We start from the raw sequence: 44381 nt of genomic DNA on the forward strand, positions 1-44381 counted from the left end.
GTCAAGACGCCGGCGCCCGACGGGGAGACGGCGAGTTAGCCGGCAGGTCGGCATGTCAATCCTGGTCTAACAGAGCCATTGGGTTAGTGGTCCTTGATGGAGTTGAGGAAGTCCTGGGCGCGCTTGGTCTGGGGATGGTCGAAGAACTCGTCGGGTGTGCCGGTTTCCACGATCTGGCCGTCGGCCATAAACACGACGCGGTCGGCCACGCGGCGGGCGAAGTTCATCTCGTGCGTGATGACGATCATCGTCATGCCCTGCTGGGCCAAACGCACCATGACCTCGAGCACCTCGTTGATCATCTCGGGGTCAAGGGCGCTCGTGGGCTCGTCAAAGAGCATGGCCTTGGGTTGCATGGCAAGCGATCGGGCGATGGCTACGCGCTGTTGCTGGCCGCCCGAGAGCTGTGCAGGCACCTTATCGGCCTGCTCGGCAACGCCCACGCGGCCCAGCAGGTCCATGGCGCGCTCGCGAGCCTCGTCCTTGGAGACGCCCAGCACATCGACCGGTCCCAGCATGACGTTCTGTAGTACGGTCATATGTGCGAACAGGTTGAACTGCTGAAACACCATGCCCAGCTCGGCACGCATGCGGGCAAGATCTTTGCCCTCCTGCGGCAGGGGCTCGCCCTCGATGAGGATCTCACCTGAGTCGATGGTTTCCAAGCGGTTGATGGTGCGGCACATGGTCGACTTGCCCGAGCCCGAGGGACCGATCACAACGACGACCTCGCCGCGGTCGACTGAGAGATTGATGTCGTTGAGGACGTGCAGATCTCCGTAGTGCTTATCGACGTGCCTGAGCTCGATCAGCGGCTGATTGCCGGTGGAAGAGGTGCTCTGTGCCATGGTGCTCGGCTCCTTATGACTCGAAATGGTAAAGCGTTAGCGGATGATGGTCGCGCCGGTCTTGTGCGAAACGTAGACAGCGGCCTTGTTAATTGCGACGTTGATGAGGATGTAGATGACCGCGATTACCAGGTAGACCGACACGAGGGCGTCGTAGTTGGTAATGAGCACGCGGGCGTTTTGCATGAGGTCGGGGTAGCTCACCACATAGGCAACGGTGGTGTCTTTGACTACGACCACAAGCTGCGAAATCAACGACGGAATGATAAACCGAATGGCTTGCGGTAACACGATTTTAAAGGTGATTTTAGCTTTGGAGAGACCGAGCGCCTGGGCTGCCTCGACCTGACCGCGCGGCACGGCGTTGACGCCGGCGCGGAAGATCTCGGCCAGTACGCCGGTTGCAGCGAGCGCGACGGGAAGCGTGAGCATCCAAAACGACGGCAGCGCGATCTTGTACTGGGGCAGCACCAAAAAGAAGAAGTAGATGAACAGCAGGCTCGGCACGCCACGGAAGAAATCGGTGAGCACGCGGCAGACCAGTTGCAACGGCTTGATGTCGCTGGTACGGCCGAGCATGAGGGCTAAGCCCAGTACCAGCGCGATGGCGCCGGCGGTGAGCGCGACTTTAACGGTGCCCTCAAAACCGGCAAGCAGGAACTTCCAGGTGGTGAGGTGCGTAAAGAAGTACCAGTAATGGACCGAAAGCTGGCCGGTCACATAAAAGCGCTGCAGTACCAGAGCGATGAGCGCGGCCACGGCAACAAGTGAGATGGCGGTGCCGACGCGAATCTTGGCGCGCATCTTGGGGCCGGGAGCCTCGTAGAGTGCATCGCGCATGGTGAGCGCGGGGGAGGAGTGCTTGCTCATCGGAGGATCCTCACCTTCTTATCGATGTAGTTGCCAATGTGGCTTACCACAAAAGCCGTGCCCAGATAGCCGAGGGCCGAGATAAAGAACGCGGCGACACCACCGAGCGAGCGCGTGTTGATGTGGCTCACCACGCCGGTGAGTTCCTGCGGCTGAAGCGGCACCTGGCTACCGAGTGCGGTGGTGAGCATGACGGCGATAAAGAGGTTCGTCATGGGCAGCACGCTCGAGCGCAGCGCCTGCGGAATCACGATCTTGGCGAGGATGCGGTTGAAGCTCATGCCGAGCGAGCGGGCTGCCTCGACCTGACCCACGCCCACGGTGTTGATGCCGCTCATAAAGTTCTCGGACCCAAAGGCCGAGCCCAACAGCACCGTGGCGACGATAACGCAGGTGCGATAGGGCAGTACGATCTTGAGCGGCGGCAGCGCGTAGACGACGATGATGAGCAACGCGATGCCGGGGATGTTACGGAAGACCTGGACATACAGGTCGCCAAAGACGCGCAGCGGCTTGAGCGGCGACACGCGCATCACGGTGACGGCGACCGCTAGCACCATGGCGATGGCAAATGACTCAAGCGTCATGTCCCAGGTTGCGAACAGCGCGTCGATATAGTTCTGGCCATAGAGCGACCAGAGCTCGGAGAGACTCATGCGGACCTCCCGCCGGTAAGGAAAGGGGCTCCCGTATGTACGGAAGCCCCGACAACTCAGTGTGGAAACAGTTTAGCGCAATAAAGCGCATCGTGCGTTTCCGTATGGTTTCGTAGCGGCCGTTACTAGGCTCGCTGCCTAGGCGCCGATCTCGGGCAGCTCGGGAACATTGGTGTCGCCCGTACGGTCACCAATGCAGATCTGCCACAGCTCGGTCCAGGTGCCGTCATCCTCGATCTTCTTAAGGAAGTCGTTGACAAAGGCGACACCGTCGGAATCGAGCGGCAGGCCGATGCCGTAGGGCTCCTTGCTGCCGAAGGGCTTGCCGGCAATCTTGTACTTGCCGGGCTCGCGGACCAGGGCGCTCTGCTGCATGTTGTTGTCGATGACGTAGGCGTCAACGCGGCCCTGCTGGAGTGCCTGGCGGGCCTCCTCGTCGGTCTTGAACTCCTGCTGGCTGGCCTTGGGGGCGAACTCCTCCAGGATGGCGGGGCCGTTGGAGCCGGACTGGACGGCGACGTTCTTATCGGCCAGGTCGTCGACGCCCTTGATGTCGTCGTTATCGGTGAGCACCAGGATGGCCTGCTGGGTGTAGTAGTAGGGACCGGCGAAGGAGACGAGCTTCTTGCGCTCGTCAGTGATGGTGTAGGTGGCAAAGACAGCGTCGACTTGGCCGTTCTGCAGGACGGACTCGCGCGTGTCCGAGGTCACCTGGGTGATCTCGACCTTGTTCTCGCCCAGGATGTAGTTGGACAGGAGCTGTGCGATACCGGCGTCGAAGCCGCGGGTCTGACCGTCTTTCTCGTTGAGGAGGGAGAAGAGCGTGGAGGTCTGAACGCCACCGATCTTAAAGACGTCGGCGTCCTTGACGGCCGTCGCCCAGGTGCTGGCGGCGATGGCGTCGTCGTCGGCCTTGGGGCCGTTGTCGACGAGCTTGTCGAATGCCTTGGCGTCGAGCGTGGTGGAAGCCTCGGTATCTTCGGAGCTCTTGGAGGAGCCGGCGGCGGAACCCTTGTCGGCCTCGGCACTGGTGTCGGAGCAGCCGGCAAGACCAAGGCCGGCGACGGTTGCGAAGGTAGCGGCGACAAAGCCGCGGCGGTCGAGAACGACCTGCTGGGAGAGGTTCTTGCTCATGGTAGAACACCTTTCTCAATAAAATCCCTAGCGGTTGAGTAGAGTTATACCCCATCCCGCTCAAATGGGTCAACACGAAATAACTCAGAAACATACTTACCTTATGGGTTATTGTACCTACCAAAAAGGGACAGGTCTATTTTGGTAGGTTTTATCTGGGAAAACGTCGGTTATTACTGCTGAGACGGCGTTTCGCGGACGGCGTGGTCGCTCGCGGCGGTCGCTATAATGGCGGCAACGCGACACATATATAAGTAAGGAGATCGCGTATGAACGGTTATTCGTTTTTCGCGCCGCGAAAATAAAAACCTCCGCAGGGGTGCTTCCCTTGCGGAGGTTTTTTACTCGTTCAGTAGCCTTACGGCTTCGGCGGCCATGTTCTCGACCGTCATGCCGTTCTGAGCGAGCAACTCGTTGGGGTCGTAGCGGTCGGGGAAGCCCTTGGCGATGCCGAAGGTGCGCGTGCGCACGGGCGTGCAGGCCAAGTAGCACGCGACACGCTCGCCCCAGCCAGCGTCCAAGATGCCGTCCTCGAGAGTGACGACAACGCGATGCTCGGCGGCAAGGCTGTCGAGGAACTCACGGTCGAGCTCAGTTGCATAGCGCGGGTTGACGAGCGTGGCCTCGATGCCGTACTCGGCAGCCAAGCGGTTTGCCACGCGCTCGCCCAGCTCAAAGAAATCGCCAAGCGCGAGCACGGCCACGTCGCGACCCTCGCGCGCCACGTTGTAACGAACGGCGCTGTAGTCGGTGTCCTCGGCAGGCGCCAGATCGGGGCGGCTTACCAGGCCAATGCCCGGCACGCGAATCGCCACGGGATGCTCGCGGTGATCGAGCGACCAGCTCAGCATGGACAGATATTCCTCCATGCAGGCCGGCGCCAAGTAGTGCATGTTGGGAAGACCGCCCAGCATGGAAATATCAAAGAACGAGAGGTGTGTCTCGGATGTGGTGCCAAAGATCGACGCGCCAAACAGCAGGATGGTTGCGGGGGCGTCGTTGAGGCACAGGTCGTGCCACAGTTCGTCGTAGGCGCGCTGCAGGAACGTACCGTACACGCCAAAGACCGGCTTAGCGCCCGAGCGCGCAAGCGCGGTGGCAAAGGTTACGGCATGCTCCTCGGCAATGCCCACATCGACGAACTGTTTGCCGGCGGCAGCGCGAAGCTCGGGCGTAAAGCCCATGATGTAGGGCGTGGCGGCCGTGATGCCCACGACCTGCGGATCGCGCTTGATGGCGGCGCTGAGCGCCTCGCCCGTAATGTCGGCATAGGTGCGCGGCGCAGGCTCGCTCGGATGGCCCGGGCAGAGCTTGCGTCCAGTTGCCATGTCAAACGGACCCACATGATGCCAGTGTTCGGGGTCGCTCTGGGCCGGCTCAAAGCCCTTGCCCTTGGCGGTCGAGACGTGCAGCACGATGGGGTGATCGATATCGCGCAGTTCCTGCAGCGCGTCGACGAGGGCCAACACGTCGTTACCGGCGTCCAGATAGCGGTAGTCGAGCCCCATCGCGCGGAAAACGTTGCGCTCACAGGTGCCGTTGCTGGCGCGCAGCTCGGCCAGATTGCGATAGAGGCCACCGTGGTTCTCGGCGATGGACTGGTCGTTGTCATTGACGATGATGATTAGGCTGCTATCGAGTTCGGCGGCATTGTTAAAGCCCTCAAACGCCAGGCCGCCCGAAAGCGAGCCGTCGCCAATAACGGTAATGACGTTGTACGCATCGCCCGCCAGGTCGCGCGCGTGGGCAAGGCCGCAGCCCAAGCTCACCGAGGTCGAGGTGTGACCCATGGCGAACAGGTCGTGCTCGGACTCGTCGGGATTGGCAAAGCCAGAAGCCTCACCATAACGCTCCGGATCGATATAAGTGTACGCGCGCCCCGTCAGCGCCTTGTGGGCGTAGGTCTGGTGCGAAACGTCAAAGACAATCTTGTCGGTGGGAGAGTTAAACACGCGATGAAGCGCGACCGTAAGCTCAACGACGCCCAAGTTGGGGGCAACGTGCCCGCCGACGGCGGCGGAGCTTTCGAGGATTGCCTGGCGGATCTCGCCGCAGAGCTGCGGGAGCTCGGCGCGATTAAGAGCCTTGACGTCCTCGGGCGTTGTCGTTTGCGTAAGCAGCATCGTTGTGGGTTACTCCATGCGAATCGTGCGCCGGCACTCCCTCGGCCGGCACAATTGCACAAGACAGTCTCGCACATTTTGGCGTTTGATATGTGACGGCGGCGCGGTAATTCGCCAACTGGTGGGGCAAAACGTTTTGTCCGATGCCATACTGATATGTTCCATGATGTTTTTATCGATTGTGCACAGGCCGTGGCTTGTCGCCGTGAGTCGCTGGAAGGAGGCAGCATGTCCGATGTCGTTCGTGCCGAGAACATCGCACGCGAGGTCGACGATGCCGCCCGTCTGCTGGCCCGGGCGGGTCGCTTGGACCTGACGCGCGAGTTTATCCAGCATGGCGACGTGACGGTGTATGCGCATGTGACCTCGGTGGCACGGGCGAGCCTGTCCTTTGCCGAGCGCCTTGGACGTGCTGGCGTTTCGGTTGACCGTGCTTCATTGCTGCGCGGGGCCCTGCTGCACGATTACTTTCTCTATGACTGGCACGATCCCGACCCAAGCCATCGGCTGCATGGCTTTCGCCACCCGTTTTTTGCCCTGGCACGTGCGGAGGAAGATTTTGAGCTGACGCCGCGCGAACGGAATATTATCGTGCGGCATATGTTTCCGCTGGTGCCAGTGCCGCCGACGTGTCGTGAGGCTTGGATTGTATGCCTGGCAGATAAATGGTGCGCTCTGCGCGAGACGGTCGCCGGTCGTCTGCCGCGCAAAGGCGGCGCGAACGATTCGAACGAGGGCTCGAACGAAAAGAGGAGAGGGTAGACGGTGGAAACCGCGATTGATATGGCGTTCGGCGGCGCGACGCTTGCCGCCTGTCCGCTCTCGGCGCTGGTGCTCTCGTTTGCCTTCTACGGTTTTTGCGGTTGGGCATGGGAGTCGACAGTATGCGCCATGCTCAATCACGGACGATTTGCCAACAGTGGCTTTTTGCTGGGGCCGTGTTGCCCTATCTATGGTGTGGGCGGCATAGCCTGCTGGCTTTTGCTGCGCGGGATTCCAGATGCCTCGAGCCAGTTTGTCGCCGCGGCGCTTGTATGCAGCGTAATCGAGTACAGTGTGGGCCTTCTATTGGAAAAAACAACAGGCGCTCGCTTTTGGGACTATTCGCACCTGCCGTTTAACCTGCACGGACGCATCTGTCTGTACTGGGCATGCGCGTTTGGCTTGGGTGCGTTGTGCATTTGTCGCGTGGTGGAGCCGGCGGTGTTGGGCCTGCTTGGCCGCCTGCCGGTGCTGATTGTGCGGCTGTCCGCCTTTATCGTCGCGGTCGCGATGATGGTCGACGCGGTGTGCTCGTTGGCGAGCTGGCGGCGTCTGTCCGATCAGCTGGAGCGCGTCCGGGCCGACCTTGCCGACCGCATCAATGAGTCGCTTGCCGATGCGTCCGACTCCATGCTCGAACGTATTCCCGATTCGGCGATCGACTCGGTGGCGCAGACGCATATCCGCAGCCGTGCCGTTAACGCGTGGCTGGCCGAGCTGGGCGACGCGACGCTCGATGCCCTTCGTGAGAAGGCTTCGATGCCGACGTTTATCTCGGATGGTGCTCGCGGCCTGGCGCTTGTCGCCCGCCGCGTGGCCGATGCCGCGCCGAGCATGCCGCGTCCGTCGCTCAGCCGTCGCCTTGCCGGTAAGCGCATGAGCCGTCCGGTGCCGAGCGTGTCACTCAGCCGCCGCGACCTACGCTTCTTTAACGCCTTCCCGCGTCTGCGCATCAACCGCTACGAGGGCGTCATCCGAGCTACCGACCTCCGCGACCGAGCCCGCGAGCTGTTCCGACGCTAGCCGGGATGGGAGCGCTCGCGGCTTCCTTGCTCGCGTATTTCCCGTTCGTTTCGCGCCCGTTGCCGCGCCGTTTCCAAGATTGCGGCACCGTTTCCATTCGACAACGCAGCGTTTAACAACGCCGTATCTGGTCTACACCAGTTGCCCCTCGGCCGCATTATGGGCGCCGACAACGTTCATGCGATCAAGGGGGAGCGAATGTACGATACGGGATCGACAACGTTTATGCTCATCTGCACCATGCTCGTGTTTTTAATGACACCGGGTCTGGCGTTTTTCTATGGCGGCCTGTCCAGGCGCAAAAATGTCATCAACACCATGCTCATGTGCTTTGGCGCCATTGGCCTGGTCGGCATGCTGTGGATTGTTGCCGGCTGGTCGCTGGCCTACGGCGGCGACGGTTCCAGCCCGTTTATTGGAGGCCTTGACCAGCTGCTGTGCTTGCCGGCGCTCAACCAGGTGCTGCAGGCGGCTGAGGGCACCGCGTCGGACGGTGCCGTCTACCCTCAGATCATCAACATCGCCTTCCAGATGGCATTTGCCATGATCACGGCAGCTATCGTCACGGGTAGCCTGGCCGGCCGCGTTAAGTTTGGTGCCATGGCGGCCTTCCTGGGCATTTGGCTGCTCGTGGTCTATGCGCCGCTCGCCCACATGGTCTGGGGCGGCGATGGCTCCTTTATCGGCGACATCATCGGCGCACTCGACTTTGCCGGCGGCGACGTGGTGCACATTTCGTCCGGTCTCACGGGCCTGATTCTCTGCTTAATGCTCGGCCGTCGTCGCGGTTTTGGCATGGTGAGCTATCGCCCGCATAACGTGCCGTTTGTGGCGCTGGGCGCCGGCCTGCTTTGGTTTGGCTGGTTTGGCTTTAACGGCGGCAGCGAGTTTAAGGCCGACGCCGTGGCGGCGCTCGCCATCCTCAACACTGTGACGGCCAGCGCGGCGGGTATGGTCTCGTGGCTCGCTGTTGAGCGCGTGCACACCGGTCGGCCCACGCTGGTGGGCGCCAGCACCGGTCTGGTTGCGGGCCTCGTGGTGGTCACGCCGGGCGCGGGCTTTGTCGAGCCATGGGCGGCGCTGGTCATGGGCCTGATCGTGTCTCCCGTCTGCTACTTGGCCATCAGCCATCTCAAGACCAAGTTCGGTTACGACGATGCGCTCGACGCGTTCGGTTGCCACGGTATCGGCGGCATCTTGGGCGGCGTGCTCACGGGCCTGTTCTGTGTGCCGGAGCTTTCGTGGACCGGCAAGGGCGGCCTGTTCTACACGGGCGACGTGTCGCTGCTCATCTCGCAGATCTTGGGCATTGTGGTGACGGTCGCTATTGTGCTGGTGCTCGACTTGGTGATTGCCGCGGTGGTCAAGGCGCTGTTCCATGGCAGCCTGCGTGTGGACGAGGCCGACGAGGCGCTGGGCCTGGATGCGAGTCAGCACGGCGAGAGCGCTTATCCCTCCTTCTCGGGACTCGATTAGCAGCTTCCCCAAGCACCGCACCTTGCCGTTCAATCGTCGCTCACGTACTTAAGTACGCTTCGCTCCTCTTTCACGGCAATCTACGGCACTTGGGAAACCTGCTAAGACCAGTCAGTTGAACTTTTTGATCTCTGAGGTTGGTTTGCGGTATTTGGAAAACCCGTGCCACATGAATGAGCGGTTCATTTCTTTATTAAAGAGAGGAATTTACTATGAAGAAGATTACGGCGATCGTTCGTGCCGAGAAGCTTGAGGTTCTTAAAGATGCGCTGTTTGCTGCCGATGTTCGCGGTATGACTATCAACCAGGTGCAGGGTTGCGGCGCACAGCATGGCTGGAAGGAATACGTGCGCGGCAACGAGCTGCTTGTCAACACGATCCCTAAGGTGCAGTTCACCCTTATCTGTGCCGACGAGAGCGTCGACGGAATTGTCGACATCATCTGCAATGCTGCTCGCACCGGTGCCGTTGGGGACGGCAAGATTTGGGTTGAGCCGGTCGAGGATGTTATCCGCATCCGTACCGGCGAACACGGCCCCGCCGCGGTGTAGAATCGACCGCCTACCATCCGCAACGTTAAAATGCTGCAATGAGGCACAAGACTTGCGTTGCGGATGGACGGATTATGGGTCGTAATAAATATCCCGAGGAGACTGTCGCGAAGATTCTCGACGCGGCACTGGAGCTATTCTGTGTACGGGGTTATGAGGGGACGAGCATTCAAGACATCGTCGACCGCCTCGATGGCATGACCAAGGGTGCTGTCTATCATCACTTTAAGAGCAAAGAGGAGATTTTCAACGCCGCATTTGATCGGGCAATGGCTCCGATTGTTGAGCGCCGTCGCTCAACGCTTGGTATCGGTAATATGACCGGAGCCCAAAAGCTCAAGCGACTGTACGCGCCCGAGTCCGTCGTTCCGCAAATTGAGCTATGGGCACGCATGCATCCTGCGGCAGATCCGGTAAAAAGCTCGCGTCTACTGGCGATGCAGTACCAGGGCTCGTTTGACGAGTCGGCCGATGGCTATTTATTGCCGGTGATCGAGGAGGGCATCGCCGACGGCTCCATTGCGTGCGAATGCCCGCGCGAAGCGGCAGAGGCCGTATCGTTGCTAGCGAATCTTTGGCTGCTGCCTTTGTTCCGTCCGCTCGAGCCCAAGGAGCGAATGGTCGCTCGCGCGCAATGTTTGGCGCAGATGGCGGCCGCGGTGGGGCTCGATTTGGGGGAAGAAGTGCTTCAAACAACGTGTCAAATTTGGGACGTTTGGAGCCGTACCGGGTGGTAATATACATACTAACGGTATGTAAATTGATGTAAGAGGGTGGCTACGGCTGCCCTTTTCGAGCCGTTAAATACATACCAACAGTATGTATAGGAGGCAAAGCCATGGACGGGATGAGAGATTTAGATGTCGCGTCAGCATCAAAGACGGCGCCGCCTATAAGACTCGTCGGTCTTCTCGTTGCGCAGTTGTGCGTGTATTCGACGTTGTCGGCGCTGTGCTTTACGTGCCCGCTTTACTTGCTCGACCGCAGTGGCTCGTCGACGTTATATGGCGCCGTCGCGGCGATAGCGTTTATACCGGGCGTGCTTGCGACTCCGGTTGGCGGAGTATTAGCTGATCGAGAGGGGCATCGGAGCGTTCTGGCAGCTCTCGGTATTGTTTTAATGATTGCAACGATGCTGTTTGTCCCCATGAAGCGCTCGTTGCCTCTTGCGGCCGTTGTGGCGGTGCTGCTGTGCGTCCAATACGCCGTTCAATCTATTCTGAAGCCGATACTTCAAATTGAGACGCTGCGCATAGCCGGCAGGGAAAAGGTCGAGCGGTCAACCGCATTAGTGTCGCAGATGACCATGGTGAGCAATATTCTAGGTCCCGTGGTCGGAACGGCCGTCTACGGATGCTTTGGAATCGATGCCCTTTGCGCGATCGCGGCGGTGGCGTTTGCGATGTCGTCGCTGCTGTTTTGGGCCGCACTCAAACAAAATGTCCCCTCTGAAGTGACGGGGGATAGCTCGGCTCGCATGGCATGCCAAAGCGATTTTCTGTCGGCGATTCGGTACCTGCTTCAAAACACCTCGTTGCTTGCTGTGATTTTGCTTGCGGCTGTTTTGAATCTTGCGTTGGTTGGGTTAACGATTGGTGCACCCGTTATTGTTACAAGGCATCTCGGCATGCAATCTTCCCGCGTTGGGATTATTGAGGCAGCTATGGGGCTGGGCGGCCTTGCAGGCGGTGGCCTAGTCGGTATTTGGCCGAATCGTTTTTCATTTGATGGCATTCACCGGCATGTCGTGATGATTTGTCTTGGGGTCATACCGATTTTCGTCGCGCTGCTGTGTGGCGCTCATATGCTTGTATTAGCCACGCTTGCGGTTGGTTCGGCATGGGTCATGGTGTGGGCAAGTATTGCGTCGGTCGAAATCGTTGCATTCGTTCAGCGAACGGCGCCGACGGAACTCTGCGGAAAGGTGCTTTCGGTCGTATACATGGCGCTTTCCTGCGCAACGCCAATTGGCCAATTGGCATACGGATTCGCGTATGATCGATGGACACCGACGGTTGTATTCGCAGCCATGCTGATGGTGCTGGTATTGACGACGGCGTTGTTTTATCGCTTGAAAAGTCGCTCACAACAAACAATGTGACGTGAGCGGCGCTGCGGTTTAACGGGAGCAATCGCTGCGGTGTGGGGCACCCATACGAGAGCATGCCTCTCCTTCGTCTACAATATCGTTCAGACGAAGGAGAGGCATGCCCATGATCAAGATGTTTGCGAGTGATTTAGACGGAACGCTGCTAAACGCCCTACACGAGGCAGATGGGACCATCCGCCATGCCATTCGCGAGCTGACCGAGGCTGGCTTGCATGTGGTTCCCGCGACCGGGCGCTCGACGTTGCCAATCGGCGAGCATGGCTTTACAGGGCTGGCGCTCGATGCCTGCTGCTCTAACGGCTCCATCGTGCGCGACAGTCATGGCGAGGTGCTCAAAACCTGGACCATCGATTCGCAGGTTACCGAGGAGCTGCTCAAGGCATTCCCGGACATTTGCTTTGATTGCTCCACACCCGATGGCATGTTCTCGAGCGGTTCGTTCGAGATGCATCAGGCGGGCTTTAAAAAGGACAGCCCCATCAAGCGTATTGTGATGCGCGGCATGCGTGCACGTGGCGGCTATCACGAGGAGCAGTATTTCGACCAGTCGATCGGTGACATCCTGCGCCACGATGTGTGCAAGATCAACTGCCGCGTGACCTCGCCCGAGCTGGAACGCGACCTTAAGGCATATTTGGCCGAGCGATCGGACCGCGTGGTCAACGCGCCGTTCGATCCGGTGATGTTCGAGATCACGGACGTGGCGTGCAACAAGGGCGAGAGCGTGGCCTGGCTGGCGGGCTACTACGGTATTGCCGAGGACGAGGTCGCGGTCTACGGCGACGGCGGCAACGACATTGCCATGCTCAAGCGTTTCCGCCACAGCTACGCGACCAAAAACGCTAGCGATGCAGCGAAGGCCGCCGCGAGTGCGACCATCGGCAGCTGCATGGTCCACGCCGTCCCCAAACACATGCTCGCCACCATGCGCAAGCAAAACTCCCGCACCGTCATCGAATAATGTGGCAAAGGGACAGTCCCTTTGCCACAATCTAAATATTGCCTTTACGTGTTGATGCACACGGTGTGCAATAATACTCGCACTGTGCAATAGCGCACAGGCTGAGTAACAAGGAGGACGCTTGTCCCAGCTCGAGAAATGCGATCGCCGGTCCCTTCGCTCGCAGCGTGCCCTTCGCCAGGCGCTTGCCAGCGAGCTTGCCGAAAGCGGCGACCTTTCGCGCATTAACGTCGCGTCGCTCACCGAGCGTGCCGGCCTTACGCGCCGCACGTTCTATTCGCACTACCGCGATATCCCCGACTTTATCAGCCAGATCGAGGACGGCTTGCTGGCCGAGATCCGTGAGCGCATTGAGCTCATCACCGCAGCTCAGCTGCCCGACCTCTATCACAACATCGATGAGCTCGAGCCGGCGCCTGGTTCGGTTGAGTTGCTGCGCTACCTTGCGGCCAACCGCGACTTAATCGGTGCGCTGCTGGGTCCGGGCGGCGACCAGGCTTTCATTAAAAGAATCATCGACACCGCTCGTGAGGCTGTGGTGCCGCGTGCGCAGACGGGCATTTTGGGCCTGGCGCTGGGCACGTTCTTTGACTATTACGTTACCTACGTCGTGAGTGCCGAGGTCGGCATGATTCAGCGCTGGTTTGAGCGTGGGCTTACCGAATCGCCCGAGGCCATGGCGCGCATTATGACGGTGCTCGCTTTTGTGCGCCCTGGTGACCTGTATGGCCAACCCATTGATATCAACGTGCCGGAATACGGCATGAAGCTATTGAACCTACAGCTCGAGGACGCGGCCGACACCGCCGCAGCTGTCGAGTCAAACAACTAAGAGGAGAGACAATGAGCAAACTCGTCGAGGGCATCAAGGACCGTATGGTCGCTGCCGCGCGTGAGGCTGCACCCGCCGTGGTGGATGCCGCGCAGAAGGCCGCGACCGCGGCTGCCGAGAAAGTTGCCGAGGCAGTTGCCGATGCCAAGAACGTGGCAGGGGAGGCGTCCGTCGTCAGCGAGCCCGCCACCGCCGAGCCCGTAGCCACCGCCCAGGCCCCCGAAGGCGCGATCTTCAACCCCGAGGCCGCTCGCGGCAACCTGCACCTGGGCATCGACGTGGGCTCCACCACCGTCAAGCTCGCCGTGCTCAACGACGATAACCAGATCGTCTACGCCAAGTACCAGCGCCACCACACCGACGTCCGCGCTTGCGCCCGCGACCTGTTTGAGGGCGCCGCGACCGTGCTGCCGACGGCGCAGATGACCTGCGCCATCACCGGCTCGGGCGGCCTGCTGCTGTCTCAGTGGCTCGACCTGGAGTTTGTCCAGGAGGTCATCGCCAGTAAGCGCGCCGTCGAGACCCTCATCCCGGCCACCGACGTCGCTATCGAGCTGGGCGGCGAGGACGCCAAGATCATCTATTTCGACAACGGCATCGAGCAGCGTATGAACGGTACCTGCGCCGGCGGCACGGGCGCGTTCATCGATCAGATGGCAACCCTGCTGCACACCGACGCGAGCGGCCTTAACGAGCTCGCGGCCAACGCCACCACCATCTATCCCATCGCCAGCCGCTGCGGCGTCTTTGCCAAGACCGACGTGCAGCCGCTGCTCAACGAGGGCGCCCGCCCCGAGGACGTGGCCGCCTCCATCTTCCAGGCCGTCGTGACCCAGACCATCTCGGGCTTGGCGTGCGGTCGCCCCATCCGCGGTAACGTCGCCTTCCTGGGCGGCCCGCTGCAGTATCTCTCCGAGCTGCGACATCGCTTCTACCTCACGCTCAACCTGGACGAGGAGCACCGTATCGTGCCCCAAAACGCCCACCTGTTTGTGGCGAGCGGCGCCGCCATGGCGCATGAGTCCAACAAGCTCAGCACGTTCCCGCAGCTCATCGAGGCTATCGATGCCCTGGGTGATACGCAGGGTGCCGAGGTCGAGCGCCTGGATCCGCTCTTTGCCACCGACGAGGACTTCGCCGAGTTCAAAACCCGCCACGATCAGGAAGTCGTCCCCAAGGGCAAACTCGAAGGCTACACCGGCCGCGTGTTCATTGGCATCGACGCCGGTTCCACCACCATGAAGGCCGCGCTCGTGGGCGAGGACGGTCAGCTGCTGCACACCTGGTACGGCAACAACAACGGCGACATCCTGGGCACGGCCAAGGTCATTATGGCCGATTTCTACAACCACATTCCCGCCGGCTGCACCATCGGCCACGTGACCACCACCGGTTATGGCGAGGCTCTGCTCATCGAGGCCCTCAAGGCCGACTCCGGCGAGATCGAGACCGTCGCGCACCTGCGCGGCGCCAAGGCGTTCCTGCCCGGCGTCGAGTTTATCCTGGATATTGGCGGCCAGGACATGAAGTGCCTGCGCGTCAAGGACGGCGTGATCGAACACATCATGCTCAACGAGGCCTGCTCGTCGGGCTGCGGCAGCTTTATCGAGAGTTTCGCCGTGTCTATGAACATGGACGTGCGCGCATTTGCCGACGCCGCCATCCACGCCAAGGCCCCCGTCGACCTGGGCAGCCGCTGCACGGTCTTTATGAACTCGCGCGTCAAGCAGGCGCAAAAGGAAGGCGCCACGGTGGGCGACATCGCGGCCGGCCTGTCCTACTCTGTCATCAAAAACGCCCTGTTCAAGGTCATTAAGCTGCGCGATCCCAAGGAGATCGGCAGCCAGGTGATCGTCCAGGGCGGCACCTTTATGTCCGACGCCACGCTGCGCGCGTTTGAGCAGCTCACCGGCGTTCACGCCGTGCGTCCCGACATCGCCGGCTGCATGGGCGCCTACGGTGCGGCCCTGCTCGCCCGCGATCGCGCCGGCGCCGACGGCACCTCGACCATCCTTTCGGCCGAGGACATCGCGCACCTTACCGTGACGCAAAAGCACGTCCGCTGCGGCCGTTGCTCCAACAACTGCCAGCTCACCGTCAACGATTTTGGCGGCGGTAGGCGCTTCATTACCGGCAACCGCTGCGAGAAGGGTGCCGGCCACAAAAAGCAAAAGACCGAGGCCCCTAACCTCTTCAAAAAGAAAAACGAGTTGCTCTTTAACCGTGAGGTCCTGAGTCCCGACGAGGCCCCGCGCGGCACCGTCGGCATCCCGCGCGCACTCAACATGTACGAGAACTATCCCTTCTGGCACGCGTTCTTTACGCGCCTGGGCTTTAGCGTGCAACTGTCCGATCAGTCGAGCAAGAAGACCTACCAGGCGGGCATCGAGTCCATGCCGTCCGAGAGCGTGTGCTATCCGGCCAAGATGAGCCACGGCCACGTGATGAACCTTATCGACCGCGATGTCGACTTCATTTGGATGCCGTGCGTGCGCTGGGAGCGTAAGGAGGATCCGACCGCCGGCAACTGCTACAACTGCCCCATCGTCATGAGTTACCCCACGGCGCTGGCGCTCAATATCGACGAGATCCGCGAGCAGAACATCGAGTTCCTGTACCCGTTTGTGCCCTATCACGACAAGACCGAGCTCAAGCGCCGCCTGTACCAGGTGCTCGCCGTCGACCGCGTGGCCGATGCGCAAGCTGGTCGCGGTCGCGTGCGTGGACCCAAGATCACGCGCTCCGAGGTCGATGCCGCTGTCAACGCTGCTTTTGAGGCCGATGCGCGCTTCCACGAGGATATCCAGACCATGGGCGAGGAGGCCCTTAAGTGGGTCGAGGACCACGGCGGCCACGGCATCGTACTCGCCGGCCGTCCCTACCATAACGACCCCGAGATCAACCATGCCCTGCCCGAGCTTATCTCGAGCTTTGGCTTTGCGGTCTTTACCGAGGATTCGCTCGCGCATCTGGTGAAGCCCGAGCGTCCGATTCGCGTCGTCGACCAGTGGATGTACCACAGCCGCCTGTACGCCGTCGCCCGTTTTGTGACGATGCGCAACGACTTGGACCTGATTCAGCTCAACTCTTTCGGCTGCGGTCTCGATGCCCTGACTACCGACCAGGTGCAGGAGATCCTGGAGGCCAGCGGCAAGATCTACACCGTGCTCAAGATCGACGAGGTATCCAACCTGGGTGCCGCGCGCATCCGCATCCGCTCGCTCATGGCCGCGCTTAAGGACCAGGAGGCCGAGCGCCTGGCCGAGGCCACGGCCGCGGGCGAGGCCTACGAGCAGGGCGATGCTGCGCCGGTGGCTCCCTCCAAGGATGCCCCCGCATTCGCGAGCCGTAAGTACACGTTCGAGGCGCAGCGCGAGAGCGCTTCGACCGCGTGGCCCAAGGTGCCCTTTACCGAGCAGATGCGCGACGAGGGCTACACCATCCTGTGCCCGCAGATGGCGCCGATCCACTTTGACCTGGTCAAAGAGGTGTTCCGTGGTGCCGGCTACAACTTGGAGCTGCTGCCCTCGACCGATCACGACGCCGTCGAGGCCGGCCTGCGCTATGTGAACAATGACATCTGCTATCCGTCGATCCTGGTGACGGGCCAGATCATGGAGGCCATCGAGAGCGGCCGGTACGACCTGTCCAAGACGGCCGTGGTTATCAGCCAGACCGGCGGCGGTTGCCGTGCCACCAACTACATCGCACTCATCCGCAAGGCCCTGCGCGAGAGCGGCCACCCCGAGATTCCGGTGATCTCGCTTTCGGCCGTGGCGCTCGGCGAGGACAACCCCGGCTTTAAGATTACGCCGGCGCTGCTCAAGCAAGCAGTCTACGCGGTGCTCTTTGGCGACGTGATGATGCAGATGCTCTATCGTTGCCGCCCGTACGAGGCCACGCCCGGCGCTGCCAACGCACTCTACGAGGAGTACATGGCGCGCGCCCGCAAGCTGGCGCCCAAGTTCAACCGCCACAACTACACCAAGCTTGCGCGTGAGGCCATCCGCGCGTTCGACACTATGCCGCTCGTGGGCGAGGGCGCCAAGCCGCGCGTGGGCGTGGTTGGCGAGATCTTGGTCAAGTTCCATCCCACGGCCAACAACCACGTGGTCGATGTCATCGAGCGCGAGGGCTGCGAGGCCGTGGTGCCGGGCCTGCTCGACTTCTTCCTGTACTCCATGAGCAACGCCGAGCTGCAGAAGGACGAGCTGGGAAGCTCTGCTACCACGCGCGCTGGTATGCAGGCGCTCATCAAGCTCGTGGACTGGATGCGCACGCCGGTGGAGGAGATGCTCGAAAAGTCCAGCCGCTTTGAGGCGCCCGAGCGCATCGGCACCATGGCCGACAAGGCCCGCACGGTGCTTTCGGTGTGCAACAACATGGGCGAGGGCTGGTTGCTCACGGCCGAGATGCTCGACCTGATCGATCACGGTGCGCCCAACATCATCTGCACGCAGCCCTTCGCGTGCTTGCCCAACCACGTGGTGGGCAAGGCCGTGATCAAGGAGTTGCGCCGCCAGCACCCCGAGAGCAACATCGTCGCAGTGGACTATGACCCCGGTGCATCCGAGGTCAACCAGCTCAACCGCATCAAGCTCATGATCAGCGTGGCCAAGGAGAACATGCGCGCTGGCAAGGGCTTTAAGCTCGAGAAGGTGGCGCCGCTCGCGATGGACGAGGTCACCGGCCAGATGCGTGCCCACGATGGCTGCGTGAGCTGCGGCTCGGTCGACGAGAGTGCCGTGGCGTCGGTCGCTGAGCGCCTGAGACGCGGCATTAAGAAGTAACTGGCCTGCTATGGGCTAGATATGGGACAAGCGGGTGGTAGCCGTACCGGTTACCACCCGCTTTTGCTGGACATGGAATCCTGGGATAATGAACAGGTGTTGCCGCTCGCCGCAAATTACCGTCCGTTTATAGAACCTATCTCCAGCGCGCGCCATCCTTACGGTTGAATAAATACACATCTATGGAATTACGCAAGAGAGGACTGTTTCCATGAGCTACAAGACCGTTTGCGTTGCCGGTGGCGGCGTGTTGGGAAGCCAGATTGCCTTTCAGGCTGCTTACTGCGGCTTTGATGTGACGATCTGGCTGCGCAGCGAGGGCAGCATCGGCCGCACCCAGCCCAAGATCGATCATGTGCGCGAGGAGTACATCGCGGCAATCGAGGGCATGGCGGACGGCACGGGCGAGTGGTGCGCCGGTATCGCCGATAGCGGCCAACCCTTCGACAAGGAGGCGGCACTTGCCGCCGTTGAGCGTGCCTACTCCACACTCAAGCTGGAGCTCGATCTTGCCAAGGCCGTGGCCGACGCCGACCTGGTCATTGAGTCTATGGCCGAGGACACCCAGGCAAAGATCGACTTCTACAAGAAGCTCGCCCCGGTCCTCCCGCAAAAGGCCGTCGTCGTGACCAACTCCTCCACGTTGCTGCCGAGCACCTTTGCCAAGTACACCGGCCGCCCCGAGAAGTACCTGTCGTTGCACTTTGCCAATTCCATCTGGAAGAACAACATGACCGAGGTCATGGCGCAGGACCAAACCGACAAGCGCTACTTCGACGAGCTCGTCGACTTCGCCAACGACATTCGCATGCTGGCGCTTCCCGTCAACAAGGAAAAGAACGGCTACCTGCTCAACTCTATGCTGGTGCCATGGCTGCTTTCGGGCCTGGACCTGTACGTTTCGGGCGTCAGCGACCCTAAGAGCATCGACCTCGCATGGACGCGCGGCACCGGCGCTCCCAAGGGCCCGTTCCGCGTATTCGACACGGTGGGCATCCAGACGGCCTACAACATCGTTATGCAGTATCAGAAGGTCCCGGGCCTGGTGAGCCCGCTGCTCAAAAAGATGATGATGCCCTACAACTTTAAGGCCATGGCCACCGTCCTCAAGAAAATGCTCGACGAAGGTAAGCTGGGCGAAAGCTCGGGCGAGGGCTTCTTCAAGTACTAAAAAGATCCCTTGGGACATTGGGAGCGTATCATTTGCAGCATAAATACGCCGCATAGCCCGTGTGCCATTTCGACACATGACGCTAAAACAAATGGGCTGCGGGGATAGCGAGGAAATGGCAATGGATCGACAAATCGTGCTCAAGCAGGATATCCTCGACGCGCTTTCTGCCGTCGGCATGTGCGCGGGGCAGGCGGTTATGGTCCATTGCTCGCTCAGCTCGCTTGGATATGTGTGCGGCGGCGCGCAGCCGGTGATCGAGGCGCTGCTCCAGACGGTGGGCGAGACCGGCACCATCATGATGCCGACGCAATCCTGGAAAAACCTGGACCCCGAGAGCGGCGTTCATTGGCAGGAACCTCAGGAATGGTGGCAGACGATTCGCGATAACTGGCCTGCCTATGACAAGCGCATTACGCCTACCAATACGATGGGGGCTGTGGCCGAGATGTTTCGCATGTGGCCGGGTACGCATAGAAGCGACCATCCGGCGCGCTCGGTGGCGGCAAACGGCCGGCATGCTCAATTCTTGACGGAAAGCCACGACCTGAGCAACATCTTTGGCGACGGATCGCCCATCGCGCGTCTGTACGATTTGGACGGCTACGTGCTGCTGGTGGGCGTGAGCTACGACAAGAATACGTCGCTGCACTTGGCCGACGCTCGTGCGGAATACCCTGGCAAACACGGCTGCGTGGAACACAGTGCGATTGTGGAAAACAGTCGACGTGTATGGAAGGAATACCGCACGCTCTTTGTCGATGGCGAGGATTTCGATGAAATCGGCGCTGCTTTTGAGCGTGAATGCTCGGTGCGTACAGCGCCTCTCGGTAACGGTATGATCCGCTTTATGCACCAGCGCGAGCTTGTCGACTTTGCCGTGGGCTGGATTGAGCGCCATCGCGGCTGCCCCGAATAATTCGGGGGGGCATCGCGGATCAACTGCGCACCCTGCGTCTCTGCATCGTCACAAGCCTAAGCTACTCTTTGAGATCGCCGACGCCGTGACCGTGTCGTATGAGGTTGCCGGTCAAAAAAGACCGGTGACGTGCCCAAAGTTGCCGCGTTTCCCCGCACATCCCGCGGCAGCCAAAAAGAGCGAGGGCGAGCGCGTTAACGTCGAGGACCTCATCATCAAGATTGACGTGACGACTGGACGTGAGCAGCGCGCAGCGCGTCGGCGATTCGAGCAGTATGCTCGTGGCATCGGGCATGGCCAAGACCTTTATCGAGTACGACCGCTAGGACTGCCCATCGCCACCTACGAGATGGAAGCCGAGAAGTACATCTACCGCGTGTACAAGTACGAGCTGTAGGGCCGCCCCGCATCACTTCACATCGAACTCCACGCGATCGAGTTCGGGTACATTGAGGTCGATGAGCTTGCGGGCGACGCGGCGATCGTGTGCCCCAAGCGCCTCGCTTGTCGTCACATGGGCGACGATTTCGCGCTCTACAATGCCTTCCTCGTCCCCTTCGGTGGCCGAGGTCTCGACGGCGACGGTGTAATCCTTAAAGCCTGGCAGCACCGCCGCAAGCTCGCGCGTGGTTTCGGTGACGCCGTAGCCGTCCTGCACGCCGGTCTGCGCCGAGCCAATAGACCCCGCCGTCATAACGATGCATGGGATGGCAAAGACTACCGTACCCACAATGATGCGGCGGCGCACCTTGCGCGATAGCTCGTCGACCTCGGCATCTTCTTCGGCGGTTACAATGCCGTCGCCGTTGAGGTCGCGCTTGAGCGGCACGCGCAAGATAAGTAATACGGCTTCGGCCGCGAGTGCGATAAAGACCACGTTGATGCCAAACTCGTAAAGCGCCGAGAGAAACAGCGACCCGCTTGCGATGGCGATGCCATAGCCCGCCGCACACAGAGGCGGCATGAGCGCGGTCGCCACGGCCACGCCGGCGATGAGCGTGGCGGGTTCCTGGTCGCGCGAGTTGCCCAGCCCGCCTGCAAAGCCGCCTGCGAGTGCGACGGTAAGGTCCCAGACGGTGGGTGTCGAGTTGTCGATGATGGCGGCCGTGGTGGTGCCAAGGGGCGAGAGCTTAAAGTACAGCGTGGACGTGACCAGGCAAAAGGCCATCTGCAGCGCAAGGCTGGCGACGGCTTCGACGGTAATCTCGCGGTCGAGCGTGGCAATACCGTATGCCATGGCAAGGACCGAGCCCATGAGCGGGCAGATGAGCATGGCGCCCACGATGGCAATGTCCGAGTCGATATCGAGGCCGATGCTCGCGATAAGCATGGCAATAATCAGGATGCATAGGTGGGAGCCAGTCAGACGCGCCCCGTTTACAAAACGCTTGCGAATTACGTGGTAGGGCGCGCGACCCTCGCGAATGTTGAATGCGCGCTTGAGGAAGCGGGTGATGTTTTCCATGGCTTCGCTATGAGCGGGGCGGATGCCGTGACGCCGATGATGACGCTCGCGCAGTCGCTTGATCTGTTGTTTGTCGAGTTCCATGTCCACCTCGTTCCAGCGCGGTCCGCGCAACGCGCCCGTTGTCTTAACTCTACACCGTGGCGGGCGGGGTGTCTGTTGGATGCGGAATCCGATAGGGCGGATGACGCGGGAGCAAATGCAAATCACAGGCTCAATTCGATCCCGCAAGAATATGATGCACCAGCTCCTACATATGTGACGAAATTGTGAAGCACGAGAGCGCGAATTTCAAAAAATCCGCTGGTGACCAATGTTGCGCAACAGAATTCAAAAATCAGCTCCTACATTTTGAGGCGCATGGATACATCCGTGTCAAAGGGAGAAAGCCATGGCAAACTATATCCCACAGCACTTTGAGCCTCGGGCCAAGGCCGTCAACGTCAAGGGCGTTGCCAACCGCGCCGTCGCAACCGTTTTGACGGCGGGCCTCATCGCTCAGCCGCTCATGTCGCCGCTGGCGGCAATCGCCGCACCGACGGCAGATAACGGTGACGCCACGAAGGGCGACAGCGCTATCGAGAACACCGTTGCCACCGGCAACCAGGCGGTCGTAAAGACGGCTGCCCAGTTGGCCGAGGAGTCGGCAAAGCAGCTCAAGGACGCTCAGGCCGCCTACGACGCCGCCCAGAAGAACGCCGATGCGGCGGGCCAGTCTCAAAAGCAGGCGCAGCAGCAAAAGAATCAGGCCTCGCAGGCTGTGACCGATAACGCCGCCGAGCAGAACGAGGCCGAGGCAGCCGCGCTTCAGGAGAAGATCGACGAGCTTAAGACGGCTGTTGACAAGGCCGAGCAGCAGCAGAAGAAGCTGGGCGACCTGAACGATCAGCTCGATCAGGCCAACAAGAGTGTCGAGGATAAGACCCAGGCGCTCAAGGACGCCAAGGCAAAGCAGGATGAGGCCAAGAAGGCCCTCGACGATGCCCAGGCCAAGCTCGAGGCCATGGGTATGGACGAGTACGAGGCCGCCAAGAAGGCCGTCGAGGACGCGCAGGCAAAGCTCGATGCGGCGAATGCCGATGTGAAGACGGTCGAGGGTGAGCTCGATGCCGCTAAGACCGCCGCCGACAATGCTGAGCAGGCAAAGAGTGATGCCGAGTCTGCTCTGACGACTGCCCGGGCCAAGAAGCAGGAGACCGCCAATGCCCTTGCCGCTGCGACCACCGCGTGCGGCAACGCCCAGGATAAGCTGAACGACGCCCAGAAAGCGCTCGATGCCGCCATCTCGGGCACGGGCATCGATCTAAAAGCGCTTGAGGCCGCCAAGAAAGCTGCTGCCGGTGAGCTCAAGGGCGCGCAGACCGAGCTTGATGCCGCGAAGGCTGCCGACGCCACCGCACAAACGAACCTCCAGGCCGCACAGACTGATGCCAGCGCCGCGCAGGAAAAGGTCAACGCCGCCAACGCTGCCGTTTCGTCAGCGCAGACTGCATACGACGAAGCCAACGGCAAACTCGGTGATTTGACCAGCAAATACAACACCGCCAAGGCTGCTTACGAGCAAGCTCAGCAGACCGAGGCCGACAAGAAGACAGAGTACGACCGTCTGGCAGAGGTCGCAAAGCAGAAGAAAAGCGCTCTTGAGAATGCTACCAGCGACTACAACAAAGCGAATGATGAATACAACACGGCCAGCGCAAACGTCAAAGCTCTTGAGCAGCAGATTTCTGAGCTAAAAGCAAACATGACGGTGGATACGGATGCTGTCAAGGCTGGCCTGCTTGGCTTTATGAATCACATCGCAAGTAGTACGTCGTTTACTGCTGCTCAGCGTGCTAACGCGAGCGATGCGGCGAAGTTACTTGATGGGTCTGCTAACAAGGCGGCATGGTATGACGACTATGTCAACTTGGATGCATCTGACGCTGACAATGCTTTTTCGCTCGTGAATCTGCAGAATACCTTGACCTACATGAATGCCGTCAATGGAATTCGTCGCGCAAATGGCTTGAGTGACATGAAGGTCAGCATTGTCTCTATGGCGCAGTCGGCGCTCGATGTTTGCTATTCGTCGAATGTTTGGGACCACGCGGGGAACAGCGGCGAGGGCTTTTATATGTCCTATAACGAAAACCTTGCCGGACGTGCTGGCGCCTACAAGGGGTCAGATAATCCTAAAGATTGGGAAATATCCTTCGATAACGGCGACAAGTACGGCGATGATTGGCCGTTTATCGGTTGGTATACTGCGGAAAAGCGCGACTATGACAGGGGTGACTATAGCAACACCGGCCACTATGAGAACTTTATTGATTCAGGTGCTAATTCCTTTGGGTTCGCCGTCGGCTACGGTAAGGATGGCAACCGCTCAACGCCCGAGGATGACGGTGCACCCAGTCCTGTTTCAATTTATCAGGGAAACTGGGCCGAAGGCGATTTTACGGTTGACGAGTTCAAGAACCTGGTAAACACGTACGTAGACTCCGTTTATCATGCCGGTGGTACCGCCGCGCAGAAGGCGCAGCTGGCGCAGCTGCAAGATCAACTTGCGGCAGCACGGAAGGCGCGCGATGTGAAAAACGATGCGCTTGGCTCTGCGGAGTCATCCCTCAATGCTGCCAAGAGTGCCGCGAATGAAGCGAACGGTAACGTTGCTGCTGCCAAGAGCGACTATGAAGCTGCGCAAGAGGCCACCGCTATCGCGAAGGCGGCATATGGCGCTGCCGATGTCAATTTGAAGAATGTTGACATCGAAACTCCTAGGGCAAATCTCAACGCCGCCAAGGACGAGGCGACCGTCGCGCAGGCCGCGCTTGACGACGCTAACTCCAAACTCACCGAATGCCAGACGAACGCCTCCAAGGCTTCCGCCCGCAAGGCGAAGGCACAGGGCGATTACGATACCGCCAAGACAAAGTCCGATAAGGCCAATGAGGCGTATGACAACGCCACGGCTTCGGTCAAGGACCTTGCCGCCAAGTGCGATGCCGCCAAGACGGATCTTGCGAACAAGCAGGGCACGCTTAACGATGCCAAGAAGGCCGACGGCACTGCCCAGGCTGGCGTTGACAAGGCTCAGGCCGCAGATGTGCACGCCGCGACCGCTCTTTCGGGCGCCAAGCAGGCAGTTGCCGCCAAGACGCAGACCCTGTCCGACGCACAGGCGAAGGCCAAGGCCGCCGAGGACGAGCTGGCCGGCGCAAACAAGGCCTTCGAGCGCTTCGCCGGCGCCCAGAAGGCGGTCGACGACGCCAAGACCGCCTATGACGCTGCCGTGGCCAGTGTCGCCGATGCCCAGAAGCAGCTCGAGGCCGCCAACGAAGCCGTCGTCGATGCGAACTTCGAGATCGTCAAGGCCAAGGCCGAGCTTGCCAGCGATGAGGCACTCAAGGCCGATCTTGAGGCTGTCGACCATAAGGCATCCCTTGCCGCGGGCACGACGGGCAACGAGAAGCTGGTTAAGCTGAACGCTGCCTACGCTCGCTATAAGGCTGCCGTCGATGCCGCCGCTGGTCTCAAGGCTGCCCTGAGCGATGCCGATGCCAAGCTGTCCGATGCCAACGACGTCTATGCCGCCGCGCTTGCCGAGCTTGGCGATGCCAAGGATGCCCTGGCTGCCGCGCAGGCCGAGTACGACAAGTATCATCCCAAGGCTGAGCCGCAGGCCAAGGCTCAGGCTGCGCAGGCTGCTGCAAAGGCTCCTGTCGCCAAGAAGAAGGCTGCGGACGCTGCGCTCGCCCAGACCGGTGATGACTCCGCACTTGCGGGTGAGGTGTTCGTCATCGGCGGTATTACACTCGTGGCTGTGGGCGTGACGCTGGGCGATCGTCGTCGCAAGCAGATGTAGCGTTTCGAGCGTAGTTTCTGTAACGAACTTCAATTCATAACGGGACCGTCTCGTTAGCCAAACGATAAGGCCGGCGCGCTGTTAAATGCAGCGCGCCGGCCTTTCTTTGCGTTGGTATCAAAAAGCCCGGTCGGCAGCCGCAAAGCTACCGACCGGGCAAATTGTAGGCAATATGGTTGCTGTCGAGCAGCTGCTCAGCTTAGCCCAGCAGGCTTAAGCCCACGGAGACAAACGCTAGGATAACGCCGACGATGGACTCGCCGCCGAGCAGGCCGCTGGCGACAACCAGGCCCTGCTCTTGGAAGGCGGCGTCCTTGGCAGCCCTCTCCTCGTCAGAAAGACCAGCGGTGGCGTCGCGGCGGGCGGACCACTTGTCGTAGGCGAGCTTGACGCAGGAGCCCAGGAATGCCGTGAGTGACATGTAGAACGGCAGGTACACGCCCAGGCCGATCATCATGGCCGGAATGCCGAGCCAGTACATGACGATGCCGGCGATAAAGCCGCCAACGAACCACGGCACGCTGGGGATGCCCGAGACCATGGTGGCGACGACGCTTGCCTGCGCGGCAACAAAGCTCTTGTCGGGACCAAAGGCGTCCGGGCCATAGGCGGTGACGAGCGCGACCATGACGGCTGCGGCGACCAGGGCGCCCACGATGCCGCCAATGGCTTGGCCGATCCACTGCGCACGCGGGTTGGTGCCCAGCACGGCGCCGGCCTTAAAGTCGTTCATGACGTCGCCCGCAAGGCCGCACGCCACGGCTACGATGCCGGCGATAAAGAACAGCTTGACCTGAGCGATCTGTGCGAAGGCAGCCACGATGAGCATAACGATGAGGCCAAAGATTTCCATGGGGTCGATGCCCGTCTGGCCGCAGCTCTGTGCGCTCATGATGGTGGTGACAAAGGTGAACAGCGTGACGATGACGGCCGGAACGGGGCCAAGGTCAAGCACGATGGCGATGATCACGGCGATGGCGGCAGCGCCCAGGCCGATGATGCCGGCGTCGAGCTTAAGGGAGCCCGAGATGAGCGACTGCTCGTCGGTGTCGGTGGAGCTGTCGGCGGCAAGACCGCGGACGATACCGGCGACCTGCGGCAGGATGTCCTTGAGGACGACGGCGACGCCAAAGCCCATCATGAGGCCCATGCCCAGGGACTTGACGATGCCCTGCGCAGTCACAACGTCGAACAGACCGGCAGCGGTGCCGCCGACGATGATGCCAAAGTTGCCCAGCAGTGCGCCGGCAAACCAGCAGGCGACAGGGGCAAAGCCCACCAAAAAGCCGACGGAGAGCAGCATGGGCGAGTTGTAGATGCCAAAGGTCACGCCGGGGATGTTGAGCGTGCACAGCATGCTGGGCACCACGCCCAGGGCGTCGCGCAGCACGCTATAGATGCCGGCGATGGCCATGGAGCCAAAGAGCTGCTTGCCGGTTTTGCCGCCAGCCTCGGTCGCGCGCAAGGTCTGAGCTGCGGCGTTGCCGGTGGGGAACTCAAGCGCGGCGTCCACGATAAAGTGACGGTGGATGAGCGCGGTGGCCAGCAGGCCCAGGATGGTGCCGGCGAGCGCCACGATAAACATGTCGAGCCAGCTGATCTGGTCGGCATAGCCCAGCATCCAGGCGCCCGGGATGGTAAACGCCAGACCGCCGGCGACCATGGCGCCCGCGGACATGATGGTGTGGGTGACGTTGGCCTCGTTGAGGCTGGCGTTGCCCATGAGCTTAAGGAAGAACAGCGAGATGACGGCAGCGAAGACGATCGGCCAGGGGAGTGCGCCCATCTTGAGGGCGGTGTAGGCCGAGCTTGCCGTGATGATCACGCAGCCAAGGACGCCGATGACGACGCCGCGCAGCGTGAGTTGCCCGCGCATCGAAGCGCGGTTCGAGGGATTGCTCATATAGAACTCCTTTGCGTATATCCGCTTCCCCCGGGAGCGCCGCTACGGATACGGCGCGGGAAGTCGGGTTACCAAGGGCCGCCGCGTGAGCTCGCAAACGACCGCGCACCAGTATAGCCGCAAGCTAGTCATTTTGGGATGACTGGTTTAGGTAGGCGATATACTGCTGGGCAGACGAAAGGAGCGCCGACAATGCTTAATGGGTGCGCATATATATTGACGGTCGACGTGGGTAACACGTTCATTCGCTTTGGCCTGTTTGCCGAGGATTCGGCCGCGGCGCAGGAGCGCCCGCTCGCGACGTGCGAGATCACCACGCCGTCGAGCATCACAGCAGACGAGGCGCGCATGCGTCTCGCTCAAGTCATGGCCGCGCTGGCGGCCGATGCGGGCATGCCGGGTGTGCTCGTTCCCGCAGCCGCAGTGCTGAGCTGCGTAGTGCCGGCGCTCGAGCGCCCGTGGAAGGCGGCGCTTTCCCGCACCTGCACGGGACGCGTGCTCACCGTGGGGCCGGGCCTCAAGACCGGCATGCCCGTACACTACGACGACCCGGCCGAGATCGGCCCCGACCGCATCGCCGACGCCGTGGCGGCCCGTGCCGTCTACGGCTCTCCGTGCATCGTGATCGACCTGGGCACTACGACCAATATCGAGGTCATCGATGCGCGCGGTACCTTTGTCGGCGGCGTCATCGCGCCGGGTCTGGCGCTCGGCGCCCGCTCGCTCTCGGCTGCTGCGGCACGCCTGCCGCAGGTCGAGCCCTCGGCACCGACGCACGTCATCGGCCGCAACACGCGCGAGGCCATGCGTTCGGGCGTGGTTCTGGGCGAGGTAGCCCGCATCGACGGCATGCTCGACATGGTGCTCGCCGAGATGCGCTCGACCAAGGCGGCGGGGGAGGGCGACGTGCCCATCGTCATTACCGGCGACGATGCCGAGGCACTTGCGGCCCTTGTCGGTCATAGCCTGACGGTCGATGACGCACTGACGCTTCGCGGTCTGGCCGAGCTCTACCACATCAATCAAAAGCCCCGTCGCGCGTAGCGATGGGCGGTGGGACAAAAACGTCTTCACCTTCCACCTGCTACAATGGGTCAAATTGTTGCGATTACGGAGGTGTCTGCCATGTCGGACGATCTTCATCAAACTGCGTCGGGCAAGCGCCGCGACGTCATTAGCTGGGACGAGTTCTTTATGAGCGTGGCCATCGCCGCGCAGCGCCGCAGCAAGGACCCCAACACGCAGGTGGGTGCGTGCATCGCCAGCACCAACCACCGCATCCTTTCGGTGGGCTACAACGGTACGCCCTCGGCGCTCAACGACGACTTTTTCCCGTGGGGTACGAGCGACGACCCGCTGCAGGACAAGCACAACTACGTGGTCCATGCCGAGGCAAACGCCGTGCTCAACTACCGTGGCTCGCTCAAGGATCTCGAGGGTTCCACGGTCTACGTCACGCTGTTCCCGTGCCACGACTGTGCCAAGATCCTGGCGCAGGTAGGTGTGGGCGAGGTCGTCTACCTGGACAACAAGTACGCCGACACCGATGATGGACGCATCAGCCGCCGCATCCTCGACTCCTGTGGCATCAGCTACCGCCAGGTTATCGTCGATGTTCACATCGGTACCGAGGGGCAGGCTCAGCAGTAGCGCGTGCCAACGCCAGCTGGCAACAAAAGGCAGCTAAAAGAGCCCCGTCCCAAATTGACTGCTCGTGAAAGTCGTGTCCGCGCGCATGGATGGCTCGTGAGCGGGTACATGGCTGTAGTAACATAGCCCCTGTCCGCGGGCGTGCCCGCGTTATTGTGAGAAAGGAGCCCCTGTGGCTGTTAACGAAGAGCTGCTTAAGAAGGTTCTTGAAGAGATTCGCCCCAACCTGCAGGCCGACGGCGGCGATATGGAGTATGTGGGCGTTGACGACGAGGGCGTCGTCAAACTGGAGCTGCAGGGCGCTTGCGCCGGCTGCCCCATGAGCTCGCTGACCCTGTCCATGGGTATTGAGCGCATCTTGAAGGAGCATGTGCCCGGCGTTACCCGTGTCGAGCAGGTCAATGCTTCCGGCGAGACCGACGACCTGTACGACGAGTATGCGCCGTTCTAAGATGCGAAAGCTGCGGACGGCATACTCCGCATAGACGTTACGCCCAAATATGCGGCTGCGAGCGCAAGGCCCGCGGCCGCATTTGTATGTAGGGAGTAGGAGGGTCGACATGCTCAACGACCTCTACCATATGCTTGATCCTGTCGCGATCTCGGCGGGCCCCATCATCATCTACTGGTACGGCTTGGCCTACGTGATCGGCGCTCTGCTCACGGCGGTCGTCATGTACCGCACACAGCGTCGCTGGGGCTTTAACATCACGATTGACGACCTGACGAGTGTCGTGGTCGGCGTGGTCTTTGGCCTCATTATCGGTGCGCGCCTGTTTTACGTCGTCTTTTACGGTGATGGCTACTACTGGGCGCACCCGCTCGAGATTTTTGCCACCAACGAGGGCGGCATGAGCTTCCATGGTGGCCTGGTCGGCGGCATTATCGGCGGCATCATTGTGTGCCGCATGTATAAGCTCGACGCATGGACGTTGGCAGACCTTGCCGTCATCGGCGCTCCGCTGGCCCTGTGCTTGGGGCGTTGCGCCAACTTTGTTAACGGCGAGCTGTGGGGCAAGCCGACCGATCTGCCCTGGGGCGTGATCTTCGGTGGCACCGCGGGCGATATGCCGCGCCATCCCTCTCAGCTCTACGAGGCGTTTCTCGAGGGCATCGTGCTCTTTTGCGTCCTGCAGGTGCTCAGCCGCAAAAAACCGCTGCTGCCCCAGGGCACGTTTATGGGCGTGTTCGTGATGGGGTACGGCATCGTCCGTTTCCTCGTCGAGTTCGTGCGCGTGCCCGATGCACAACTGGGCTATCTGCTGGGTGGCGTCATCACGATGGGTCAGCTGCTGAGCCTGCCGCTCGTAATCGCGGGCCTGGCGCTCATCATCTTTGCTCGTCGCCGCAACCAACCCCAGCGCATCTACCTCGGCGCCTAACCACCACAAAGGGGACAGGCACCTTTGTGGTGGTTTGCTGGGCAACGATGATAGAACCGTAACGTTTCCCCAGATAAAACCTGCCAAAATAAACCTGTCCCTTTTTGGCAGGTTTCTAGAAAGGCTTTTCGGACTGTGAAGGATTCCGACCTCTCCACAACGGCCGCGCGCGACGCCGCTCGCATTGTTTGGTTTAAACGCTATCCCGCCAGGCAGACGTTCATCGCTTTTTTGCTCGCACTGCTGGCGACCACGGCGTTTTCCATCGATCCCGCCCCGGTGTCGAGCAACGCAGTCTTGGCGATCGACCCCAAAGCCTCGGGCATGCTGTACGTGTGCTACGAGGTGCTTCTCTCGTTTGCCGGGCATACCGACGCGGTCATGTTGCTCGCGCTTGCCTGCCTGCTCACGCTGCCGTTTCGCTACGTCTTCTTTGGCCGCGGCGACGCCTGGCGCCCCTCGGTCATCCTGCCGTCGCTGTTTTTTGCCGTCTGCATGGTGTTCGGCCGCAGCTACGACCTCACCGACTCGGCCGAGATCGTGCTCGGCGACAAGGCCCGTATCATCTGCGCCTGGATCGGCGGCGCGGGCTGGATGCTCTTGGCGGTCGTGGCCTTCTACCTGACTTTTGAGTGTCTGGATTGGCTGAGCTCTCGTCGCATTCCGTTTTCCGAAGCGCACTTTGGCCGCGTATGGCGCGTGGCTCACGCCGTACTCTCGGTCCATCCCTTTGCCGGGCCCTTTCTGGTGCTTATGATTGCCTGGGTGCCCACGCTCATCGCCTCGCTGCCCGGTCTTTTTATGGGAGACACGGGCGCGCAGATTCGCCAGTGGTTCAACTACCCCAACGGCACGAGTGACTACCTGCGCCTGCTCAACCCCAATGTGCTGCTCAACGGGCATCACCCCGTGGTGCACACCGCCATCATCGGTTCGTGCGTGCAGCTGGGGCTTTCGCTGTTCAACAGTGCTAACGCCGGCCTCATCATCTACACCTGCGCTCAGTTCGTCATCACGGCCGCCTGCATGGCCTATTCCATCTCGTCGCTGCGCAAGCTGGGCGTGAGCCTGCCGGTCCGCGGCGTTATCTTGCTGTTCTTTGCGTTTATGCCGATGTTCTCTAACTACGCGGCGTTGCTCACCAAAGACGTGCTCTTTGCCGACGCGTTTTTGGTGCTGCTGGTGCAGACCGTGAAGCTCGTGGCCTGCGGTCTGCCCCGTCGTGATGCCAATGTCGAGCGAGCGGGCGAACAGAGGCCCGTGCTCTTTGCGCGCCACGACTGGCTGTTGCTTGCGCTGGCTGCTATGGGTTCCACGTTTCTGCGCAATGGAGGCCTGGTGTTTCCCCTGGCGGCATGCGTGATCGCGGCGGCGTTTAGCGCATGGGACGCGCATGTGGCTCGTCGTGCAGCCAAGCAGGCTGGTACTGCGCCTTCGGGCGCCATCCCACGTTTCCGCTGGGTGGGAGTTCTTGCTGTGCTTGTACTCTGCCTTGCCTCTAATATGTACTTCACCAAGGTGTTTATGCCGGCGCACGACATTACGCCCGGCTCCAAGCGCGAAATCCTCTCGATTCCATTCCAGCAGACGGCTCGTTTCGTCCAAAAGCACGACGGCCTCAACTCGGGCGTCAACCCCACGGTCAAGGAAGACGGCACCATCGTGGAGGCTCCTTGCGACGGTTCGGTGACCGACGAAGAGCGTGCCGTGATCGATCGCGTACTCAAGTACGAGAACCTGGGCCGCCGCTACAACCCCGACAAATCGGATGCCGTCAAAAACTGCTTCAATGAGTACGCCTCGCAGGAGGACATCAAGGCCTATTTTAAGGTGTGGGCCCAGATGTTCAAAAAGGACCCCGAGTGCTATATCTCGGCGCTCGTCAATAACTACTACGGGTACTTCTATCCGAGCGCTCGCGATGCGTGGGTCTACAGCACGGCGCGCAGTGCCGAGATCATGGCGAAGCCCGATAACCTCAAGTACTTTGACTTCCATCCGGTCGACAGCAAAGCCGTGCGCTGGTGCGACCACCTGATTAACCTGTACCGCGTGGCGGTGCAGCGCATTCCGTTTATCTCGCTCACCATGAGCTCGGCCACCTACGTGTGGATCATGATCATCGTGGTGGTCTACCTGTTGCGCCGCCATTCGTGGCGCGCGCTGGCCATCTGGATACCGCTACTGGGTGTGCTCGCTGTGTGCCTGATTGGTCCATGTAACGGGTCGACCTACATGCGCTACCTGTACCCGGTCATTGCATGCATGCCTTTCGCCATCGGCGCCACGATCACCCGCAGCGACCGCCTGTGGACCTAACCAAAGATTGGCGCATTGGGGTCAGGCTGCTTTGTGCCAAGGGACTGCATCATCACGACGCCTTCATTTTGGGGTTTATCTCGCAGGCCAGTAGGTATATCATAACGACGTTTGTTTATATTGCCCGAGCATCTGCGCTGGGCTTTAGGTCGAAACCGATAGGAGACACGTATGTCCGGACACTCTAAGTGGGCCACAACCAAGCATCGTAAGGGCGCGCAGGACGCCAAGCGTTCCGCCCTCTTCTCCAAGCTCAGCCGCAACATCACCGTTGCTGCCCGTCTCGGTGGCGATCCGCTGCCCGAGAACAACGCCAGCCTCGCCGCTGCCGTCGCCAAGGCCAAGGCTCAGTCCATGCCTAAGGACAAGATCAAGTCCGCTATCGATAAGGCCTTTGGTTCGGGTGCCGACGCCGCCGTCTACGAGAACATCGTGTACGAGGGCTACGGTCCCGCCGGTGTCGCCGTCTACGTCGACTGCCTGACCGACAACCGCAACCGCACCGCTGCCGACGTCCGTTCTGCCTTCTCCCACGCTGGTGGCAACCTGGGCACCTCCGGCTCCGTTGCCTTCCAGTTTGAGCGCAAGGGTCAGATCGTCGTCGCCAAGGAGATCCTGGACGAGAACGCCAAGAAGGAGACCATGATCGCCAACGGTGCTGCTGGTGACGAGGATGAGTTCATGATGGCCATCGCCGAGGCCGGTGGCGAGGACTACGAGGACGCCGGCGAGGAGTGGATCGTCTGGACCGCTGCCAACGACGTCATGGCTGTTTCCAAGGCACTCGAGGAGCAGGGCATCCAGGTCAAGGGCTCCGAGACCACCATGGTCCCGACCACCCCGACCGAGGTCTCCGGTGCCGACGCCAAGAAGGTTCAGCGCCTCATCGACCGTCTTGAGGAGCTCGACGACGTCCAGGACGTCTACAGCACCATGGATATGACCGACGAGGTCATCGCTGCCCTCGAGGAGGAGTAGCGCCCGCACGGATTGAGCCGTGCATATCTGGGCATAATGAAGCGAGCATGCAAGCCTCGTGGAATAGATGAGCCGGATCCGCGTGCATGAGGCACCGGACCCGGCTCTTTTATAATGATGCGAATCGTTTTGCATTCTGAGGATCGAGATTTGAAGGGAGCGCCGCATGCGCGTGCTCAAACGAGCCCTGGCGATCGTGTATCTTGCCGCCGCCGTCGTGGCGCTGGGCACATTAGTCTGCCAGTTTTGGGGACCATATACCTATCGCTTTATGCTGCTGATGCGCGATCCGCTGCCTCGCATCGTTGTTACGGCGTGCGGCGGTGTCGTGGCGCTCGGCGTACTCGTGGGTTTCTTCCGCCTGATGTTTGCTCGTCGCGAGCCGTCCTGCGTGCATCCGGCGGGGGAGCGCAATATCGAGGTCACGCTCGCTGCCCTCTCCTCGTGTGCTCGCAGCGCGGCAGAGCGCGACGACCGAGTGATGATCGAGCATGTCGAGGCGCGCGTGCAGGGCTCCGACGAATCGCGTGTCCGTTTTAAGGTCGACGCCATCGCGCTCGACGACCGGGACGTGGCCTCCCTTGCAGCCGCGATGCAGCAACGTATCGAGGAGGCCTGTGACACCATGCTCGGCACGCCGGGCACGACTGCGCGCGTTCGTTTTTTGCCGTCCAAGACTACCGTCCAGACCGTGGAGGTTTCCGGTGAGTGATATCAATCAAGACAAGACCGTCCGCACCCCGCGCCTGACCATCGATCAGAGTGCTGCACCGGCAGGCGAGGTCGTCGATTCCAAGGTAGAGGGTACCGAGTCGCATGACGTGGTTGCCGATGATTTTGATGAGGCCATGGGTCTCATCAAGGGTACGGGGGCGGCTATCTGGAGCTATGCCGTCCGTCATCCCAACACCACGCTCGGCGCCGTCGCGGGTTTTGTGCTCGCTGTGCTGGTGCTCACGCTCGGCCTGTGGGATACGCTCGTCATCGCTTTCTTTGTGCTGATCGGCGCCGTGATTGGCCAGATCCGAGACGGCGAGAACGGGATCGTCAACTTCTTCGGCCGTCTGTTTAGCGGCCGCTAGCATGTATTCGACCGCCGCGTGTGCGGTGGGCATAAGGAGGAACCATGGCTTTTAACACGAAGGTCGATGTGGCCGATACCGAGCTCGAGGCAGACGAGACCGTCGCCGCCGAGGCCGAGGACGTAACGCTCGAGGACGAGGCGCTCGTCGAGGCCGAGTCCGCCGACGATGCGGACGAGGATGATGAGGAAGCGGACGAGTCCGAGGACTCGCTGACCTATTCTAACGGTGTGATCGAGAAGATCGTCGCCATGGCCACCCGCGAGGTGCCGCACGTCCTGGGCATGAAGGGCAACCTCATGCACTTTGTACAGGAGCAGTTTGGTGCCGAGAATCTGACCAAGGGCGTGACGGTCGAGGTCACCGATGACAACCGCGTGGTCGTCAACATTTCCGTCATTATCGAGTACGGCGCCTATGCACCCGCGATTTTCGACGACGTTAAGGCGCGCGTGACCGAACGTCTGGCTGCAATGACCGGCCTTGAGGTGGCAGGCGTCAACCTGCGCATCGAGGATGTCATTACCCCCGAGGAGTACGAGCACCGCACCAACCAGCACGAGTAACCTACCAAATAGGATGTTTATTTTGGCAGGTTTTATCTGCGAAAACGTCAAACGGCCGGTCGCACGGATGTATGTGCGGCCGGCCGTTATTTGTATGCCCCCGATGTAGGCATACCGCTCGTCTAACTAGGGGTTGCAATCGTCGCGTTCCGCGTTACCCTAATGGGCGCATTGTTTCCAAATTGTTAACGAGGGGTTGCCGTAATGGCTGACGAGCACGAAACAGAAAGCAAGGCATGGGCGATTGAGGCCGCCGCGGCAGAGGCGGCATCGCGTGCTGCCGAGGAGATGCATCGTCCTCCCGTGGTGCCGATGGAGCGCGTGGTCGATCGCACCGATATCGAGCGCGGCGAGCGTGCCGGCCAAAAGCGCAGCCAGGAGCCGGGCTTCCCGCGCTTTTTCGCCGAGCTCAATCTGGGCCTGATTCTTACGGCCTTTGCCATCGTTGCGTTTAAAACCCCTAATCACTTTGCTTTTGGCGGCACCTCGGGCGTGTCGGTCATTCTGTCCACGCTGTTCCCGACCCTGCCCGTCGGCGTCTTTATGTGGATTATCAACGCGGTTCTCGTCGTTTTGGGCTTTATCTTTTTGGAGCGCAAGGCAATCCTGTGGAGCGTCTTCGCCTCGTTTGCACTGTCCGCCTATGTTTCGCTGTTTGAGCTCTTTATCCCGACCGATATCTCGATGACGGGCGATATGTGGCTTGACCTGTGCTTTGCCGTGATTCTGCCGGCGCTCGGCAGCGCCATCGTCTTTGATATCGGCGCCTCGACGGGCGGCACGGATATCCTCGCTATGATCCTCAAGCGCCGCACCACGCTCGAGATTGGCCGCGCACTGCTGTTGGTCGATATCGGCATCGTGACCATCGCGGCCTTTTTGTATGGCCCGCGTGTCGGCCTGTATTGCGTGCTCGGCCTGTTTGCCAAGACGCTCGTGGTCGACAAGGCCATCGAGAGCATTCACCTTCGTAAGGTCTGCACGGTCATTTGTTCCGAGCCCCTTAAGGTCGAGGAGTTTATCGTCAAGCATCTCAATCGTACGGCGACTATCAGTCGTGGCTACGGTGCCTTCTCGGGCAAGTGCGTGACGGTGATCATGAGCGTGCTGAGCCGTCGCGAGGCCGTGCAGCTGCGCCGCTATGCGCGCGAGGTCGATCCGGGTGCCTTTATTACGATTGTCGACAGCTCCGAGATCGTCGGCAAGGGTTTCCGCGGCACGAACTAGCGCGGACGTATTCAACGAACCGCCTGCTGGCGCCGTGTACCTTGCAAATCGGTCGTCTTTGAGTATTTGACCCCACATTGGGCAATAATGATGCTAAAGACAACGTTTGCGATCCAAGTGATTCGTTCAAGATGCGAAGGGATGATTCTATGTTCTGCTCGCAGTGTGGCGCCCCCATGGGCGATAACGACAAGTTCTGCGGCGTGTGTGGCGCTCCTAATGCCGGTGCCGCTGGCCCCGCTCCCCAGGGACAGCCTCAGCCCCAGCAGTTTGTTCCGCAACCGCCCGTGGCGAATGCGCCAAAGGGCTGTGTGGCTCAGGCGTTCCAAGATATGACTAAGACTCCGGGCGTGCTTCAGCGTGTATGCCAAATCGCGTTTTTGCCGGCGCTGATTTGCGTTGTGTCGGTGCTCGTGCTGTTTATTCCTGTTATTGGCGGCATTGCGGCTGCCATCGGCTTTTTGGCAGCTTGCATTGCGAGTGTGTGCGGTTCCGGCTTTGGTATCGAGTGGGGCCGTGATCTGTCGCTCAAGGTCGATGACGGCATGGACCGTCCGCTGATGCGTTCCACGTCGTTTGGTCTCGGAGTCTTTTCGAGCGTTATTTCGGTCGTGCTCGAGGTTATCGCTGCCATTCCCGTTATCGGTGTAGTGCTTTCGCTGGCGGAGGGCGCGGTAATTGGCGCCGCAGGCTCGTATTCGTATTACGGCTCTTATGCGCTCGAAGCTGCGCTGTTTGGCTCGCTTGGCCTGCTTGTCCTGGCGCTAATTGCCTCGGCGATTCTGGGTGTCTTCTTTAAGATGTTCGCCGACATTGCCGTGATGCACTTTGCGGTGACCGGGCGCGTCGAGAGCGCGTTTTCGCTCGATAAGGTCTGGGCGGCCTTTAAGCACAACAAGACCAAGCTGTTCTGTGCTTCGTTCCTTCCCGAGTTTTTGACGGGCCTGGTTTCCAACGCCATTACGTGGATCTTGACAGCTGTCTTTGGTGCCATCGCCGGAATTGGCGCGTACGGCTATTACTATCGCCCCACGGGTATCGAGGCGATTGTTACCGCCGGTGGTGTCACGCTCGTATTGTTCCTGGTGCTGATTGCATTCGTCACGGTGTTCCTTACGGTCTTTGGCAAGATGCTCAAGCACCGTGCCGTTGGCTATTGGGCTGCACGTTATGCAAGCGAATGGGCCGATGAGGACAAGGACGACGTTTTGACTTTTGTGCTCCCGGGTGAGAAGAAGCCTGCTCCTGCGGGATTCAATCCCACGGCAGCCACTGGTGCTGCGCCTGCCCCGGCGCCCGCGCCTGCACCTGCCCCGGCACCCGCGCCTGCCCCTGCCCCGGCACCTGCTCCTGCCCCCGCACCGGCGTCCGAGGCGACGCCTGCGGAGCCCGATTGGGATGCCGTTGCCACGCCGGCGGATGAGCCGGGCGATAATCCTGCTGCCGAAAACAATCAAACCGAATAGCCGGTCGAGGCGCCCTGGGCAACTGAGCCCGGGGTGCCTTTTTCTACTGCGAAAACAAGAAAATGCCTGGGAAAACGGTTGCAGCAAAATTTCTCGGAAATTGGTCAATGTTGCGCAACAACGTCGCGGCTATTGTTGAGAACGTAGACGTGTAAGGTTTGAAGGCGTGCGACGCCTTAGGAAAAGGAGAGGCTCATGTTCTGTCCCACTTGTGGTTCTCCCATTTCGGATGATGCCAAATTCTGCCCTGTTTGCGGATCCGCCGTTGGTGCCGCTTCTGCCGCTGCGGCCCCGCAGCCCCAGCCCGCTCCGGCCCAGGCTATTCAGCCCGCGCCCCAGCCTCAGCAGCAGTACACCGGTCAATACGCCCAACAGTCCGCATCCGCTCCGATGGGCTATGACCCCATTAAGGCTGACCGCAGCCTGATCGGCTGGCTGCTGCTCTCTCTTGTGACCTGCGGTATCTATTCGTTCTACTTCCTGTATTGCTTGGCACGCGACGTCAACACGTTGTGTCAGGATGACGGCGATTACACGCCGGGTCTGGCGGAATTCATCCTTCTATCGTTTGTGACCTGCGGCTTCTACGCGTACTACTGGTATTACAAGATTGGCAACCGCCTGCAGGCCAACGCTCCTCGCTACGGCCTGGTGTTCCAGGAAAACGGCACCACCGTTCTTCTGTGGCAGATCTTCGGCGCGCTCCTGTGCGGCCTTGGTCCCATCTTCGCTATGAACATCGTCATCAATAATACCAATGCCATGGCAACGGCTTACAACACTCGCCTTGGCGCTCGTGCCTAACAATAAGGGCGGCGTGAACAGCTTCCAGGGACATAGGGGCACGGCAGAGCTCCTTCGCCGCGCCCTTTTTTGCACCGGCGCGCTCTTTGTCGCCTGGCTCGCGCTCTACCTGCTCGACATTGGCTGCATTTTTCGATTGATGACGGGCATTCCTTGTCCGGGATGCGGCATGACGAGGGCGTGGCTGGCGGCGCTGCGCCTCGATTATGCGGCTGCCTTTGCCTACCATCCGCTGTTTTGGGTGGTGCCGATTGCGTTTGTGCTCGCGTTCGTGCGCGAGGAGGTGGCATCGAGCAAGCTAAAGCGTGGTATCGACATTGCGGTCACCGTGTTGTGCGTGCTGGTCGTCGTCGTATGGATCGTGCGCCTCATCAATCCGGCAGATGCCGGTCTGCTCTTTGGCGGCTATGCGCCCGCCGGAGTTCCCGACGATATCATCCACCTCGAACCCCCACGCTGGCTCACCATCCTTCGCTCTTACCTGGCGTGACGGAGGACGCGCTAGAAAAACGGTCGACACATAAGCGGGGGCGAACGTTGAGATAACGTCCGCCCCCGCTTTGCTTTAGCCAGGCTGTTATGGATGGGTGTGACGACTACTCGTCGTGTTTCTCCTCGCGGCGAGCGGCGGCGCGGGCTTCGTGGATGCCCTTGATTGCGGCATGGCGAGCCGTGCGGGCGTCGTGGATGGCGTCACGAGCCTCGGCGGACGTCGCCTTGGCAGAGCGCAACTTGGCGGCCAGATCGGGGTTGGTTTCGGCGACCGCGGTGATCGCGGGGCCGTCGAGCTCCTCTTGCGTGGGCTCGGACAAAAAGTCGATAGCATACTGGGCGGCCACCATGGAGCCCTTTGCCAGCACGCTCTCGTCGATCTTGTAAAAGCAGGAATGTTGGGCGTACGTGGCGCCAATCTTGGGGTTGCGCGTACCTACAAAGGCGAGCACGCCCGGTACGCGGCGCAGGTACTCCGAAAAATCCTCGCCCGAAAGCGTGCCGCGATAATGGCCTTGGCCGGCGGGACCCAGACACTTAATTACAGCCTGACGGCAGCGCTCGCTCGAGCCCGCGTCGTTTTCGACCTTGTAGTTGGCGATGGTGTAGTCGGTGAGCTCTGCCTCGGCGCCCAAGGCGGCCGCGGTATGCTCCACGATGCGGCGCATAAGTTCCGGCATTTCCTCGTGGGTTGAATCTCCGTAGGTGCGCACCGTGCCGGCGAGGTAGGCCGTGCCGGCGATAACGTTGCGCGCGGTGCCGCCATGCAGCTCGCCGACGGTGATGACGGCCGGCTCATAGGGGCTTATCTCGCGCGAGACGATGGTCTGCAGGGCGTTGACAATCTCGGCGGCAACCATAACGGCGTCGTGGCCGCGCTGGGGCATGGCGCCGTGGCACGAGGTACCGCGGACATCGATGCGGAACCAGTCGGTATTGGCCATGCGCGGGCCGGGCTCGCAGCTTACGGTGCCGGCGTCGACCTCGCTCCAGATATGCGCGGCGTAGGCACCATCGACGCCGTCGAGCACGCCCGTGCCGATCATGAGTTTGGCGCCTTGGCCGTTTTCCTCACTGGGCTGGAAGACGATGCGGACCTCGCCGTGGATGTCGTCTGTCATATGGCGCAGAATCTGCAGCGTGCCGAGCATCATGGCGATGTGGCAGTCGTGGCCGCAGGCGTGCATGCAGCCCTCGTTGACGCTGGAGAAATCCTCGCCGGTCTGCTCGGTGACGGGCAGGGCGTCGATATCCGCACGCAGCAGGATGCGGCGGCGCGGCGTGCCGTCCTCGCGATAGGCGTCGGGCGCGGTGCCGCGAAGGGTTGCCACCAGGCCCGTCTTAAGGGGACGCTCGTAGGGGATATTCATGGCGTCGAGCTGGTTGGCGATGTCAGAAGTCGTGCGCTCTTCGGCGAGGCTCAGCTCCGGGTGCTTATGGAAGTGCCGACGCTGCTTAATGATGTAGGGTTCAAACTCGGCGGCGATATCTTGGATGGCTGCGGTGACGTCGTCAGCCGCGCGAGCCTCGGTCGCCGCCATAATCTGCTGTGCCTTGGTCTTCGTCATGGTCGATTTGCTCCTTACTGGTTTATCGCAAAATCGTACAGGCTCTTTCCAGTATGCCACCTGCCACTTGGCCTGGCAAAGCTGCCGTTTGCCGCTTGGCATTTTGTAACCGAGGCGGGGGAGTACACTCGGGGGTGTTGAATTTTCTGCCAGAGATGGGGATGTCCATGCAACATATCGATCGGATTATCCGCTCCAAGAACGTCTTTACCGCGCAAGACGGCGTCGATACCGCCCGCGAGCTGGCGATTGCCATCGCAGGCGACCGTATCGTCGCAGTCGGTGCGCCCGATGACGTGATTGCCGCCGCGCCTGCCGCCACGCCGGTTATCGACTACGGCGAGCAGTTTGTCTGCCCCGGTTTCCATGACGCTCATCTGCACTTCTTCCATACCTCGGTCGGCTCCTCGCCGTACATGCTCATGGATATGGGTACGTCCGAGGCGGCACTGGTGCAACACGCGCTCGAGTTTTCCCAGGACCTGCCCGACGACGCCTGGGTTGTGACGCAGGGCTGGCGCGACTACCGTTGGGACCCGCCCGAGCATCCTACCAAGGCGTCGCTCGATGCAGCATTCCCCGATCGTCCCTGCGTTATGTATTCGGGCGACGGGCACACGCTTTGGCTCAACAGCCGCGCACTCGAGGCGCTCGGCGTCACGCGCGACAGCGAGCCGCCAGCGGGCGGCAGTTACGACAAGGACGCAAGCGGCGAGCTCACGGGCATTGCGCACGAAGCGGCTGCCATGCAGCTGCTGCCGCGCTGCCTTGAGTGGCTGGGCGAAGGTCGCATCGCAAGCGCTTACGCCGATCAAATGAGGCGCATGGCCGAGCAGGGTATTACTTCGATCTGCGATATGTCGCTCATGCCCATGCCGGGCTGCGATTTTATCCGCGACGATGTCTACGACAAATTGCAGACGGCCGGTAGGCTGGGCATTCGTGCCCATCTGTTTCCCACGCTGCTGGATGACCAGTCGCGTCTGGAAGAGCTGCAGGTACGTTACGCGAACAACGCGCTGCTTTCGGCGCCGGGTTTTAAGCAGTTCTTCGACGGCGTGTCGAGTGAACACACGGCATATCTCACTGAGCCCTATACCAATCCGCGCTTCCCGGGCGACCAGGGCCGTCTGACGGTCCCGGTTGAGCGCATGCGCAAACTGGTTCTGGCGGCCGCGGAGCGCGGTCACACCGTGCGCATCCACGTCATTGGTGACGGTGCGATTCATGCCGCGCTGGATATCTTCGAGGAGGCCGCCGATCTGTACGGCCTGCCCCAGCACGGCCATAACACGCTCGAGCACCTGGAGAACCTTCTGCCCGAGGACATCGACCGCCTGCGCAAGCTCAACGTGGTTGCTTCGAGCCAGCCCTGCCATATCACGCTCGACCCGGGTGGTCCGGAGCGCGATCTGGGCCTGGAGCGCAGCCGCATCATGTGGCCGTTCGCAACCTATAAGCAGCGCGGCATTCGCCAAGCCTTCGGTACCGACAGCCCTATCACGCCCGTTACCAGCATGAACGTGCTCTACACGGCTATTACGCGCCAGGACCCCAAAAGCCACTGGCCCGAGGGCGGCTGGTTGCCGAGTGAGCGCATCGATGCAGCAACGGCTCTGCGCAACTACACCCTGGGCAGCGCCTATGCAGCGGGCGACGAGCAAAACCTCGGCAGCTTGGAGCCCGGCAAGTACGCCGACCTGGTAGTCCTGGACCAAAACCCGCTCACCGTTGATCCCCAAGAACTTCAAGCCACCAAAGTCCAAGCCACCTACCTGGCAGGCAACTTGATTTACGAGCGCTAACCCCACATCCCACCCCTCAGTTGCGGTGAAATAGTCCCTAAAATCGGCCTTCAAGCCCAAAAAGGGGGTGCGGACAGAAAGTTGGACCGTGAAGCGGTCCGGACTGGAGGTTCGCATGTACAGCAGGGAGAAGGTCGAGCTCTTCCTCCTGGCGACGGAGGACGGCATGGGGCCGACCGCCGCCGCGAAGTTCGCGGGGGTCTCGGTGGGCGCGGCCAAGAAGTGGGCGACGGGGCACCTCCCGCACAGCTACACCGGTGCGCGCTGTAGAATCGGGGCGAGGAAACCGCCACGGAAGGAGGCCAGCTTGGGCCCCGACAAGTCGACCTACGCCCCGCCGGCGACCGGCCCGCTCGCCGGGCTCAACGAGGACCAGATAGAGAACCTGCTGCTCAGGGCGGTGTTGGCCGACCTAAAAGCGGAAGGGTGGGACCCGGCTTCGATCTCGAACAGGAGCAAGTGCGAGCTCGGCGAGAGATTGAGGCGGGCGACCGCCCTGCCCCTCCGCTCGATCACAGGTTTCTTGAGGATATCGAAGAGCTCCTATGAGTACTGGAGGCCCCGCGTCGCCGCGCCGCGCGACCGCGACGCCGACATACGCGACCGCGTGGTGCGCATCTTCCGCGAGGGCTCGGGGTGCTGGGGGTACCGCACCGTCTGGGCGCGCCTGCGCCGCGAGGGGGTCCGCGCCAGCGAGAAGCGCGTGGCCCTGTTAGCGTGATGCGCGAGGAGGGCCTCGAGGTCGTCTACAACAAGAGGCGCGCCCGGGGCTACAGCTCCTACGCCGGCGAGGTCTCCAAGGCGCCGGAGAACCTCGTGAGCAGGAATTTCCACGCCGACGAGCCCAACCGGCTGTGGCTCACCGACATCACCGAGTTCAGGCTCCCGGGCGGCGAGAAGGTCTACCTGAGCCCGATCGTCGACTGCTTCGACGGGATGCCCGTCGCCTGGTCGATCGGGCTGCACCCCGACAAGCGCCTCGCGAACTCGAGCCTGCTCAAGGCCTGCGCGGCGAGGCCGGCGGGCGCGCGCACGACGATCCACTCGGACCGGGGCGGCCACTACCGCTGGCCGGAGTGGATCGGGATCTGCGAGGAGAACGGCCTGATCAGGAGCATGTCCGCGAAGGGCTGCAGCCCGGACAACTCGGCCTGCGAGGGCTTCTTCGGGCGCCTCAAGAACGAGTTCTTCCACTACAGGGACTGGGAGGGCGTGACGGCCGAGGAGTTCATGGGAAGGCTCGAGGCCTACCTCGTGTACTATCGTGAGGAGCGGATCAAGAAGTCCCTCGGGTGGCTGAGCCCGATGGAGTACCGCAGGAAGCTTGGATACGCCTAGGCGCGGTCCAAGAAATCGTCCGCACCCCCAAACAGGAACTATTTCACCGCAACTTAAAAGAGCGCGTCCCAACAACGTGCCCCTATCTTGTGCATCCCATCTGCATCGCCATTTTGCTGCACTGACTTTTCTGAATGCCGGGCCCGAATTAGTTAACCTGGCTCCCGGGGCGGACCGGAGGGCATGAAGTTTGTCGCGAGTTCCGCACGCAAAGGAAAGCACTTAATGTGCTTTCCGTCTTGCGCAGGACTGTAGAGCAGCAA

General features: G+C 61.0%; 37 protein-coding genes. 29 read left to right on the plus strand and 8 right to left on the minus strand.

Annotated elements, in window-relative coordinates; translation table 11 throughout:
- Window positions 1-83: 83 nt before the first annotated feature.
- The 5 genes from I1969_RS09135 to I1969_RS09155 all read right to left on the minus strand — a co-directional run bounded on the left by I1969_RS09135 (window position 84) and on the right by I1969_RS09155 (window position 5631).
- Window positions 84-848, minus strand: a complete 765-nt coding sequence (locus I1969_RS09135; protein WP_195234749.1) for an amino acid ABC transporter ATP-binding protein — start codon at window positions 846-848, stop codon at window positions 84-86.
- Between the two features lie 36 nt (window positions 849-884).
- Window positions 885-1718 (minus strand): amino acid ABC transporter permease, encoded by an 834-nt coding sequence (locus I1969_RS09140; protein ID WP_195234751.1) that lies wholly within the window; start codon window positions 1716-1718, stop codon window positions 885-887.
- Complete coding sequence (locus tag I1969_RS09145) at window positions 1715-2374, minus strand: amino acid ABC transporter permease (RefSeq protein ID WP_195234753.1); 660 nt, start codon at window positions 2372-2374, stop codon at window positions 1715-1717. The genes I1969_RS09140 and I1969_RS09145 overlap by 4 nt, the downstream gene beginning before the upstream one ends.
- 138 nt (window positions 2375-2512) lie before the next feature.
- The gene (locus I1969_RS09150) at window positions 2513-3508 is read right to left on the minus strand and encodes a glutamate ABC transporter substrate-binding protein (protein WP_195234755.1); all 996 of its coding nucleotides are present in this window, start codon (window positions 3506-3508) and stop codon (window positions 2513-2515) included.
- Between the two features lie 341 nt (window positions 3509-3849).
- Window positions 3850-5631, minus strand: a complete 1782-nt coding sequence (locus tag I1969_RS09155; protein WP_195234757.1) for a 1-deoxy-D-xylulose-5-phosphate synthase — start codon at window positions 5629-5631, stop codon at window positions 3850-3852.
- 228 nt (window positions 5632-5859) lie between these two features.
- On the opposite strand from I1969_RS09155, the gene I1969_RS09160 reads away from it, so the two are divergent.
- From I1969_RS09160 to I1969_RS09215, 12 genes are all read left to right on the plus strand, one after another.
- On the plus strand, window positions 5860-6393 hold the full coding sequence (locus I1969_RS09160) for an HD domain-containing protein (RefSeq protein ID WP_195234759.1): 534 nt from the start codon (window positions 5860-5862) through the stop codon (window positions 6391-6393).
- 3 nt (window positions 6394-6396) lie between these two features.
- A complete protein-coding gene (locus tag I1969_RS09165; protein WP_271748088.1) occupies window positions 6397-7416 on the plus strand; it encodes a putative ABC transporter permease in 1020 nt (339 codons plus the stop codon).
- 198 nt (window positions 7417-7614) lie between these two features.
- Window positions 7615-8892, plus strand: a complete 1278-nt coding sequence (locus I1969_RS09170) for an ammonium transporter (RefSeq protein WP_195234761.1) — start codon at window positions 7615-7617, stop codon at window positions 8890-8892.
- Between the two features lie 212 nt (window positions 8893-9104).
- Window positions 9105-9443, plus strand: a complete 339-nt coding sequence (locus I1969_RS09175) for a P-II family nitrogen regulator (protein ID WP_195234763.1) — start codon at window positions 9105-9107, stop codon at window positions 9441-9443.
- A 74-nt stretch (window positions 9444-9517) separates the two neighbouring features.
- Complete coding sequence (locus I1969_RS09180; RefSeq protein WP_195234765.1) at window positions 9518-10180, plus strand: TetR/AcrR family transcriptional regulator; 663 nt, start codon at window positions 9518-9520, stop codon at window positions 10178-10180.
- A gap of 101 nt (window positions 10181-10281) precedes the next feature.
- Window positions 10282-11544: an MFS transporter gene (locus I1969_RS09185; protein ID WP_195234767.1), complete on the plus strand. Its 1263-nt coding sequence runs from the start codon at window positions 10282-10284 to the stop codon at window positions 11542-11544.
- Window positions 11545-11656: 112 nt separating this feature from the next.
- A complete protein-coding gene (locus I1969_RS09190) occupies window positions 11657-12514 on the plus strand; it encodes an HAD-IIB family hydrolase (RefSeq protein WP_195234769.1) in 858 nt (285 codons plus the stop codon).
- 121 nt (window positions 12515-12635) lie between these two features.
- Window positions 12636-13346, plus strand: coding sequence for a TetR/AcrR family transcriptional regulator (locus I1969_RS09195; RefSeq protein WP_195234775.1), 711 nt, complete (start codon window positions 12636-12638; stop codon window positions 13344-13346).
- 11 nt (window positions 13347-13357) lie between these two features.
- Window positions 13358-18136, plus strand: a complete 4779-nt coding sequence (locus I1969_RS09200; RefSeq protein WP_195234777.1) for a 2-hydroxyacyl-CoA dehydratase — start codon at window positions 13358-13360, stop codon at window positions 18134-18136.
- A 211-nt stretch (window positions 18137-18347) separates the two neighbouring features.
- Complete coding sequence (locus I1969_RS09205; RefSeq protein WP_195234779.1) at window positions 18348-19307, plus strand: 3-hydroxyacyl-CoA dehydrogenase; 960 nt, start codon at window positions 18348-18350, stop codon at window positions 19305-19307.
- Between the two features lie 121 nt (window positions 19308-19428).
- Window positions 19429-20226: an AAC(3) family N-acetyltransferase gene (locus I1969_RS09210; protein WP_195234782.1), complete on the plus strand. Its 798-nt coding sequence runs from the start codon at window positions 19429-19431 to the stop codon at window positions 20224-20226.
- A gap of 124 nt (window positions 20227-20350) precedes the next feature.
- Window positions 20351-20623: a hypothetical protein gene (locus I1969_RS09215; protein WP_195234784.1), complete on the plus strand. Its 273-nt coding sequence runs from the start codon at window positions 20351-20353 to the stop codon at window positions 20621-20623.
- Between the two features lie 12 nt (window positions 20624-20635).
- On the opposite strand, the gene I1969_RS09220 is transcribed toward I1969_RS09215, so the two are convergent.
- Entirely contained in the window at window positions 20636-21775 is a 1140-nt protein-coding gene (locus I1969_RS09220) for a DUF389 domain-containing protein (protein WP_195234786.1), read from the minus strand.
- 307 nt (window positions 21776-22082) lie between these two features.
- Here I1969_RS09220 and I1969_RS09225 point away from each other — a divergent pair, with 307 nt between their 5' ends.
- Window positions 22083-25538 carry a CAP domain-containing protein gene (locus I1969_RS09225; protein WP_195234788.1) on the plus strand — a complete coding sequence of 1152 codons (3456 nt, stop codon included), beginning with the start codon at window positions 22083-22085 and terminating at the stop codon, window positions 25536-25538.
- Between the two features lie 199 nt (window positions 25539-25737).
- On the opposite strand, the gene I1969_RS09230 is transcribed toward I1969_RS09225, so the two are convergent.
- Window positions 25738-27441: an OPT/YSL family transporter gene (locus tag I1969_RS09230; RefSeq protein ID WP_195234790.1), complete on the minus strand. Its 1704-nt coding sequence runs from the start codon at window positions 27439-27441 to the stop codon at window positions 25738-25740.
- A 192-nt stretch (window positions 27442-27633) separates the two neighbouring features.
- Between I1969_RS09230 and I1969_RS09235 the strand changes: the two genes are divergently transcribed.
- From I1969_RS09235 to I1969_RS11210, 13 genes are all read left to right on the plus strand, one after another.
- Entirely contained in the window at window positions 27634-28485 is an 852-nt protein-coding gene (locus tag I1969_RS09235; RefSeq protein ID WP_195234792.1) for a type III pantothenate kinase, read from the plus strand.
- 81 nt (window positions 28486-28566) lie between these two features.
- Window positions 28567-29091 (plus strand): deoxycytidylate deaminase, encoded by a 525-nt coding sequence (locus tag I1969_RS09240; RefSeq protein WP_117756880.1) that lies wholly within the window; start codon window positions 28567-28569, stop codon window positions 29089-29091.
- 172 nt (window positions 29092-29263) lie between these two features.
- The gene (locus I1969_RS09245) at window positions 29264-29542 is read left to right on the plus strand and encodes a NifU family protein (protein WP_099432127.1); all 279 of its coding nucleotides are present in this window, start codon (window positions 29264-29266) and stop codon (window positions 29540-29542) included.
- A 109-nt stretch (window positions 29543-29651) separates the two neighbouring features.
- Window positions 29652-30473 (plus strand): prolipoprotein diacylglyceryl transferase, encoded by an 822-nt coding sequence (gene lgt / locus I1969_RS09250; RefSeq protein WP_195234794.1) that lies wholly within the window; start codon window positions 29652-29654, stop codon window positions 30471-30473.
- Between the two features lie 135 nt (window positions 30474-30608).
- Complete coding sequence (locus I1969_RS09255) at window positions 30609-32792, plus strand: DUF6020 family protein (RefSeq protein ID WP_271748089.1); 2184 nt, start codon at window positions 30609-30611, stop codon at window positions 32790-32792.
- A 171-nt stretch (window positions 32793-32963) separates the two neighbouring features.
- Window positions 32964-33770, plus strand: a complete 807-nt coding sequence (locus I1969_RS09260) for a YebC/PmpR family DNA-binding transcriptional regulator (RefSeq protein ID WP_195234796.1) — start codon at window positions 32964-32966, stop codon at window positions 33768-33770.
- A 166-nt stretch (window positions 33771-33936) separates the two neighbouring features.
- Complete coding sequence (locus I1969_RS09265; RefSeq protein ID WP_195234798.1) at window positions 33937-34482, plus strand: Asp23/Gls24 family envelope stress response protein; 546 nt, start codon at window positions 33937-33939, stop codon at window positions 34480-34482.
- Window positions 34475-34852, plus strand: coding sequence for a DUF2273 domain-containing protein (locus tag I1969_RS09270; RefSeq protein WP_271748090.1), 378 nt, complete (start codon window positions 34475-34477; stop codon window positions 34850-34852). The genes I1969_RS09265 and I1969_RS09270 overlap by 8 nt, the downstream gene beginning before the upstream one ends.
- A gap of 44 nt (window positions 34853-34896) precedes the next feature.
- On the plus strand, window positions 34897-35418 hold the full coding sequence (locus I1969_RS09275) for an Asp23/Gls24 family envelope stress response protein (RefSeq protein WP_195234799.1): 522 nt from the start codon (window positions 34897-34899) through the stop codon (window positions 35416-35418).
- 204 nt (window positions 35419-35622) lie between these two features.
- On the plus strand, window positions 35623-36645 hold the full coding sequence (locus tag I1969_RS09280; RefSeq protein ID WP_195234801.1) for a YitT family protein: 1023 nt from the start codon (window positions 35623-35625) through the stop codon (window positions 36643-36645).
- A 149-nt stretch (window positions 36646-36794) separates the two neighbouring features.
- The gene (locus I1969_RS09285) at window positions 36795-38111 is read left to right on the plus strand and encodes a zinc-ribbon domain-containing protein (protein ID WP_195234803.1); all 1317 of its coding nucleotides are present in this window, start codon (window positions 36795-36797) and stop codon (window positions 38109-38111) included.
- A gap of 195 nt (window positions 38112-38306) precedes the next feature.
- Window positions 38307-38915, plus strand: coding sequence for a DUF4234 domain-containing protein (locus tag I1969_RS09290; RefSeq protein ID WP_138339567.1), 609 nt, complete (start codon window positions 38307-38309; stop codon window positions 38913-38915).
- The gene (locus tag I1969_RS11210; RefSeq protein WP_195234805.1) at window positions 38908-39405 is read left to right on the plus strand and encodes a DUF2752 domain-containing protein; all 498 of its coding nucleotides are present in this window, start codon (window positions 38908-38910) and stop codon (window positions 39403-39405) included. The genes I1969_RS09290 and I1969_RS11210 overlap by 8 nt, the downstream gene beginning before the upstream one ends.
- Before the next feature lie 106 nt (window positions 39406-39511).
- Here the strand turns inward: I1969_RS11210 and I1969_RS09300 are convergent, their stop codons facing one another.
- Entirely contained in the window at window positions 39512-40975 is a 1464-nt protein-coding gene (locus I1969_RS09300; RefSeq protein ID WP_195234807.1) for a M20 family metallopeptidase, read from the minus strand.
- Window positions 40976-41136: 161 nt separating this feature from the next.
- Between I1969_RS09300 and I1969_RS09305 the strand changes: the two genes are divergently transcribed.
- The 3 genes from I1969_RS09305 to I1969_RS09315 all read left to right on the plus strand — a co-directional run bounded on the left by I1969_RS09305 (window position 41137) and on the right by I1969_RS09315 (window position 44118).
- Window positions 41137-42780 (plus strand): amidohydrolase, encoded by a 1644-nt coding sequence (locus tag I1969_RS09305; protein WP_229028377.1) that lies wholly within the window; start codon window positions 41137-41139, stop codon window positions 42778-42780.
- A 115-nt stretch (window positions 42781-42895) separates the two neighbouring features.
- Window positions 42896-43501: an IS3 family transposase gene (locus I1969_RS09310; RefSeq protein ID WP_195234809.1), complete on the plus strand. Its 606-nt coding sequence runs from the start codon at window positions 42896-42898 to the stop codon at window positions 43499-43501.
- Window positions 43501-44118: an IS3 family transposase gene (locus I1969_RS09315; protein ID WP_229028378.1), complete on the plus strand. Its 618-nt coding sequence runs from the start codon at window positions 43501-43503 to the stop codon at window positions 44116-44118. The genes I1969_RS09310 and I1969_RS09315 overlap by 1 nt, the downstream gene beginning before the upstream one ends.
- Window positions 44119-44381: the final 263 nt, after the last annotated feature.

Origin of the sequence: Collinsella aerofaciens, assembly GCF_015548375.1 — a bacterium.
In the GTDB taxonomy this organism is placed as follows: domain Bacteria; phylum Actinomycetota; class Coriobacteriia; order Coriobacteriales; family Coriobacteriaceae; genus Collinsella; species Collinsella aerofaciens_AB.

Coding starts and splice junctions, on each gene's coding strand:
- I1969_RS09135 (WP_195234749.1), bottom strand. CDS start 848: ATGGCACAGAGCACCTCTTCCACCGGCAATCAGCCGCTGATCGAGCTC.
- I1969_RS09140 (WP_195234751.1), bottom strand. CDS start 1,718: ATGAGCAAGCACTCCTCCCCCGCGCTCACCATGCGCGATGCACTCTAC.
- I1969_RS09145 (WP_195234753.1), bottom strand. CDS start 2,374: ATGAGTCTCTCCGAGCTCTGGTCGCTCTATGGCCAGAACTATATCGAC.
- I1969_RS09150 (WP_195234755.1), bottom strand. CDS start 3,508: ATGAGCAAGAACCTCTCCCAGCAGGTCGTTCTCGACCGCCGCGGCTTT.
- I1969_RS09155 (WP_195234757.1), bottom strand. CDS start 5,631: ATGCTGCTTACGCAAACGACAACGCCCGAGGACGTCAAGGCTCTTAAT.
- I1969_RS09160 (WP_195234759.1), top strand. CDS start 5,860: ATGTCCGATGTCGTTCGTGCCGAGAACATCGCACGCGAGGTCGACGAT.
- I1969_RS09170 (WP_195234761.1), top strand. CDS start 7,615: ATGTACGATACGGGATCGACAACGTTTATGCTCATCTGCACCATGCTC.
- I1969_RS09175 (WP_195234763.1), top strand. CDS start 9,105: ATGAAGAAGATTACGGCGATCGTTCGTGCCGAGAAGCTTGAGGTTCTT.
- I1969_RS09180 (WP_195234765.1), top strand. CDS start 9,518: ATGGGTCGTAATAAATATCCCGAGGAGACTGTCGCGAAGATTCTCGAC.
- I1969_RS09185 (WP_195234767.1), top strand. CDS start 10,282: ATGGACGGGATGAGAGATTTAGATGTCGCGTCAGCATCAAAGACGGCG.
- I1969_RS09190 (WP_195234769.1), top strand. CDS start 11,657: ATGATCAAGATGTTTGCGAGTGATTTAGACGGAACGCTGCTAAACGCC.
- I1969_RS09200 (WP_195234777.1), top strand. CDS start 13,358: ATGAGCAAACTCGTCGAGGGCATCAAGGACCGTATGGTCGCTGCCGCG.
- I1969_RS09205 (WP_195234779.1), top strand. CDS start 18,348: ATGAGCTACAAGACCGTTTGCGTTGCCGGTGGCGGCGTGTTGGGAAGC.
- I1969_RS09210 (WP_195234782.1), top strand. CDS start 19,429: ATGGATCGACAAATCGTGCTCAAGCAGGATATCCTCGACGCGCTTTCT.
- I1969_RS09220 (WP_195234786.1), bottom strand. CDS start 21,775: ATGGAACTCGACAAACAACAGATCAAGCGACTGCGCGAGCGTCATCAT.
- I1969_RS09225 (WP_195234788.1), top strand. CDS start 22,083: ATGGCAAACTATATCCCACAGCACTTTGAGCCTCGGGCCAAGGCCGTC.
- I1969_RS09230 (WP_195234790.1), bottom strand. CDS start 27,441: ATGAGCAATCCCTCGAACCGCGCTTCGATGCGCGGGCAACTCACGCTG.
- I1969_RS09235 (WP_195234792.1), top strand. CDS start 27,634: ATGCTTAATGGGTGCGCATATATATTGACGGTCGACGTGGGTAACACG.
- I1969_RS09240 (WP_117756880.1), top strand. CDS start 28,567: ATGTCGGACGATCTTCATCAAACTGCGTCGGGCAAGCGCCGCGACGTC.
- lgt (WP_195234794.1), top strand. CDS start 29,652: ATGCTCAACGACCTCTACCATATGCTTGATCCTGTCGCGATCTCGGCG.
- I1969_RS09260 (WP_195234796.1), top strand. CDS start 32,964: ATGTCCGGACACTCTAAGTGGGCCACAACCAAGCATCGTAAGGGCGCG.
- I1969_RS09265 (WP_195234798.1), top strand. CDS start 33,937: ATGCGCGTGCTCAAACGAGCCCTGGCGATCGTGTATCTTGCCGCCGCC.
- I1969_RS09275 (WP_195234799.1), top strand. CDS start 34,897: ATGGCTTTTAACACGAAGGTCGATGTGGCCGATACCGAGCTCGAGGCA.
- I1969_RS09280 (WP_195234801.1), top strand. CDS start 35,623: ATGGCTGACGAGCACGAAACAGAAAGCAAGGCATGGGCGATTGAGGCC.
- I1969_RS09285 (WP_195234803.1), top strand. CDS start 36,795: ATGTTCTGCTCGCAGTGTGGCGCCCCCATGGGCGATAACGACAAGTTC.
- I1969_RS09290 (WP_138339567.1), top strand. CDS start 38,307: ATGTTCTGTCCCACTTGTGGTTCTCCCATTTCGGATGATGCCAAATTC.
- I1969_RS09300 (WP_195234807.1), bottom strand. CDS start 40,975: ATGACGAAGACCAAGGCACAGCAGATTATGGCGGCGACCGAGGCTCGC.
- I1969_RS09305 (WP_229028377.1), top strand. CDS start 41,137: ATGTCCATGCAACATATCGATCGGATTATCCGCTCCAAGAACGTCTTT.
- I1969_RS09310 (WP_195234809.1), top strand. CDS start 42,896: ATGTACAGCAGGGAGAAGGTCGAGCTCTTCCTCCTGGCGACGGAGGAC.
- I1969_RS09315 (WP_229028378.1), top strand. CDS start 43,501: ATGCGCGAGGAGGGCCTCGAGGTCGTCTACAACAAGAGGCGCGCCCGG.